The 57,671-nt window shown below is 59.8% G+C and carries 37 protein-coding genes (1 of these 37 running past the window's edge); 19 read left to right on the top strand and 18 right to left on the bottom strand.

Features of this window, described 5'->3' with window-relative positions:
* From ACWR1S_RS18705 to ACWR1S_RS18675, 7 genes are all read left to right on the top strand, one after another.
* A protein-coding gene (locus ACWR1S_RS18705) for a glutamate/aspartate ABC transporter substrate-binding protein (RefSeq protein ID WP_077574373.1) crosses the window boundary here: on the top strand, positions 1-270 show its 3' end. 657 nt of this gene lie to the left of the window's left edge; only the last 270 of its 927 coding nucleotides appear in the window; its start codon lies off the left edge, out of view; the stop codon is at positions 268-270.
* A 192-nt stretch (positions 271-462) separates the two neighbouring features.
* Positions 463-1,209, top strand: coding sequence for an amino acid ABC transporter permease (locus ACWR1S_RS18700; RefSeq protein WP_016986630.1), 747 nt, complete (start codon positions 463-465; stop codon positions 1,207-1,209).
* Positions 1,209-1,880 (top strand): amino acid ABC transporter permease, encoded by a 672-nt coding sequence (locus tag ACWR1S_RS18695; RefSeq protein WP_003227756.1) that lies wholly within the window; start codon positions 1,209-1,211, stop codon positions 1,878-1,880. Before ACWR1S_RS18700 ends, ACWR1S_RS18695 begins: the two co-directional genes overlap by 1 nt.
* A complete protein-coding gene (locus tag ACWR1S_RS18690; RefSeq protein WP_007963947.1) occupies positions 1,877-2,611 on the top strand; it encodes an amino acid ABC transporter ATP-binding protein in 735 nt (244 codons plus the stop codon). The genes ACWR1S_RS18695 and ACWR1S_RS18690 overlap by 4 nt, the downstream gene beginning before the upstream one ends.
* Positions 2,612-2,781: 170 nt before the next feature.
* Positions 2,782-4,683 (top strand): two-component sensor histidine kinase AauS, encoded by a 1,902-nt coding sequence (gene aauS / locus ACWR1S_RS18685; RefSeq protein WP_454564521.1) that lies wholly within the window; start codon positions 2,782-2,784, stop codon positions 4,681-4,683.
* Positions 4,680-6,008 carry a two-component response regulator AauR gene (gene aauR / locus ACWR1S_RS18680; protein WP_454564520.1) on the top strand — a complete coding sequence of 443 codons (1,329 nt, stop codon included), beginning with the start codon at positions 4,680-4,682 and terminating at the stop codon, positions 6,006-6,008. The genes aauS and aauR overlap by 4 nt, the downstream gene beginning before the upstream one ends.
* Positions 6,009-6,019: 11 nt before the next feature.
* Positions 6,020-6,358 carry a GlpM family protein gene (locus tag ACWR1S_RS18675; RefSeq protein ID WP_454564519.1) on the top strand — a complete coding sequence of 113 codons (339 nt, stop codon included), beginning with the start codon at positions 6,020-6,022 and terminating at the stop codon, positions 6,356-6,358.
* 188 nt (positions 6,359-6,546) lie between these two features.
* On the opposite strand, the gene ACWR1S_RS18670 is transcribed toward ACWR1S_RS18675, so the two are convergent.
* Together ACWR1S_RS18670 and ACWR1S_RS18665 are read right to left on the bottom strand one after the other, a co-directional pair.
* Complete coding sequence (locus ACWR1S_RS18670) at positions 6,547-7,212, bottom strand: DsbA family oxidoreductase (protein WP_454564518.1); 666 nt, start codon at positions 7,210-7,212, stop codon at positions 6,547-6,549.
* Positions 7,213-7,388: 176 nt separating this feature from the next.
* Complete coding sequence (locus tag ACWR1S_RS18665; RefSeq protein ID WP_454564517.1) at positions 7,389-8,423, bottom strand: alpha/beta fold hydrolase; 1,035 nt, start codon at positions 8,421-8,423, stop codon at positions 7,389-7,391.
* 216 nt (positions 8,424-8,639) lie between these two features.
* On the opposite strand from ACWR1S_RS18665, the gene ACWR1S_RS18660 reads away from it, so the two are divergent.
* The gene (locus ACWR1S_RS18660; RefSeq protein ID WP_454564516.1) at positions 8,640-14,195 is read left to right on the top strand and encodes a dermonecrotic toxin domain-containing protein; all 5,556 of its coding nucleotides are present in this window, start codon (positions 8,640-8,642) and stop codon (positions 14,193-14,195) included.
* A gap of 119 nt (positions 14,196-14,314) precedes the next feature.
* Entirely contained in the window at positions 14,315-15,232 is a 918-nt protein-coding gene (metR, locus tag ACWR1S_RS18655; RefSeq protein WP_007916739.1) for a transcriptional regulator MetR, read from the top strand.
* A 124-nt stretch (positions 15,233-15,356) separates the two neighbouring features.
* Here the strand turns inward: metR and ACWR1S_RS18650 are convergent, their stop codons facing one another.
* The 5 genes from ACWR1S_RS18650 to ACWR1S_RS18630 form a co-directional block, all read right to left on the bottom strand.
* Positions 15,357-15,854 (bottom strand): N-acetyltransferase family protein, encoded by a 498-nt coding sequence (locus ACWR1S_RS18650; RefSeq protein WP_454564539.1) that lies wholly within the window; start codon positions 15,852-15,854, stop codon positions 15,357-15,359.
* 2 nt (positions 15,855-15,856) lie between these two features.
* Positions 15,857-16,495 carry a LysE family translocator gene (locus tag ACWR1S_RS18645; RefSeq protein ID WP_454564515.1) on the bottom strand — a complete coding sequence of 213 codons (639 nt, stop codon included), beginning with the start codon at positions 16,493-16,495 and terminating at the stop codon, positions 15,857-15,859.
* A 23-nt stretch (positions 16,496-16,518) separates the two neighbouring features.
* The gene (locus tag ACWR1S_RS18640; RefSeq protein WP_454564514.1) at positions 16,519-16,938 is read right to left on the bottom strand and encodes an NUDIX hydrolase; all 420 of its coding nucleotides are present in this window, start codon (positions 16,936-16,938) and stop codon (positions 16,519-16,521) included.
* 68 nt (positions 16,939-17,006) lie between these two features.
* A complete protein-coding gene (locus ACWR1S_RS18635) occupies positions 17,007-18,332 on the bottom strand; it encodes an APC family permease (protein WP_454564513.1) in 1,326 nt (441 codons plus the stop codon).
* Positions 18,333-18,617: 285 nt separating this feature from the next.
* Positions 18,618-19,439 (bottom strand): carbon-nitrogen hydrolase family protein, encoded by an 822-nt coding sequence (locus tag ACWR1S_RS18630; protein WP_454564512.1) that lies wholly within the window; start codon positions 19,437-19,439, stop codon positions 18,618-18,620.
* A 125-nt stretch (positions 19,440-19,564) separates the two neighbouring features.
* Between ACWR1S_RS18630 and ACWR1S_RS18625 the strand changes: the two genes are divergently transcribed.
* Complete coding sequence (locus ACWR1S_RS18625) at positions 19,565-20,365, top strand: response regulator transcription factor (protein WP_454564511.1); 801 nt, start codon at positions 19,565-19,567, stop codon at positions 20,363-20,365.
* Positions 20,366-20,536: 171 nt separating this feature from the next.
* Entirely contained in the window at positions 20,537-22,156 is a 1,620-nt protein-coding gene (locus ACWR1S_RS18620; protein ID WP_077574386.1) for an FMN-binding glutamate synthase family protein, read from the top strand.
* Positions 22,157-22,192: 36 nt separating this feature from the next.
* Here the strand turns inward: ACWR1S_RS18620 and ACWR1S_RS18615 are convergent, their stop codons facing one another.
* From ACWR1S_RS18615 to ACWR1S_RS18605, 3 genes are all read right to left on the bottom strand, one after another.
* Complete coding sequence (locus ACWR1S_RS18615; RefSeq protein WP_141128480.1) at positions 22,193-22,555, bottom strand: polysaccharide synthesis protein GtrA; 363 nt, start codon at positions 22,553-22,555, stop codon at positions 22,193-22,195.
* Positions 22,556-22,766: 211 nt separating this feature from the next.
* On the bottom strand, positions 22,767-24,188 hold the full coding sequence (locus tag ACWR1S_RS18610; RefSeq protein WP_141128424.1) for an amino acid permease: 1,422 nt from the start codon (positions 24,186-24,188) through the stop codon (positions 22,767-22,769).
* Positions 24,189-24,525: 337 nt separating this feature from the next.
* Positions 24,526-27,906, bottom strand: a complete 3,381-nt coding sequence (locus tag ACWR1S_RS18605; RefSeq protein ID WP_454564510.1) for a dermonecrotic toxin domain-containing protein — start codon at positions 27,904-27,906, stop codon at positions 24,526-24,528.
* Between the two features lie 62 nt (positions 27,907-27,968).
* On the opposite strand from ACWR1S_RS18605, the gene ACWR1S_RS18600 reads away from it, so the two are divergent.
* Both ACWR1S_RS18600 and ACWR1S_RS18595 read left to right on the top strand, forming a co-directional pair.
* Positions 27,969-31,112, top strand: a complete 3,144-nt coding sequence (locus ACWR1S_RS18600) for a transglycosylase domain-containing protein (RefSeq protein WP_454564509.1) — start codon at positions 27,969-27,971, stop codon at positions 31,110-31,112.
* Between the two features lie 192 nt (positions 31,113-31,304).
* Entirely contained in the window at positions 31,305-36,425 is a 5,121-nt protein-coding gene (locus tag ACWR1S_RS18595) for a dermonecrotic toxin domain-containing protein (protein ID WP_454564508.1), read from the top strand.
* 55 nt (positions 36,426-36,480) lie between these two features.
* On the opposite strand, the gene ACWR1S_RS18590 is transcribed toward ACWR1S_RS18595, so the two are convergent.
* The 6 genes from ACWR1S_RS18590 to ACWR1S_RS18565 form a co-directional block, all read right to left on the bottom strand.
* Complete coding sequence (locus tag ACWR1S_RS18590) at positions 36,481-37,704, bottom strand: hypothetical protein (protein WP_454564507.1); 1,224 nt, start codon at positions 37,702-37,704, stop codon at positions 36,481-36,483.
* 39 nt (positions 37,705-37,743) lie between these two features.
* Entirely contained in the window at positions 37,744-38,247 is a 504-nt protein-coding gene (locus ACWR1S_RS18585) for a CS1 type fimbrial major subunit (protein WP_454564506.1), read from the bottom strand.
* Positions 38,248-38,280: 33 nt separating this feature from the next.
* Positions 38,281-39,024, bottom strand: a complete 744-nt coding sequence (locus ACWR1S_RS18580; protein WP_141128418.1) for a molecular chaperone — start codon at positions 39,022-39,024, stop codon at positions 38,281-38,283.
* 44 nt (positions 39,025-39,068) lie between these two features.
* Positions 39,069-40,283, bottom strand: a complete 1,215-nt coding sequence (locus tag ACWR1S_RS18575) for a hypothetical protein (protein ID WP_454564505.1) — start codon at positions 40,281-40,283, stop codon at positions 39,069-39,071.
* Between the two features lie 4 nt (positions 40,284-40,287).
* Positions 40,288-42,810: a TcfC E-set like domain-containing protein gene (locus ACWR1S_RS18570; RefSeq protein ID WP_454564504.1), complete on the bottom strand. Its 2,523-nt coding sequence runs from the start codon at positions 42,808-42,810 to the stop codon at positions 40,288-40,290.
* 110 nt (positions 42,811-42,920) lie between these two features.
* The gene (locus ACWR1S_RS18565; RefSeq protein ID WP_141128415.1) at positions 42,921-43,406 is read right to left on the bottom strand and encodes a CS1 type fimbrial major subunit; all 486 of its coding nucleotides are present in this window, start codon (positions 43,404-43,406) and stop codon (positions 42,921-42,923) included.
* A gap of 509 nt (positions 43,407-43,915) precedes the next feature.
* Here ACWR1S_RS18565 and ACWR1S_RS18560 point away from each other — a divergent pair.
* Entirely contained in the window at positions 43,916-44,482 is a 567-nt protein-coding gene (locus ACWR1S_RS18560; protein WP_454564503.1) for a PadR family transcriptional regulator, read from the top strand.
* A gap of 5 nt (positions 44,483-44,487) precedes the next feature.
* The gene (locus tag ACWR1S_RS18555; RefSeq protein ID WP_141128413.1) at positions 44,488-45,273 is read left to right on the top strand and encodes a siderophore-interacting protein; all 786 of its coding nucleotides are present in this window, start codon (positions 44,488-44,490) and stop codon (positions 45,271-45,273) included.
* A 95-nt stretch (positions 45,274-45,368) separates the two neighbouring features.
* Here the strand turns inward: ACWR1S_RS18555 and ACWR1S_RS18550 are convergent, their stop codons facing one another.
* Together ACWR1S_RS18550 and ACWR1S_RS18545 are read right to left on the bottom strand one after the other, a co-directional pair.
* Positions 45,369-46,010 (bottom strand): Pr6Pr family membrane protein, encoded by a 642-nt coding sequence (locus tag ACWR1S_RS18550; RefSeq protein WP_454564502.1) that lies wholly within the window; start codon positions 46,008-46,010, stop codon positions 45,369-45,371.
* Position 46,011: 1 nt separating this feature from the next.
* Positions 46,012-46,242: a VF530 family protein gene (locus ACWR1S_RS18545; RefSeq protein WP_007916799.1), complete on the bottom strand. Its 231-nt coding sequence runs from the start codon at positions 46,240-46,242 to the stop codon at positions 46,012-46,014.
* Positions 46,243-46,543: 301 nt separating this feature from the next.
* Between ACWR1S_RS18545 and ACWR1S_RS18540 the strand changes: the two genes are divergently transcribed.
* The 4 genes from ACWR1S_RS18540 to ACWR1S_RS18525 all read left to right on the top strand — a co-directional run bounded on the left by ACWR1S_RS18540 (position 46,544) and on the right by ACWR1S_RS18525 (position 57,391).
* Positions 46,544-47,905 (top strand): carbohydrate porin, encoded by a 1,362-nt coding sequence (locus tag ACWR1S_RS18540; protein WP_454564501.1) that lies wholly within the window; start codon positions 46,544-46,546, stop codon positions 47,903-47,905.
* 219 nt (positions 47,906-48,124) lie between these two features.
* Entirely contained in the window at positions 48,125-50,536 is a 2,412-nt protein-coding gene (locus ACWR1S_RS18535; protein WP_454564500.1) for a glucose/quinate/shikimate family membrane-bound PQQ-dependent dehydrogenase, read from the top strand.
* Positions 50,537-51,065: 529 nt separating this feature from the next.
* Positions 51,066-51,440, top strand: coding sequence for a DUF6124 family protein (locus ACWR1S_RS18530; RefSeq protein WP_454564499.1), 375 nt, complete (start codon positions 51,066-51,068; stop codon positions 51,438-51,440).
* A 206-nt stretch (positions 51,441-51,646) separates the two neighbouring features.
* Positions 51,647-57,391, top strand: a complete 5,745-nt coding sequence (locus ACWR1S_RS18525; protein WP_454564498.1) for a membrane-targeted effector domain-containing toxin — start codon at positions 51,647-51,649, stop codon at positions 57,389-57,391.
* Positions 57,392-57,671 lie beyond the last annotated feature (280 nt).

Genomic DNA, 57,671 nt, shown 5'->3' with positions numbered 1-57,671 from the left:
AAACCGGCTGACTGGATCATCACCGGTACGCCACAGTCCTTCGAAGCCTACGCGTGCATGGTTCGTAAAGACGACCCGGCCTTCAAGAAGGCTGTCGATGACGCCATCGTCGCTCTGTACAAGTCTGGCGAGATCAACAAGATCTACAGCAAGTGGTTCGAGAGCCCGGTTCCACCAAAAGGCCTGAACCTGAACTTCCCGATGAGCGACAAGGTAAAAGATCTGATCGCCAACCCGAGCGACAAGCCGGCGCCTGACGTAAAAATCTGATTCCTGACTAACCTTATTGCCTGAGGGGCCACTCTCCCTCAGGCGTCTGTTACTACCTGCGGGCTTTACTGTGGAACACTCGACCTGGCGGTTTTCGAGCCGATCGCGTGTGCCTGACGTTCAACGTCAGGCGGGAAAGGATCTTCCCCAAGCGGGTGCTTGTACATCGATCGATCTCGAGGGGAGACCCTAATGAATTACAACTGGGACTGGGGCGTGTTCTTCAAGTCCACCGGCGTCGGCAGCGAGACTTATCTCGACTGGTACGTCACCGGTTTGGGCTGGACCATTGCCATTGCCATCGTGGCATGGATCATCGCCTTGCTGCTGGGCTCCATTCTGGGGGTCATGCGCACGGTGCCGAACCGCATCGTATCGGGCATCGCGACCTGCTACGTGGAGCTGTTTCGCAACGTGCCGCTGCTGGTTCAGCTGTTCATCTGGTACTTCCTGGTACCCGACCTGCTGCCGCAAAACCTGCAGGACTGGTACAAACAAGACCTCAACCCGACCACCTCGGCTTACCTGAGCGTTGTCGTGTGCCTGGGCCTGTTCACCGCCGCCCGCGTTTGCGAACAAGTGCGCACCGGCATCCAGGCGCTGCCACGCGGCCAGGAATCCGCCGCTCGCGCCATGGGCTTCAAGCTGCCGCAGATCTACTGGAACGTGCTGCTGCCCCAGGCCTACCGCATCATCATTCCGCCGCTCACCTCGGAATTCCTCAACGTCTTCAAGAACTCCTCCGTGGCGTCCCTGATCGGCCTGATGGAACTGCTGGCGCAAACCAAACAGACCGCCGAGTTCTCGGCCAACCTGTTTGAAGCCTTCACCCTGGCCACGCTGATCTACTTCACCCTGAACATGAGCCTGATGTTGCTGATGCGCATGGTCGAGAAGAAAGTCGCGGTGCCCGGCCTGATCTCCGTGGGGGGTAAATAATGGACTTCGATTTCAGCGGCATCATCCCCGCTATTCCGGGCCTGTGGAACGGCATGGTCATGACCTTGCAGTTGATGGTCATGGGCGTGGTCGGCGGCATCGTGCTGGGGACAATCCTCGCACTGATGCGCCTGTCGTCGAGCAAACTGCTGTCGCGGGTGGCCGGCGCCTATGTGAACTACTTCCGTTCGATCCCGCTGCTGCTGGTAATCACCTGGTTTTACCTGGCGGTGCCGTTCGTGCTGCGCTGGATCACCGGTGAAGACACGCCGATCGGCGCGTTCACCTCCTGCGTCGTGGCGTTCATGATGTTCGAAGCCGCGTACTTCTGTGAGATCGTCCGTGCGGGTGTGCAGTCGATCCCCAAAGGCCAGATGGCCGCCGCGCAAGCGATGGGCATGACCTATGGCCAGACCATGCGTCTGATCATCCTGCCCCAGGCGTTCCGCAAGATGACGCCGTTGCTGCTGCAACAGTCGATCATCCTGTTCCAGGACACCTCGCTGGTCTACACCGTGGGCCTGGTGGACTTCCTCAACTCCGCCCGCTCCAGCGGCGACATCATCGGTCGTTCCAACGAATTCCTGATCTTCGCCGGTGTCGTCTACTTCATCATCAGCTTTTCCGCCTCGCTGCTGGTCAAGCGTCTGCAAAAAAGGTTCGCCGTATGATCTCTATCAAAAACATCAACAAGTGGTATGGCGACTTCCAGGTGCTGACTGATTGCAGCACCGAGGTCAAAAAAGGCGAAGTGATCGTGGTCTGCGGCCCGTCGGGTTCCGGCAAATCGACCCTGATCAAGTGCGTCAACGCGCTGGAGCCGTTCCAGAAAGGCGACATCGTCGTCGACGGCACCTCAATTGCCGACTCGAAGACCAACCTGCCGAAACTGCGTTCGCGCGTGGGCATGGTGTTCCAGCATTTCGAACTGTTCCCGCACCTGACCATCACCGAAAACCTGACCATCGCGCAGATCAAGGTGTTGGGCCGCAGCAAGGAAGAGGCGACCAAGAAAGGTCTGCAACTGCTCGAGCGCGTAGGCCTGTCGGCGCACGCTCACAAGCACCCGGGGCAACTCTCCGGCGGTCAGCAACAGCGTGTGGCGATTGCCCGGGCGCTGGCGATGGACCCGATCGTCATGCTGTTCGACGAACCGACCTCGGCGCTGGACCCGGAGATGGTCAACGAAGTGCTCGACGTGATGGTGCAACTGGCCCACGAAGGCATGACCATGATGTGCGTGACCCACGAAATGGGCTTCGCCCGTAAAGTGGCCGACCGGGTGATCTTCATGGACGCCGGCAAGATCATCGAAGACTGCCCGAAAGAGGAATTCTTCGGCGACATCAGTGCCCGCTCGGAACGCGCGCAGCACTTCCTCGAGAAAATCCTGCAGCACTAAAACCGAGTACTTGCGCCATCACACTGATCCCTGTGGGAGCGAGCTTGCTCGCGAAAGCGGACTGACATTCAACATCGATGTTGACTGCTCCGGCCTCTTCGCGAGCAAGCTCGCTCCCACCGGGATAGCGGTGAGCCTGCAAGTGTGGTGGTTGACCCAAGGCAACTGTGATGAAATGCGACCCCAATCTCTATCGCGCCGCGCCGCCATCACTTGCCGTGAAACCCCGTCTGATTCGTCATTTGTTTCTGCCGCCGCTGATCATCGCCCTGATGATCGGTCTGGGCTTCATCGGCTTCTGGACCAGTGAACATTTCGGTATCCGCAGCCTCGGCGAAAACGGCCAGCGTCAGCTGGAACTGCACGCCCGCGCGGTCGAAAGCGAGATCAGCAAATACACCTACCTGCCCAGCCTGCTGGAACTCGAAACCAGTGTGTCGCAGTTGCTGGCCGAGCCGACCCCGGAACACCGACAAAAGGTCAACGATTACCTCGAAGGCCTGAACCGGCGCAGCCGCAGTCGGGCCATTTACGTCATGGACACCACTGGCCGCGTCATGGCCACCAGCAACTGGCGCGATGTCGACAGTTACCTCGGTGAAGACCTGTCCTTTCGCGCCTACTTCCAGAGAGCCATCCGTGGCGAACCCGGGCGGTTCTACGGCATCGGCAGTACCAACGGTGAACCCGGTTACTACCTCGCCCACGGCCTCGAAGAGCACGGCAAGATCATCGGCGTCGCCGTGGTCAAAGTGCGCCTGGAAGCCATGGAAGAACGTTGGCAGCGGGCGCGTCTGGAAGCCTTCGTCAGCGATGAGAACGGCATCATCATTCTCTCCAGCGATCCGGCCCGGCGCCTCAAAGCGGTCATTCCCTTGAGTGAAGCCACCAAAGAAAAACTCGCCCGCAGCCTGCAGTACTACTGGTTCCCGCTCAACGAATTGCAACCTTTGGCTCGCGAAACCTTGTCCGAAGGCGTGGAGAAACTCACCTTCCCGGCCAACAGCGAAGTGCAGTCCGGCGAGGACGACATCAGCTATCTCGCGCAGACCCGGCCACTGAGCGACACGCCGTGGAATTTCACCCTGCTCACACCGTTGCAGGACCTGCGCCGTGAAGCGATCAATCAAGGCATTCTCGTCGCCGTCGCCTTCGCACTGGTGGCCTTCCTGTTGATCGCCTGGAACGAGCGGCGCAAGGTCATCGCCACCCGCCTCGCCGCCCGCGAAGCCTTGCAGGAAGCCAACAATCAGCTTGAGCGTCGGATTACCGAACGCACCACCGACCTGCGCGCCAGCAACGAGCGGCTGAAGAGCCAGATCCGCGAACGCCGTCAGGCCGAAGAGACGTTGCGCCGCGCTCAGGATGAACTGGTGCAGGCCGGCAAACTCGCCGCCATCGGCCAGATGTCGACCAGCATTGCCCACGAACTGAACCAGCCGCTGGCGGCGATGCGCACGCTGTCGGGCAACACCGTACGCTTTCTCGAACGCGGTCAGCTGGATGTGGCCAGCACTAACCTCAAGACCATCAATGACCTGATCGACCGCATGGGACGGATCACCGCCAGCCTGCGTTCGTTTGCCCGCCGTGGTGACAATCAAGGCCAGGCCAGCCTCGGCAAAGCGGTCGATGCCGCGTTGCAATTGCTCGGTGCGCGCGTGGAGAGTTCTACGCTGGACATTCACCGGCAGTTCATTGATGTGCAGGTGCAGATCGACCAGACCCGTCTCGAACAGATTCTGGTCAACCTGATCGGCAACGCCCTCGATGCGATGCAAGCGCAACCACAGCCCGAACTGTGGCTGGAGGGCGAAGAATTCAACGCCAAATATCGCCTGCGCGTGCGCGACAACGGTCATGGCGTCGATGCCGAAGCGCGCAAGCATCTGTTCGAACCGTTCTTCACCACCAAACCCGGCGAACAAGGCCTGGGTCTGGGCCTGACGCTTTCCGCCAGCCTCGCGGCTGCCACCGGCGGTCATCTGGGTGTCGAACACCCGGCCAGCGGTGGCACCACCTTCGTCCTCAGTTTACCGTTGGTAAGCCCTACTCCTGCCGAGCCAATATGAACCCAGAACTCAGTGTGCTGATCGTCGAAGACGACCCCCATGTGCTGCTCGGCTGCCAACAGGCGCTGACCCTCGAAGACATTCCCTGCGTCGGTGTCGGCAGTGCCGAGGAAGCGCTGGAGCGTGTCGGCGACAATTTTGCCGGCATCGTCATCAGCGACATTCGCCTGCCGGGCATCGATGGCCTGGAACTGCTGACCCGCCTGAAGCAACGCGATCGCAGTCTGCCGGTGGTCCTTATCACCGGTCACGGCGACATTTCCATGGCCGTTGGCGCGATGCAGAAAGGCGCTTACGACTTCATGGAGAAACCGTTCTCACCGGAGCGTCTGGTCGACGTCGCGCGGCGGGCGCTGGAGCAACGTAGTCTGGCTCGCGAAGTGTCGTCGTTGCGCCGGCAACTGGCCGAGCGCGATTCTCTTGAAGGACGAATCATCGGTCGTTCGCCAGCCATGCAGAACCTGCGTGAACTGATCGCCAACGTCGCCGACACCTCGGCCAACGTGCTGATCGAAGGCGAGACCGGCACCGGTAAAGAACTGGTCGCCCGTTGCCTGCACGACTTCAGCCGCCGGCACAGCAAGCAGTTCGTCGCGTTGAACTGCGGCGGCCTGCCGGAGAACCTTTTCGAAAGCGAAATTTTCGGCCACGAGGCCAACGCGTTTACGGGTGCCGGCAAGCGTCGCATCGGCAAGATCGAACACGCCGACGGCGGCACATTGTTCCTCGACGAAGTGGAAAGCATGCCGCTGCCGTTGCAGATCAAACTGCTGCGCGTGTTGCAGGAACGCACCCTCGAACGCCTGGGTTCAAACCAGAGCGTGGCGGTGGATTGCCGGGTAATCGCGGCGACCAAATCCGACCTCGACGAATCGAGCAGGGCCGGCGAATTTCGCAGCGACTTGTACTACCGCCTCAACGTGGTGACGCTGGAATTGCCGCCGCTGCGCGAGCGCCGTGAAGACATCCTGCAACTGTTCGAACACTTCACCCAGCAGTCGGCCCTGCGCTTTGATCGCGCGCTGCCGGAGCTGGACAACCAGACCCTGTCGAACCTGATGAGCCACGACTGGCCGGGCAACGTGCGCGAACTGCGCAATGTCGCCGAACGTTTTGCCCTCGGTTTGCCCGCTTTCAAAAAGACGGGCGCCAACAGTGGCGGACAAGGGCTGGCGTTTGCCGAAGCGGTGGAAGCGTTCGAGCGCAACCTGCTCAGCGATGCCCTGCAACGCAGCGGCGGCAACCTGACTCAGGCGAGTCTGGAACTGGGCATGGCCAAGACCACGCTGTTCGACAAAGTGAAAAAGTACGGCCTGAGCCATTAAGCGAGAACGAAGTGGATCTGTTTTTCAAAGCCTTGTTGGGCGCAGCGGTAGTGTTGATCATCGCCGCGCTGTCGAAGACCAGAAACTATTACATCGCGGGGCTGGTACCGCTGTTTCCGACGTTTGCGCTGATTGCGCATTACATCGTTGGCAAGGGGCGTTCGGTTGAGGATCTGAAGACCACGATCGTATTCGGGATGTGGTCGATCATTCCGTACTTTGTGTATCTGGCGACGTTGTATGTGATGGTGGATCGGTTGCGGCTGGAGGCTTCGTTGGCGGTGGCGGCGGTGGCCTGGTTGATGGCCGCCACCGTGTTGGTGACGGTTTGGGTACGGTTGCACAGCTGACCCTCACCCCAGCCCTCTCCCAGAGGGAGAGGGGGCCGACCGCTGAATATTGAAGATCTCCGTCGACGTGAAAGTGCTGTACCGAATCCATAATCGACTCAATGCATCAGGTCGGCGGATAGCCAAATACAACTCGATCAGTCCCCTCTCCCTCCGGGAGAGGGCTAGGGTGAGGGGCTTTTAGCTTTTCAGTTGACGGCACCACCCCGGGCGTCAGCCATAATCTGCCGAATCGCCCCGACAAACGTCTCCACCGGCTGCCCACCCGTCACCGCATACTGCCCGTTGAACACCACCGTCGGCACCGAACTCACCCCGCGCTGCAGCCACAACTGCTCCTCCTCACGCACCTCATCGGCGAATTCGTCCGACGCCAGTACAGCCTCGGCCCGCTGGCGATTCAGCCCGACACCTTCAGCAATCTGCACCAGTTGCCGATGATCCGACGGATTGCCGCCCTCACTGAAATACGCCTTGAACAGCGCCTCCTTCAACGGCAACTGCAAACCCTCAAGCCCCGCCCAATGCAGCAAACGATGCGCATCAAAGGTGTTGTAAATACGGCTATTGCCATCAGTGCGAAAAGTAAACCCCAGTTCAGCACCCCGAGCGCGGATCGCTTCACGATTCTTCTGCGATTGCTCCGGCGTCGAGCCGTACTTCTCTTGAATATGCTCGGCAATGTTCTGCCCATCAACGCCCATTTTCGGGTTCAGTTCGAAGGGCTGGAAACGGATCTCGGCCTGCACTTCGTTGCTCAGGATCTGCAGCGCTTCCAGCAGGCCATACAAACCGACGACGCACCACGGGCAGGAGACGTCGCTGACAAAATCGATTTTCAAGGCAGAACTCATCACACACCTCGCGGGGGGAAATCGTGCGGGAAAGTTTGCACGATACACCCGGGCTGGGTTTTGTAGTGACTGTAACGACCCCTTCGCGAGCAAGCTCGCTCCCACAGGGGTACGCATTCCAAATGTGGGAGCGAGCTTGCTCGCGAAGGGGCCATAACAACACCGCCCACTTTTGGTTACAGCAGATTCCCGCCCACCACCGGCTCAATCTGCGCCCAATGCGAAGTGTCCTCTCGGTGCTGCTGCAAATACGGCAGCACCGCCGCCAGCAACGGTTCCTTGAATGCCTCCTGAAAACGATGGGCCAGCCCCGGAATCAGCTTCAACTGACTGCCGCGAATATGCGCCGCCAGATGCACACCGTGCATCACCGGCAACAACGGGTCCGCCGTGCCATGCACCACCAGCGTCGGCACGCGCAATTGGTTGAGTAACGCCACCCGACTCGGCTCGGCGAGGATCGCCATGATCTGCCGTTTCACGCCTTCGGGGTTGAACGCCCGGTCATACGACAGCGCAGCCTGATGCAGCAGAGCCTGCCGATCATCGGCGACCGCCGGGCTGCCGAGTGCCGCGAGCAAATCCGCCTGTTGTTCCAGTGCCATCTGACGATTCGGCGCGCCGCGTCGCGATAGAAGTTGCACCAGCGCCGCACTCGGTGCCGGCAAGCCTTCGGCGCCAGACGTCGTCATGATCAACGTCAGGCTTTCGACCCGCTGCGGCGCCATCGCCGCCATGTGCTGGGCGATCATCCCGCCCATGCTGGCGCCCAGTACGTGAAACTGCTCGACGTGCAACGCGTCCATCAAACCCAGCGCGTCGTCAGCCATGTCGGTCAGGCTGTACGGCGCCGCCACCGGCAGGCCGAGCTTGTAGCGCAGCACTTCAAAGGTCAGGTTGGCCTCGACCGGCGCCTGACGCCAGGTCGACAGGCCGACATCGCGGTTGTCGTAGCGAATCACCCGAAAGCCCTGCTGACACAGCGCAACCACCACTTCGTCCGGCCAGTGGATCAACTGCCCGCCCAGGCCCATCACCAGCAACAACGCCGGATCCGATGCGCGACCGACGCTCTGATAAGCAATGCTCACCTGCTGCAGATCGACGTGCTCGGTCGGCACATTCACATCGCAGCGCGCCGCCGCAAACAATGACGGAGCGAAAAAAATCGCGACCAATACAGCCGCGACCGATAAAAAACCCTTAGCCATGAAAAACACCGAAACGCAGAACCCCAGTAGAGCGCGAGTCTGATGAAGTTTGTACAAGCGCGCCGCCACAGTTCGATGACAGTTTGATGAAGAGTGCCGAGCGGTCACGAAGGTGGGTTGCAAACAATATCTATGTACCACCATCGCCGTAGGCGATTTCTCTTGAATGACACGTTCCAGAGCGGATTACCCGCTCCCCAAGCGAGTCATGCCACCATGCCCGATCGCCTCAGTCTGGATGAATCCTCCGCCCCCTCACCTCTGCCCACGGACGCCAGGCACTTGCCGCCAGTGACCGACGACAGTCTGCTGCTGCAGGCCAGCGAACGTTGGCGCGCCGCCAGCGAAGGTCTGCGTGAATTGTTTGCCGCCAGCCCCGCCCTGCGCGACACGTTCAATGAGCTACTGCGACAACAACTGCAACTGGAGGGCGAACACACGCATTTGCACTTTGCTGCCACCCACGAGCAACCGGAACATATCGTCAGCCTCACCGATGCCTGTGCCTACGTTGTTCAACAGCCGACGCTGGAAACCGATCTGGATCAGCGTTGCCACGTCACCGGCATCAGCAAAAATCACGCGTTGTACACGTTGAAACCGCTGCAACTCCTTGAAAAATTCAAATCGCTCGATCCGAGGCAAAGTCACGCTGCGCGCTGGCAATCATTCTGGAAAGCGCGCGCGCCACGCACGCCGGTGTCACGGAGCCTGCGCGCCACGCAGCTTTACCGGGCGCATTTCGAAGCCACTGCGCACACGGCCCTCGCTAACCAGGCCATTACCGCTAAGCAATTCAAACTCCTGCAACAGATCATCGATTCAGTTGCTGGTGCACTGACCTTCGAGGGTCAACCCGTGCACACAGAAAAACCGGCACTGGTGCTGAGCAACGGCAGCAAAGTCAAACTACCGGGGGCGTGGGTCATCAGCATGGGCGATCTGGCCACGGCGGCGCCGTTGCTGTATCTGCCCGGCAGGCCGGTATCGATCCAGGCCTTCAAGAACCGCGCAGACCTGCAAACATGGCTGGCCGGTCAGGTACAGGTCCCCACCGGCCTGCCCAAGGAAATCCTGCGCGTTGACTACAGCGCTGCCGACGATCCGATGGTCACAGGGGCAAGCGATCTGTTCGCCGACAGAAATCACGCCCAGCTCAATACCTTGAGCATGTCCAACAAGAACAAACCCGGAATAAGAGCGCACGGAGCACAATCGCTGGTGCATGCCGACCTGATCGATCATCAGCGCAGCAGCGCGAATATTGTGGCGGCGCCGCCGAAACCGCTGCGGGTCGCCAACGATCTGGAAGTGGCTGAAAAACCGCTGTTCGGCAGCCTGTCGGCCACTATTCCAATGGTCGTACGCCAGGCAGCGCTCAAGCGCGAGCGCGAGGCACTCGCACGTTTGCTGGACAACGACAGCGACGGCTCCCGCTACCGACAGTGCAAAGACGCACTCACATCACTGGAGACCGCCGAACAAACCGCCGAGACCGCTGCCACATCGCTGCTTTACCGCGAAAGCACCACTGACGTGGCCGCCTTCAATTCGACATTCAAAACCCTGCAACGGGCGCACAAGGACGGCTTGCACGCCGAAGCTCGGCTACAAGCGGCACTGGGACAACTCGACAGCGCCGAGCACGATCTGCTCAAAACGGTGCTGGATAAACCCGTCGTCGCCGAACGCGACGCTGACTTCTGCGCCGCCACCCTGACCTTGTCGCTGACCGCCACGAAAGACGGGGTCACCACCACGCAGAGCGAAACGCTCAAGGGCGTGCTGGTGATCGCTCGTCAGGCCGCACTGTCGGACAGCACGTCAAGCGCCAGTCTGTTGCTCTATTGGCCTGGCGTCGGCGGTGGCCTGCAACGCTTCGCCGATCGCCGCACACTGGAGCGCGAGGTGTTCAGGATTCAGGATCAGGACAGCGAGTTGGCTTTGCAACTGAGCCCCCTGACCACGGACCCGCTGCACCACTGTCTCGATAAGTTGATGGCCGACTTCGAAACGAAGGCGACAGACCTGCGCGGAAAACCCGCACAGGCCGACGCATTGGAAATTCTGCGCCAAGGCTGCCTGGCCAATCTGCAGGTGCCGGTTAACGCCGCCAGAAGCCTGTCCTTCACTCACCTGCAAGAGCAGGAACGCAGCGCCACCCTTGCCGGTCATCTGCCGGAATGGCTGATCAAACTGAAGGAGAACGAGCGCAGCGAGCTCAAACAAAACATCGAGGCGTACATCGCGGCGATGCGCCAAAGCCACGCGCTCATGACCCTCGCCCTGGAACCGCGTGACGACTTCTCCCGGCGCCATCTGTACGCGCGACTGCGCAAGGATTTTGCACTGGAAGGACACTTTTCCGTGCAGGTCGACTTCCCCGACTCGACCAAAACCGAACAAGTCCCCGAGTCGGGACCGGGTGGCGTCCGGAAGAAGACGGTGATTGTGCCCAGTAAAGCCCGCAGCAAAATGTCCCTCGAAGACCTGGCCCAGCTCAATATCGATAATGTGCATTCAGTACTCAACGACTCGCTGTCGCAGCGTCTGATCTTCCTGCGACTGGACGTCACCGCGACACTGAAAAAGGATCGCACGCGTCTGCTCGAAGGCATCAACCTGACCTACCTGCGCAAAGTCCTGCCGGAACTCGACCTGCCCAAGGCCTATGAGCAGAAGATCCGCGACGCGTTCAGGGGCGCGGCCAGCGAGTCGGACTTCGTCAAACAACATCGCCGGGAAAGCCTGATTGAGCCTTGGCGCCTGATGCTCAAGATCCAAAGCGACAATGCGCGCCTGCAAAAACACCTCAGCCGTGACGAGTCAGCGTTACTGAACATCGCCATGGATGCCAATACCGAAGAAGCGTGGCGCGCCAACGGCAAGCGTATTGTGCTGTTGCCAGTGGCTCTGAAAGTCGGTGGCAAGGACACGCCCGGCGCAGGCCCGGTGACGCTGTCCGGCGTCAGCTTCATCGAAGAACAGATCAGCGGCGTCACCCTGTTGTACTTGCCGGATAGCCACGACGGGCAGTTTTTCCGCCGCTACGACACGCTCGAAGCGGCGCGCAAAGGGTTGTTCACCCTGTGCGGGAGTGACAAGTGGATCGAGTACCTGGCGAACAGAGCTTTGCAGGGCAACGTCAGAGCCCACGTCAGCCGTATCGGTCAGGCCGTGGAAAAAAACTTCGATGCCATTATCGAAGTCGGCGTGCGCTGGCCAGCGAGTACTTCGCTGGCCGCGCACCTGCTCGATGCGCACGAGGGGCGCCTGATCGAAGCTCATCGCGGTACGTCACGTTCCAACGATGCGCTGTTCTTCGAGCGCTACGCCCTGAAAGGCCCACGCGCCTTCAACTACATAAAAATGGCGCTGGGCATGGTGCCTTTTGTCGGCAGTGTGCTGGCGCTGTATCAGGCCTGGACCGCCGCCAATCAGGCCGTCACCGCATTCCTGCGGGGTGAAGTCGCTGACGGTCTGGCGGAAATCGAGTCCATGCTGCTGTCGTTGATCGACGCACTCATGGATCTGCTCCCGGGCGAAGCGGTGGCCTCGACCCTCTCTCGGACGACACGCGCGTTGACGCAGGCTCGCCAACTCCACGCTCTGGTCGGCAACGTCGCGGCCCTGCACGGCAAGACGCAGCGCCAGGCCAGACATGTGCTGGCGCGTTTCAAGGATTACGAATATGAAAAACCGATTTCACTGGCAGGCACAGTGCCGGCCAGTCATGGCGTCTACCGTGGTGTCTACCGGCATGCCGACGGCGACTTCATCGAACGTCAGGGCCGCCTCTACCAGGTTGAGTTGAGCAAAGACTCGCGCCAGTGGCGCCTGTCCGGCAACTCGCGAAAAACCTACAAGCAACCGATCGCACTGGATGAAACCGGGCGCTGGGACACCTGGTTCGGCGTTTACGGAACGACCTTTGACGGCGGCCTGACGGCGGGTGGCAATGTCGTCGGGCGCGTGGCCGATACGCTGGATCCTTACTGGCCGCCGGTGATTCGCCAACGCTTGCCGCGCTGGCTGGTGGATCGAAATTACCGCCGTCACCATCAACTGACTACCGCCGCTGATGACCTGGCAGACCAAATGCAGGCGAGGGGCACACAAAGTGATTTGATCCTCAACGCTTACCGCGTAGCGACTGAAGCGGAACGCCCGGCCATGTGGCCGGCGGTCGAAGCCGCTTGCACTGGCGATATCCAATTGGCCAGGCAGCGCTATCAGACATTGACCGACTTGACTGCGCTGACCCATGGCAGGAAACGTCGGGAGGTCGCCGATATGCAAGGCAAGGCTGCATGGCTATTGACTGATCGCCACAGGCGCCGCGCGATTCATGCATCGCACAGCGTTCGTGCCATGACCCTGCAAATCAAAGAACTGAAGAAGGTTCGCGATACTTTGCCGCTCGGCACACTGCCTCACCGTCTGAGCCTCATGGAAGAAATACGCGTATTGCGCGTCGAGATCGTGAAAAAGCTCGACCATATCGAAACGCTCAAGGAGCAGGTCAATCACTGGTATGAGCGCATGCTGGCCAAGGACCGGCCGAAGATCTCGGCGCTCGTCGATAACATCAATACCCAACACAGCGATCGCGTCTTGCTTTACCTGAAGACCTCCCAACGCTTGGAAATCGTCAAGCAAGCCAGTAACCCCGACGATGCATCGTGGCTCTACTTTCTAGGGATTGCCGATCCGCTTCGCCTGGACATCGATCGCGTCCTGTACCGCCAGTACGACCTGCCGAATATCGCGGCCACAACAGCCCAACGAAACCGGATGCTTCAGGAATGTGTCGAGCTGAGCGAGCGCTTTCGTCGCGAGATGGGCGTGTGGACCGCCAGCTACCCGCAATTCTTCCATCTGGACGTGGTCGAGCCCTTGCTGGACGGCATTGACCGGCTAGCGGATCGAGCGCGCGCCGCAATCAACACGCCGCCCGAGCCAAGGGTCGCGGGGCGGCCTCTGCAACGCGTGTTCACCACAGACGACAATCAATTGCGGCATGGCATTGAGCAATGGGACAACGTGACCCAGATCCGTCGATACAAATGCACGGGGCCGGCAGGCCATGAGGAAATCTGGGAACAAGGCACCGATGGTCGAATGCGCCTGACCAACCCGCAGAACACAATCGCTCGCTCACCCGCCGAGTTGAGTCTGCCCACGCTGGTCAGCGAAGCACAGCACCGACTGGATAATGTGGCCGCTTACCGGGCTACGGTGGTGAGAAATGCCGACACCGGCATGCTCCCCGTCGACCTGCAGCACATGATGGACAGCCAGGCAGGTGAACTCAGCACCCGCGCCGACCGTATCGCCGTAAAATCTGCGCAGCACCCGATCATTCAGACGTTGCGCGACCGCGCGGCGGAACTGAAGATTGCCGGGCGTACGCTGCGCACGGAGCGCTCGCTGACCAGCCAGAATCCTACCGATGGCATGCTCTACGACCTCATCGGCCAGCATGCCGTGGAGATACGCCGCACGCAGCCGATCAAGCACTTGGGCAGGCACCAGGGCCATCCGGACTACATGCAGGAATACGAGATCTGGAATCTCTTCGCGCAGCCTGCCGTTGCGGTGTGGTATGCGCATTTTCATTACCACAGTGCAACAGCGCCGTTTCGCCGCTTCGAAACCGCTCACCTGAAACTGCGCGAACACCGCTTCCTGACCCACGCCGACGATGCCACCCTGCCGTATTCGAAGATTGGCAAGCAATCGGCGGTTTTGAGTTTTTTCGAGGAGGTCTGAAAGCGTCAGGGGGCTTGAAGCTTTGCCAGGGCGACCGACACCCGTGTCGACAGCCGGGCGATCATGAGACAAACTCAACCTTTTTGTGTTGACCACAAGTTTTCCTCATGGAGCCTTCGGTGCTTGAAATCCGCCACCTGAAAACCCTGCACGCCCTGCGTGAAGCCGACAGCCTTGTCGACGCCGCCGACCGCCTGCACCTGACGCAGTCGGCGCTGTCTCATCAGTTCAAGGAGCTCGAGGAACGGCTGGGCATGGCCTTGTTCGTGCGCAAGACCAAACCGGTGCGTTTCACCAGCGCCGGTTTGCGCCTGCTGCAACTGGCCGACGCCACCCTGCCGTTGCTGCGCGCCGCCGAACGTGACATTGGCCGTCTGGCCGGTGGCACTGCCGGGCGTTTGCACATGGCCATCGAATGCCACAGTTGTTTCCAGTGGCTGATGCCGACCATCGACCAGTTCCGCGATGCCTGGCCGGAAGTCGAACTCGACCTTGCCTCGGGCTTCGCCTTCGCGCCGTTGCCGGCGCTGGCCCGTGGCGATCTCGATCTGGTGGTGACCTCCGATCCGCTGGAAATCGCCGGCATCACCTATGTGCCGCTGTTCACGTATGAAGCCATGCTCGCGGTGGCCAATCAGCATGCATTGGCGAGCAAACCGTACATCGTCCCCGAAGACTTGCTCACGGAAACCCTGATCACTTATCCGGTGGAACGCGACCGCCTCGACATCTTCACGCGCTTTCTGGAACCTGCCGACATTGAACCGGCGCAGGTGCGCACCTCGGAGCTGACGGTGATGATGATGCAACTGGTCGCCAGCGGCCGTGGCGTCTGCGGCATGCCGCACTGGGCGCTGCATGAATACAGCTCGCGCGGTTACGTGAAAGGCAAACGGCTGGGGGAAAAAGGCTTGTTCGCGACGTTGTACGCGGCGATCCGCACCGACATGCTCGATGCACCGTACATGCGCGATTTTCTGCTGACGGCCAAGGACACCTCGTTTTCGACCCTGGACGGTGTCAGCGCGGTGCGCTGACTCAAGTACAGCGCGAACTCTGTGGGAGCGAGCCTGCTCGCGAATGCGGTGGGTCAGACACATCATTACTGACTGACACATCGCTTTCGCGAGCAGGCTCGCTCTCACAGGGATCAGTGTGAAATCAGATCTCGCGCCACATGTGGACCTTGTCGAAATAGTCTTCTCCCACTCGCACCGCCAGCGGTTCGAGGCCGAACTGGATGAAGCCGCAGCGCTGATAGAGATTGAACGCGGCGTCATTGCCAGCCGTGACGGTCAATTGGATGAGTTTTAACGCTGGGTGGGTTTGCGCTTCGGCAATGGCCGCCTGCACCAGCTCATACCCCAGACCGTGCTGGCGAAAATCCGCCGACACGTACATGCCGAACAACGTGGCCTTGTGACGAGCCTTCTCGCGCGGTTCGAACGCCAGGCCGACGATGCCGGCCAGCGTGCCGGCTTCAAACGCGCCAAGCACCACATCGAGTTTGCTGGTCAGGCGCCCCTCCCACCAGCTCAATGGCATCACCGCCCGTTCGCGCACGCTGGAGGTGAACGCCTGCGGGTGACGGTCGTAGGCTTCGAGCATCAGCTCGCGATAGGCCAGGGCATGCGTGGCGTCCAGCCGTTCGATCCACATGCTCATGCCGTCCTGCGTTGCTCAAGCATCAGCCGTACAGCGAGACCACCGAGGACAAACCCCATGAAGTAACGCTGCAGTGTCAGCCATGTCGGGTTGCGCACAAACCACGAAGCAATGCCCGCCGCGAACAGCGCGATCAGCAAATTCACGCAGAAACTGACGCTGATCTGGGTCAGGCCGAGAATGATGCTTTGGCTGAACACCGAACCGTGTTCTGGCGTGATGAATTGCGGGAACACCGAGAGATAGAACACCGCAATTTTCGGGTTCAGTGCGCTGGTGAGAAAGCCCATGGTGATCAACTTCCGCGACGAGTCCGCCGGCAATTGCTGCGCTTCGAACGGCGAGCGGGCCCCGGGTTTCACCGCTTGCCAGGCCAGCCACAACAGGTACAGCGCACCGGCCCATTTCAGCACTTCGTAGGCCATAGGCACCGCAAGAAACACAGCGGTCAAACCGGCCGCCGCCGCAAACAGATGCACAAAGAACCCCGCCACCACGCCGAGCAACGACGTCACCCCGGCCTTGCGCCCCTGACAGATCGAACGCGAAATCAGATAGATCATGTTCGGCCCCGGCGTCAGCACCATCAGCAGTGCAGCAGCGGCGAAAATCAGCAAGTCTTGCAGCGGGATCATGGCAAAGTCCTTTGCGTGGATGATCAGGCGATAGCGCTCAGCGAATTGCGATAAAACGGCAGGATCAGGTCGCGTGTCAATGGCGCCAGATCGACAGCAGGATCAGTGGCCGGATCGACCCAGATCACCTCTTCGATTTCTGCCGCCGGCGTGACGGCGACATCGATCGTCAGCTGAAAGATTTGCGCCTGTACAACGCAACCCGGCTCGTTGGCCGCGGGGGCGGAAAACTGCCCGAGAAATGCCGCCTGCGCCGGGTCGATCTGCAAGCCCAATTCCTCTTCCAGCTCACGCGCCAGCGCGTGCACCGGCAACTCGTGCGCCTCGATCTTGCCGCCCGGTTGCATGAACGCCGTGGTCCCGCGTTTGCGCACCAGCAGGGTCTGCCCTTGAGTGTTGAGCAACAGCGCAGCGGCAATGCGAATAGTGGAAGCAGTCGACATACGAAAAACCCTTGGCGCAAAAGCGCCAAGGATCACACGCCGGTCCACCGTGTGCCAAGCCGCAAGGCTCAGCTCGCTTCCTGAAAATCCATCTCCGGCGGTTGCCGACGGAAGCCCCCGGTGAGCACCGCCAGGTACACCACGCCGATCGCCAGCCAGCTCAAACCCAGATACACCGCCAGATGATCAAGGCTGACCATCAGCCACAAATCCGCCACCAGCCCGATAAACGGGAAAACCAGAAACAGCACCAGCTCACGCGGGCCTTTTTTCTCGCCGCCGATCCAGTAATGGAAGATCACCGAGAGGTTGACCAGGCTGAACGCCAGGAAAGCGCCGAAGTTAATGAACGAGGTCGAGGTGGTCACGTCGAGTTTCAGCGCCAGCAACGCCACCACGGCGCACAGCAGGATGCTGTTGACCGGTGTGCCGAAGCGCGCGTGCAAGGTGCCAAAGAATGACTTCGGCAACACGCCGTCGCGGCCCATGGCGAACAGCAACCGCGAACCACTGGCCTGCGCCGACAGCCCCGAGGCGAACTGGCCGACAATCAGACCGATCAGAAAGATCGACACAAACAGATCACCGCCAATGTTGCGCGCGATTTCATAGGCGGCCGAGTCGACACTGTCGAACTGGAACGAGGGGTGCGCAATCTGCACGAAGTACGAAACGCCGACGAAGATCAGCCCGCCGATCAGCGTGATCAACATGATCGCTCGCGGAATGGTGCGGCGTGGGTCGCGGGTTTCTTCGGTCAACGTACTGACCGCGTCGAAGCCGAGAAACGAATAGCAGGCAATCGCCGCACCGCTCATGATCAGCGGCATTTGCATGTCGCCGTTGAAGAACGGCTTGATCGACCACAACGGTGTGCCCGCATCGCCACCGATGTAGTGCACGCACAACGCGACGAAGGCGATCAACACTAGAAACTGCACCAGCATCAGCAAGGCGTTGATGCCGTTGGCCAGTTTCAGACCGATGATGTTGATTGCGCTGGTGATGCCGATGAACGCCAGCACCCAGATCCATTGCGGGATCGACGGGAATGCCGAGGCCAGATATGCCGCGCCGATCAGCCAGATCGCCATCGGCAGAAACAGGTAATCGAGCAAGACTGCCCAACCGGCGATGAAGCCGAGTTTCGGGCTGATCGCCTTGCGCACGTAACTGTAAGCGGAACCGGCGACCGGGAACGCGGCGGCCATGCGGCCGTAGCTCATCGCCGTGAAGAACATCGCGATCAGCGCCGCCAGATACGCGGCAGGGACCATGCCGGCGGTGGACTGAGCGAGGATGCCAAAGGTGCCGAGGACAATGATCGGCGTCATGTAGGCGATGCCGAACAGCACCACCGACCCTAATGAAAGGGTGCGTTGCAAACGAGCCATGGGCGACTTACTCCGAATTTTATTGGATTTATGGCAGAGCCGAGTTCGGCGAATGTTTCGGGTGTGGCTGATCGTTCCCACGCTCTGCGTGGGAATGCCTCAATGGACGCTCTTGGGACGCGGAGCGTCCCGGGCTGCATTCCCACGCAGAGCGTGGGAACGATCGGGTAAAACCTGAGTTCGACCCGTTGCTTCTGGTCGGCGTACCTCGAACAATCAACTCGGTCGGTTCCCTCTCCCTATGGGCGGTCCGACGTTTCGGGAGGGCTAGGGTGAGGGCAGCGGTCAACGGCGTGGAATCAACAATTCACGAACACCATCGCCGCGCTCCACCACCTCCCCCGGCAACTTCAACCGCTGATCATCCAGATAGCGGTAATCCCTGCGCGCAATCTCCAATCGTGCGAAATCCAGCTCAACGCTGAATGTCCCTTCTTCGCGCCCGGCCTCGAACAACAGCGCCCCCAGCGGATCGACCAGCGCGCTGCCGCCGGCGAACATCAAGCCGTCGTCCCCCGCCTCCACGCGATTGACCATCAGCGCAAACGCCTGATTCTCCTGGGCGCGGGCCATGATCGCGGTGCGGTGAGTCGGCGCGTACGGGTCCATGTTGCCGTTGGTCACGATCAACAGTTCGGCACCGAGTTGCGCCAAGGCACGGGCCGACTCCGGAAACTCGATGTCGTAGCAAATCAGCAAGCCAACGCGCACACCGTTCCACTCGCACGTGGCGTAGCGGTCGCCGGCCTCGAACACACCGCGATCCGACGCCCACAAGTGCGTCTTGCGGTATTTCAGGGCGATGCCTGCAGGGGTGATCAGCAGCGTGGTGTTGTAGAAGCGACCGTGGTCGTTCTCGGCCATGCCGATCACCACGGCGATCTTGCGTTCGCGCGCGGCGGCCAGCACCGCGCTGACGGTCGGGCCATCGAGGGGCTCGGCGGTTTGCGCGACGGTCTCGGCCGTCGGGAAGCCCATCAAGTGGGTTTCGGGGAACACGATCAGTTGCGTGTCGGGCGCACACGCGGCAATCGCGGCGAGGGCGCGTTCGAGGTTGTAGGCCGTGGCATTGTCACGGCCCGCCAGTTGCGCGAGTTCGACTTTCATGGGAATTCCTTGTTATGTGCAGCGGGCGCGGAAAGATTGCCCGGTGGCTGTCTGTGGGCCAGTATGCGCAGCAAGCGAGCGGCCAGGGAATTACGCGGCCGGGGTAACCCGATAGGGGTAGATCGATGACACTTTCGTTTGATGACATCACCTGGCACCGTGCCGTCGGGCAACTGATCGATGCGCTGGACAAGCCGAATTTCTGGGCACAACTGGTGCGTTTGCTCGACCAATACGTGCCGTTCGATAGCTGGGTGGTGCTGCTGTTCAGCGCCGATCAACACCCGCAAGTCTTCGCCGAATGCCCGGGCGCAGACGGCAACCCTGACCCGTTGTTCCAGGATTACCTGCGCGGTCTGTACCTGCTCGATCCCTTCTACATCGCCTGCCGCGAGCAAACGCGCACCGGTCTGTATCGCCTGTCCGAGGTCGCACCGGAGCATTTCGAACTGACCGAGTATTACCAGCGATACTTTCGTCTGAATGTCGTGGCCGACGAAATCCAGTTCAATTGTCAGCTCGAAGGCGATCGCACGTTGTGTCTGTCACTGGGCAGTGAAAAACGTTTCACTGGCGAACAGATCGCCTTGCTGTCATTGATCCAGCCTTGGGTGCTGGGCCTGCTGCGCCAACGACTACCCTATGAGATCAACGAAACCGTGGCCCTCGCTGCCGCCCCTGTCCGGGCAGACTGGCGGGTACAACTGGAGGCCTCGGTGCAGCAACTCAAAGGTGCGCAACTGACCGCTCGCGAGCTGGATGTAGGGCGCTTGATGCTCAGCGGTTGCTCCAGTAAAGAAATCGCCCGTAAGCTGGAAATCTCCGTAGAAACCGTGAAAGTCCATAAGAAACACATGTACAGCAAGCTGGGGATCAAATCCCAGTCCGAGCTGTTTTCGATTTTTCTTCAGGCGCAAAACGCCTGATCGTTTGGTGAAGTTTCTTTATGTAGGAGTGAGCCTGCTCGCGATAGCGTCGGGTCAGTCAAATCATTTGTAGCTGATATACCGCTATCGCGAGCAGGCTCACTCCTACAGGGGAATGTGTTTATCCCTCAATCTTCGCTGATTATTCCGAGTCCGAACCAAGGAAACCGTATGAGCCTGTCACTCCTGAGCCGCTACGCCTTCTTTGCCGTCTGCGTGATTTTTACCCTCGCCAGCCTGCCTTTCCTCGAACATGACTGGCTTTGGCCGATCACCGCCGTCACTGGCGTACTGAGCCTGATCGGTCTGTTCGACCTGCTGCAAAGCCCCCACGCGGTGCGCCGCAATTACCCGATCCTCGGCAATATCCGTTATCTGGTCGAAGGCATCCGCCCGGAGATCCGCCAGTACCTGCTGGAATCCGACAGCGATGCCCTGCCCTTCTCCCGCGCGCAGCGTTCGCTGGTGTATTCGCGAGCGAAAAACGAAACCGCCGACAAACCGTTCGGCACGCTGATCGATGTCTATCAATCCGGTTTCGAATTCATCGGCCACTCGATGCGCCCGGCGCCGCTGAGCGACCCGAGCAGCTTCCGCGTCACTGTCGGCGGCCCACAGTGCAGCCAGCCGTACTCGGCGTCGGTGTTCAACATCTCGGCGATGAGCTTCGGCTCGCTCAGCGCCAACGCCATTCGAGCACTCAATCAAGGCGCAAAACTCGGCAACTTCGCCCACGATACCGGCGAAGGCAGCATCAGCCCGTATCACCGCGAACACGGCGGCGACCTGACCTGGGAACTGGGCAGCGGCTACTTCGGTTGCCGCACCAGCGATGGCCGTTTCGACCCGGAACGCTTCGCCACCCAAGCACAGAATCCGCAAGTGCGGATGATCGAAATCAAGATGAGCCAGGGCGCCAAACCTGGCCACGGCGGGATCCTGCCCAAACACAAGGTCACCAAGGAAATCGCTGAGACTCGCGGCATCATGATGGGCGAGGACTGCGTGTCGCCATCACGCCACAGCGCGTTTTCCACGCCCATCGAAATGATGCAGTTCATCCAGCAACTGCGTGAACTGTCCGGCGGCAAACCGGTGGGCTTCAAGTTCTGTCTCGGCCATCCGTGGGAGTTCATGGGCATCGCCAAAGCCATGCTGGAAACCGGCATCCTCCCGGACTTCATCGTCGTCGATGGCAAGGAAGGCGGCACCGGCGCCGCACCGGTCGAGTTCACCGACCACATCGGCGTGCCGATGCGCGAAGGCCTGCTGTTTGTGCACAACACGCTGGTCGGCCTGAACCTGCGCGACAAGATCAAACTCGGCGCCAGCGGCAAGATCGTCAGCGCCTTCGACATCGCCAGCGTACTGGCCATCGGCGCCGACTGGGCCAACTCCGCACGTGGCTTCATGTTCGCCATCGGTTGCATCCAGTCGCAAAGCTGCCACACCAACAAATGCCCGACCGGCGTCGCCACTCAGGATGCTCTGCGTCAGCGCGCACTGGTGGTGCCGGACAAGGCACAACGCGTCTTCAACTTCCACCGCAATACCTTGAAGGCTTTGGCGGAAATGCTCGCAGCGGCCGGGCTGGAACAGCCATCACAACTATCGGCCAAGCATCTGGTGCGGCGCATGTCAGCGACCGAGATCAAACTGTTCTCGCAGTTGCACGTGTTCCTGAAACCGGGGGAATTGCTCACCGGCGAAGTGAACGGCGAGTTCTATTCGCGGATGTGGCAGATGGCGCGGGCGGACAGTTTTGAGCCGCAGGAAGTCGCGGCCGCGTAACGGCCAATGCGCCAGTCTGCGCAACGGACTGGCGCGTTACTGCTGATTTTGGCGCAACAAGACAACCCGGAAATACAGGTAGCCCGCCAATAGATTGAGCAGCGTGAAAGACGCCACGGTGACCAATCCATGCCAGTGCTGCGCATCGGCAAGCAAACCGATGGCAAAACTCACCCCGCCCATCCCGCCGATAAACAATAGATAACCAAGCACCGACGTATTGCGCTCGAAGGTATACAGCACATTCACGTAAAACGAGAACGCCGCGGCCACGCAAAACGCGGCGAAATTACTGGCAGCCTGCGTCAGCCCCGCGGCGGTGCACAGGACAAAAAATATTTGCCAGTGAATCAGTCCATCGGCGAGGCCGATCACAGTCAATGCAGAGAATCCTTTCATCTCGGTTCCTTGCCAAAGCCGTTTTTGGCGAACAGCCAACCTAGGTCATCACGCGCTGGCGGTCTACTGTCAGAAATTACAGGTCAAGGGTCAATTACGACGAATGGTCAGCACTTCACCCCATGGCGGTTATGTATCGCCGGGCTACGACAGTGCCAACAAAAAAGCCCCGATCTCGCGACCGGGGCTTTGCTTTTTCAGCTTATGTAACTTACGAAGCCGAACGCGCCGCCACTTGCGATACGTTGCGCGGTTGCAACTTGAACACATAGAACAACACGGTCAGCAGCACCAGGAACGCCGGGCCCACATACAGCGCTACGCGGGTGTCGGGGAAGTACGCCATCAGGCCGACCACCAGCACCAGGAATGCCAGCGCAAAGTACGAGCTGACCGGGTACAGCCACATCTTGTACTTGAGGCCGGCACGTTCGCTGGCGCTCAGGCCTTGGCGGAATTTCAGTTGCGCCAGCAGGATCATCACCCAAGTCCAGATCGCGCCGAAGGTGGCAATCGAGGTCACCCAGACGAAGACTTTTTCCGGCACCAGATAGTTGAGCATTACGCCCAAGAGCAACACCGCAATCGACAGCAACAGCGCACGACGCGGCACGCCGTTATTCGAGGTCTTGGCAAAACCGGCCGGCGCCTGGCCATTCTGCGCCAGGCTGTAGAGCATGCGCCCGGTGCTGAAGATGCCACCGTTGCACGACGACAACGCTGCGGTGATTACCACGAAGTTGATGATGCCGGCGGCGGTCTTGATACCCAGACGTTCGAAGGTCATCACGAACGGGCTGCCTTGAGTGCCGATTTCGTTCCACGGGTAGATCGACAGAATCACGAACAGCGCGCCGACGTAGAACAGCAGAATCCGCCAGAACACCGAGCCGATCGCATCGGGAATGGTCTTCTGCGGGTTCTTCGCTTCACCGGCGGTCAGGCCGATCATCTCGACACCGAGGTAGGCGAACATGACCATTTGCAGGGACATCAGCACGCCGGTCACGCCGTTGGGCATGAAGCCGCCGTGGGCCCACAGGTTGGAAATGCCCAGTGCCACGCCGTCATTGCCGAAACCGAAAGCGATGATACCGACGCCGCCGATGACCATGGCGATGATCGTGACGATCTTGATCAGGGCAAACCAGAACTCGAATTCACCGAAGGCCTTTACCGCGATCAGGTTGATCGAACCCATGCTGATCAACGCCGCGAGGGCCCAGATCCAGCGCGGCACATCGGGAAACCAGATGCCCATGTACACGGCCACCGCGGTGATTTCCGCGACGCAGGTCACCAGCCACAGGAACCAGTAGTTCCAGCCAGTGAGGAAGCCTGCCAAAGGACCGAGATAGTCTTGTGCGTAGCGGCTGAACGATCCGGCGACCGGGTTGTGCACGGCCATCTCGCCGAGGGCGCGCATGATCACCAGGATCGCCAGACCACCGAGAATGTAGGACAGCATGATCGCCGGGCCGGCCATTTCGATGGCCTTGGCCGAACCTAAAAACAGACCGACGCCGATACAGGCACCGAGCGCCATCAGGCGAATATGCCTTTCGCCGAGTTCGCGTTTGAGCGGACCGCCCTGAGCGGTGTCGCCGTGAGGCAGGTGATTGCCAACGGGCATAGGGGTGCAACCTCGTCTTGTTATTGGATATGACCACCGAGTGTCGAAGCGTCGGCCGATAAGCCTTGGCGTGCATGAAACCGCGCCTGCTTCGTGGGCAGACGCGTCTTGCAGGGCAACCTGAAAGATCAGCGGGGCGTCAGTATAAAAACCTTGATGCAGGTCTTTTCACTCTATAAACCACAAGATTCAGCGGGAGTTGTCGCGAAACACCCAGCAGACCCAGCGGATCAACTGGCCAGCGTAGGAAAACTCGCCACCGAAAATGGCGGCGAGTATTGCACAAGGAGGGTGCAGCGTCTTTTCTTCGTGTGCTTTTTACCGAAGGCGTCGGGCGTTACGCCGCGTTGCCTTGTCGCGTTCGGGAGGCCACCGCAGTCACGCTTTTGGACCCCGTTGCGATGACTTTCTCACCGGAATACACCTTGACCTGTCGGGTGCTTCCCTCGAACCAACCCGCCTCCTTTCGGGAATAGGAAGCCATCTCCGGTGCACCGCGCTGCGACTGATAATGAAGCACCCACTCCTGCGCAACCCGGTCGTATTTCATGTAGGCAAATGCCGTCAGGACCATGTAGGCATTGCCTTGGTCATCGTTCAGCAAACCGTATTCCGGAAATTCCATAGCGGTGCTCAGCCCCCACCCATGCTCATGGGCAGGCAAATCATTGTATTGAGCCGCTTCGCGGCCAGCCTCGACATGACGCACACGTAAAACAGTCTCACTCATTTGATCCACGACCCATGAGCATCCACCGAAGGTGGGTGTGAAAACATGATCGGGTTCGCCCCATCCCGGATGCACAGGAATATCCACATAACCTCCCTGAGGCGCCCAGTACCCGTGCACGGCATCGTTCTGGCCGGGCAACTCGCCTGCCGCCAGATCGATAAACTTGATGGCATTGAACTCCCCTTGCGACGTCGAGGCGTGGGTCAAACGCTCCATCGCAAACATCATTTTCCCGCCGCCTGGCTTGTAATTGATCTGCGAAGCAATATCGAACGGGTGTGTAGCCGTGGAATATTGCGCGGTTTGCGGATTGAACAGCCCGCCATTTATCGAAACATTGGCAAACTCCGGTGCCGACAGCGCCGCGTGGATATTGGCGGGTCTGACGGAAAACGGGACGAGCTTGAATTCCCCCCAATCGTAGGACAGATGCCGTACGTCCTTGAGCGTCACGACCTCAAGGCGCGGCTCCCACAGGCCATTGGGCAAAGGCTCGCGGTGGAAAGGCGGGCGCACCCAGACCGGCCTGCCCGAGGCGTCTGGCGGCGCTTCGCTGATGAGGTCCGGCGCAGTAAACTCATCGGTGACATTGCCGCCGAACAACGACTGCGGTTGCCACTGATCCGGCGCGACTTGCCGGTATCGGCGAGGCGCAAGTTCGTTGAAACCGGAATCGACGAGGATGACGTCGACGACCTGCGCATTGAGGGTGAAATCATTCTTGACGCGATACACCGCGACCTTGCCTCGCTCGTCAATGTTACGAATATAACGGCGTTGCCCGTCGGCGCTTTGCAAGATGCCTTTGCCTGCCGGGCTGAGGCGGGCCACTTCGACAGGCCTCACGGCAGAGCGCCGAAATACCCTGTTACTGAAACCGGCCGGCGTCGGTGCGACCGATGTCGAAGGGCGCGCCAGTGCAGGCTGCCACTCGCCTGCGCCGTCCTGCTCAACGATCGGCTGATAAGCCTGCGGCTTGCTCGGGTGAGCAATTCTTGATTGACCGGTGGCCGGTTCGATGACTTTCTCGAAGACGCCATCCTCGACCCTGACAAAGTGTTTGCCAGCTATCTCGAATTGATTTTGTGGATCCGGCTTCAAGTCCGCCAAGGACACTTCGCTTCGATAAGGTGCGAGGTCAGGCTTCCACAAACGCTTCTGCCCACCGGGCGTTTCAATCGGCGTGAACTCCGAATGTATGCCGGCCAACAACGGCAGCGTCGCGACACCCATGCCGATATTTTCCAGCACGTCGGTAATGTGCTCCCAGCCGGCTTCCTTATCCCCCTTGCTGAGTTCTTCAAGCCCTTCCAGCACTTCGTCCATCAACTGCACCGCCGAAACACCGAGCATGACCATTCCCAACGGCGGCACGGCAAAAGACAGCACATTCAGTGCGGCCAGGCCGACCTCAAGGGATATCGCGAGCAACGATTGTTCATCGCGTGCATCGGCATCGGCGTTGGAGACAGCGGCATCGCGAGCGTCGCGGAAAATCCGCTGGTTGAATTCCCGGTGCAATGTTGTCCAGATGTCATAGTGCTGGACCCAGGGATCGCCCGATGGGTCCAACACCCGCAGTTGCAGAAGAAAATCGGGGTCATGCTTTTGCCGACGGGCCTCATGATCCCAGAGCCGTGGTTTGCCTGACGCGGTCGGCACCTCTTCGGTAAAGCTGTAGAAGAACGTCGAACGATCCTTGTAGCGCATGAAACGGCTGAAAAATTGTTGATAGGTCGTTGGGGCCTTGGGCGACTCATCGTCAGCGCGACGCACGAATTGTTCGATCAATCGGGCCTTGAGCTCCGTCAGTGTCGCGTAGTGCTTTACGGGATGATCAGGATCGTCGGGAATGTACGCGATGAAATCGTTTTTGGCGTAACCGTCAACGGTCGGCAGCAAGTCGTCGAGAATGCTTTCATCGTCCGGATCGGCGATCTCGAAAATGATACAGCTGTGCACTGGCAACTCATTGAAGCTCAAACTGCGATACCACAGTGGCTTACCGTCAACATGGACAAGTTTCTCGCCACGAATAGTCGACATCAACGCGTCGAAATGCGTTTGGCGAATATCACGCTTGCATAACGCGATGTAACTTGCGGCTTTCAATGCCGCTTTCTGATAATCCACGAACAGTCCATTCAGTGTTTCCCGTGCGTTGCCATCATCCCAGTCAAGTGCCCTATTCAAATGTGCCTGATATTGTTTCCCGAGGTCGAGCGCCCGGCATAACTCAAGGAACTCGTGAACATCAAGCCCGACATTGTCGACCCTGCCTGGTGCTGTTATGTAGCAATCCGGTTTGAAAAAAAACATCGTCTTTTTTTCCGCCGAATGGTTATGCAGCGCAGCATCAAGCAGCGTAGCGGGTTGAACTTGCGACGTATGAAAGTCGCTTTTCCCAGACAGATCCACCCGTACCCGGGTAACGTCCAGATCCAGGCCAAACCTCGCCTTGATGGCTTTCGTCAGCACGGGGGCGGCAAACTCATGGGGTGTTTCTACTGCGGCCATGGCGTTATTCAGCACGGTGTGCGCGGTGACACTTTGTTCCATCAAGGACCGTGCTTTGTCACGTTGCTCCAGCGAGGCCTTTTTCAGCCACTGAGGAACATCGGCATCAAAACCCTTGAACATCTCCAGGTTTTCTTTTGACATATTCAACAGCGGCAAAGGCGTTGCAGCCTTAACAACATCTCTATGCTCGGCCATGCTGAAAAGCTGATTTCGAGACTCAATCATGACTTCATCCTTGATAATTAAAGTTGAGGCGTGAGTTAACCTCAAAGTATTCAACAGACAAAGCCCCTGAGTACTACCGAATTTTAGCAATTTCCACTTATACAAATAACCGACCGAATAAAACTGCACACTTAACGTTTTGAAATACGGGCTCTCAAAGAACACTGTTACTCGAACGGCTCTTGACGGACCTCGTTCTGGCTTGGCGCCCCACGCGCGGCCGCACATTTTTTTCACCATCGCCAACCACCGTCTAAGCTTCAGACAAGTCCGATCAATCTGCGTGAATGGATCAATCGACTATGGGCGCTTTGTGGCAAACCGATTCGAGTAAAGCCGTGGTTCCGACTGAACGTGTGGATGAAGCGCCTGACCCTGGAAAACCACGCCGTCATCGGCATGGCTGGAAGGCTTTCTGGTTGTTGCTGGTGATTATCGCGATTGTGCTGGGGCTGGCCGCGTCCAAGGAAATGCGCACCTCGCGTTTTCAGTCGCGGGAGCTCAGCCAGTACGCTGCTTCGCTGACCTACACCCTCGAACCCGGCCCCAGTGAAGCGATACGGTATCCGGGCAATGGGCCGTTCGATCTGCGCCTGGGTTACAGCTCCCTCGATGAATTCCTGCCGCGCCTGCTCAAACGCAACTATGTCGTTACCGAGCAGACGCGTTTTTCGCCGGCGCTGCTCAGCTACACCGACAAAGGCCTGTTCGTGCCATATTCGGAGAAGATTCAAGCCGGCTTATCGATCACCGATTGCCGCGCCGCGCCGCTGTACAAGTACAACTATCCGCAACAACTGTACGCCGATTTCGCAGCCATTCCGCCGGTGGTGGTCAGCAGCCTGTTGTTCATCGAAAACCGTTTCCTGCTCGACCCGAAACAACCCTTGGCCAACCCGGCGGTTGACTGGCCGCGCTTCGGCATGGCGGCATGGTCGCAAGTGGCGAAATTGCTGCACCTGCCCGGCCAGTCGGCGGGCGGCAGTACGCTGGCCACGCAATTGGAAAAGTACCGGCATTCACCGGATGGCCTGACGGTGTCCGGCGCCGAGAAGCTGCGGCAGATGATGTCCGCCAGCGTGCGCGCCTATCAGCCCGGACCGCAAACCCTGGGAGCACGGCAGAATATCGTGCGCGATTACCTCAACAGCGTGCCGCTCTCGGCAGTGCCGGGGCATGGTGAAGTGCATGGCATGGCGGAAGGGTTGCGCGTCTGGTACGGCAGCGACTTCAACAAGGCCAACGAACAACTGAACAGTCCGGCCACCGATCCGAAAACCATGGCCGACAAAGGCCTGGCCCTGCGCGAGATGCTCTCGCTGATGATCGCCCAACGCCGCCCCTCGTATTATCTGACCAAGGGCCGCGAGGAACTCACTGATCTCACCGACAGCCATTTGCGCCTGCTCAAACAGAACGCTGTGATCGATAGCGCATTGGCCGATGCCGCCCTCGCGAGCAAAGTCAGCTACCGCGACTGGCAGACCCAGCCGACCCTCCAGCCCATCGAAACCAACAAGGGCATCAGCGCCGCCCGCAGTCGTCTGGCGAGCATGCTCAACCGGCCGCTGTACGACCTCGACCGCCTCGACCTCTCGGCCACCAGCACCCTGCAGGGCGACCTGCAAACCCAGGCCACCGCGTACCTGAAAAAACTCGCTGACCCGGCTTACGCCGCGCAAATCGGCCTGCTCGGTGAGCGTTTGCTGACGCCCACCAGCACTACGCAAGTGCGTTACAGCTTCACCCTCTTCGAACTGACCCCGGACGGTTCCCGCGTGCGGGTGCAGACCGACAGCACCGACCAGCCCTTCGACATCAACGAGGGCAGCAAGCTCGAACTCGGCTCAACGGCCAAGATGCGCGTGCTCACCACTTACCTGCAAATCATCGCCGAACTGCACGACAAGTACGGCGCCATGAGCGTGCCGGAACTGAAAAAAGTCGACGTCCCCGATCAGGATCGCTTGAGCCAATGGGTGATCGATTACCTGATCCAGAACAAGGATCACGACCTGTCGAAGATGCTCGGCGCAGCACTGGATCGCAAGTATTCGGCCAGCCCCGGCGAGGCATTTTTCACCGGTGGCGGTTTGCACGTGTTCCACAACTTCCGCAACGAAGACAACGGCCGCATGCCGACCCTGCGCGATGCCCTGCGCGAGTCGATCAACCTGCCGTTCATTCGGCTGATGCGCGATCTGGTGCGTTACACCACCTACTCCGGCCCCAACAACAGTGCCGAATTACTCAAGGATGATCGTGACCCACGCCGCCAGGAATACCTGGCCAACTTCGCCGACCGCGAAGGCACCTCGTTTCAGCTCAAGTTCTGGAAAAAGTACAAGAACAAAGACACTCAGGCGCGTCTCGACACCTTCCTCGACAGCATGCGCCCGACGCCGATCCGCATGGCCGCCGTGCATCGCTACCTGCTGCCCGATGCCAGTCAGGCAGACTTCAACACGTTCGTGCGCTCACACCTCAAAGGCGCCAAGCTCACGGAAAAACTCACCGATGATCGCCTGATCCGGCTTTACGATTCCTACGGTCCCGGCAGTTACGATTTGCCCGATCAAGGCTTCATCGCCAAGGTACACCCGCTGGACTTGTGGATGATGGGCTATCTGTTGAACCACCCGGACGCGACCTTCAGCGAGATCGTCAAGGCCAGCCATTTCGAACGTCAGGAAGTCTACAGCTGGCTGTTCAAGAGCAAGCACAAGGGCGCCCGCGACAGTCGTATTCGCACCATGCTCGAGATCGAGGCGTTTCTCGATATTCACCAGCGCTGGCAGAAAGTCGGTTATCCGTTCGACCATCTGGTGCCGTCGCTGGCCACCGCGATTGGCAGCTCCGGCGATCGCCCCGCCGCACTCGCCGAATTGATCGGGACCATCCTCAATGACGGCGTGCGCATGCCGACACTGCGCATCGACAGCCTGCATTTCGCCGCCGGCACCCCGTACGAAACGCAACTGGTCAACGACCCGCATGTCGGCAAACGGGTGATGCCATCCGAAGTCGCCACGGCCATGCGCGAGGCATTGTCGCAAGTGGTCGACGCCGGTACGGCAAAACGTGTTTCCGGCAGTTTCAAACTGGCGGATGGCAGCCCACTGGCCATGGGTGGCAAAACCGGGACCGGCGACAACCGCATCGAGGCCATCGGTTCGGGGGGACGCATCCTCAGTTCGAAGTCGATCAACCGTACGGCGACCTTCGTGTTCTACATCGGCGATCACCATTTCGGCACCCTCACCGCGTTCGTGCCGGGGCGCTCGGCAGAGAACTTCAAGTTCACCTCGGCCCTGCCCGTGCAGGTGCTCAAGGGCATGGCGCCGATTCTCACGCCGTATCTGCAACCGGGCAGCGACTCGCAATGCAAGCCGATGCAGACTGCCAGCGTGGCGATGCTTGAAGCGCCCCTCCCTACAGCGAGGTAACAATTCGTGTCAGGCTTTTCTGCATCAGGGTGACGTTTTTTCGCTGTAGCGGGTGGTACTTATGTATTTTTCAGATTCGAATTTTCGTCGGGTTCGCCCGCCGCAGTGCCGTTTGCCTCCCGATCTTTGAACTTTTGTTTTGCCCCGCCGTGAGTAGGCTGATCATTCCTCAACAATCAAGGATGATTGGCCATGACACTCCCTTCCCTGCCTGTCGCAATCACGGAAAAAGGGCAGCATTACGACTTCATCAAGGCAAACGTCAACGACGCGTTCAAGGGCGCCACCGTCAACCGGGCCCAGGCGCTGGCAGCCACGCCACTGGAGATCCAGCCCTGGTTTACCACGGCTCCCGCCGCGTATCTGGACAAGCTCGCCGCCGCCAACCTCACGGCCTGGAACTCGCAGAATCAGGTTGATCATCTGCTGGCCAGAATCGATCTCTACGCTTTCGCCGAACCCTTGCTCAAGGCGAAAATCAGAGAACGTCATGGCATCGAGCCTGACCTCAAAACCACTTACCTGCGTCTGTACATTCCCGCCGAACAACCCTGGTACAACATCAACGTTTACAAGGGCGCCGTTACGCGCACAGTGTCGTTGCTCGACGCCGCACTGCATAACTTCGCCAGCAGTGAAACGGTCGGGTACGGTTCGGACTACATCAGCAAGCCCGACGAGCGCGGCCTGTTCGATGTGCTGGCGATCAAACAGCAAATGCCCATCAGCGAGTTCCAGGCGTTGTGCCGTGATCTGGACATCGGCGGGCAATACAAAAGGCATCTGGAACGCTATCTGCTGCCCGGCGAACCCGTCGCCGAAAGCGTTCTGCAGCACAAGGTCAACACCAGCCAGAAAGACGCCCTCGCCGTCGCCGCGCACCTGGCCCTGATCAAGGACGAGATCCCTTACGACGCCTACAAAATGGTGCTCAACCTGACCGAGGGCAAATCGCCGTTGCTGCTCAACGGCCACTCGATCCGTTGCAGCGATCTGAAACTGCTCGGCACCCGGCTGACCGGTGTGTTGCTGTTATTGCACGGCACCCGGGACAGTCGGGGCGTGCGCCGCCTGATCGTCTACATCCCGCATGATCCGGATCACCCGCTCAAGGAATACGACTCGCTCAAGGCGTTCAGGGATGAACTGACACGACAGCTGCGTGAGGACAAACTCTGCGCCTCGACCGGCCAGACCTACCGTCAGTTCTTCAGCCAGTTTGTCGACCAGCAGCAACGCGGGCACTTTTTTGCTGAACTCAGACAACGCCTGTTCATCGTCAGGTATACCCCCCGCGAGGACGGCACCGATCAGCGCCCACCCTGGGACGAGGTGGCCGTGGAGAACCCCAATCTGGAGTTCAAGAACCAGCCCTTGCAAGGCGATTACTGGCGCCATGCCTACCAGCAGAAACTCAACAAGATTCTCAACGATGCCCGGGAAATCGCCGTCTCCACCGCCGACACCGACAGCAAGGCGCGCTGGGCGTGGTGGGACAATTTCAAGAAGATCTTTTCGGATATTTTCAATGCGGCGCTGTTGATCGCCACACCGTTCGTGCCGGGCTTGGGCGAAGTGATGATGGCGTACACCGCCTATCAATTGACCACTGATGTCATCGAAGGCGTGGTCGATCTCGCCGAGGGCTTGTGGCAGGAAGCCGTCGGGCACGTGATCAGCGTGGTCAGCGACGTCATTCAACTGGCGACGTTCGCAGCGGGCGCGCAGATTGGCGAGGTCTTCAAGGTCAAGCTGTCGACGCTGGTCGACAACATGAAAGCGGTCAAGCTGCCCGATGGCCAAGCCAGTCTGTGGCATCCGGATCTGGCCCCTTATGCACGCCAGGAACTGACCCTCTCCGCCGATTCGAAACCCGACTCGCAGGGTTTGCATGACTACGGCAAGGAAAAGATCCTGTCGCTGGAGGGGCAGTTGTACAGCGTCGAAAAAGCCTCATCCGCCGCGCACTCCAAAACCCACCGCATCAAACACCCGAACCGCACCAACGCTTACCGCCCGAAGATCGAACACAACGGCCACGGCGCCTGGCTGCATGAAGCGGAAACCCCAAAAGACTGGACGGATGCCACATTGATGCGCCGACTGGGCCACCGTGCCGAACGGTTCTCCCCCACGGAGCTGGAGCAGATCCGCATCAGCAGCGGCACCGATCACGACATGCTGCGCCAGATGCATGTGCAAAACAGCCCGCCGCCACCGCTGCTGGCCGACACGCTCAAACGCGCCAGCGCTTACGACGATGTGCGTGTGGCCACCACCGACATCCGTGAAGGCCGGCCGATCGACCCGCAAGCGGTGTGGCTGGAACCGCTGCTGACCGGCTTGCCGGGCTGGCCTTCCAGCAAAGCGCTGGAGGTTTACGCCGATGCCAGCCTGACCGGCTATTCGCACAAGTATGGCAACCCGCAGGCCGCGCCCGCGGCGACCTTGAGCATCAGCCTCGCTGACCTCAACGCCGGCAGACTGCCGGAGCGCGTGCTGGATTTTCTCGCCGAGGACGATCTCAAGCAGTTGCTCGGCAGCGATGTCGCCCGTAACGAACGCGTCAGCGCACTGCGCAGTCGCCTCGCGGACGCTGTCGATGAGCGCCGCAGTGCCGTGGCCGACCGCATGTACCAGGCCACCGAACAATCCGGCAAGGTCGATTTGCGCGTGGTCAGGCGGACCTTCCCGGAACTGCCACTGCCGCTGGCGGAAAAACTTGTGGCGCAGGCCTCACCCGCTGAGCTGCAGCGTATCGCTGATGAAAACCGCCTGCCATTGCGCCTCAAGACCCAGGCCCGCGAGCTGAATTTCGAAGCCACTGCCGTGCGCGCCTACGACGGTTTTTACCGCGACGAATCGATGACCGCCGACACCGAACGGCTCGCGCTCAACACCTTGCGCGTGCAGACCGGCACCTTCGGCGATCTGCGTATCGAAGTCCGCGACGGCAGCTATGACGGGCCATTGCGTTGCAGCGCTGGCCCCGAGGACCCGACCAGCGTCAGGCGGCTGATCCGTGACGAGCATGGCCGCTACGAAGTGCTCGACGCCAACAACCGTTCGCTGCACGCCGCCAGCGACTTCTACGAAGCGATTCTGCAGGCCGTCCCGGCCGAAACGCTGTCGAGCGTTGGCTATCAGCGAGGTCAGGGGCGCGCGCTCAAACTGTGGATCATGGAGCAATCGGCCGAACCTGCCGAGCGTCGAGCCGTACTGGCCGAACCGCCGATTCGAGCGGTGGCGAGTATCGAAACCGAAACGCTGGTGCGTGGCTGGCCACGCTGGCTGCGCGGCTCGACTCCAGCAGAGCGCATCAGTGAACTCTACCCGCGAATGCGCGCAAATGACGTGCAGCGATTCATCGAAAAGCTGCGCATTGATGGCGATCCCGTCGAAGGCATCGAGCGTCTGGAGAAAGAACGCCAGCATTTGCGGGAAACGCTACAGGATTGGCGCCACACTTACCCTGATGAGTTGCAACCTTCCGGAGAATTTGCGCCGGGCGTCAATATGGATTTCACGCTAAACGGCGGACAGCGCGTCAGAGACCAATTGATCGCGTGCTTCGAACGCCGAAGCGAAATACCTGGCGAACGCGGCCCGTTCCCCGAACAGGGCTACACCCTGGATCTGTCTTCGGAGTTTGTGAACGGCGATCTACTGCGCTGGTGGCGCGATTTGCGCAAGCAACCCGGCATGCGGCAACACCTTGATCAAATCACCGCGCTTCGACTGGACAACCGGTATCTGTCTAGCCACGCGGATGAGCTGCTCGGCAGCTTCCCCAAGTTACGCCAGTTGAGCGCCCGCCAATGCGGATTAACAGATGTTCCTGCCAGCCTCGGGCAAATGCGTCATCTGGAGGAACTGGACCTGACGGACAACCGCATCCGCATGACGGCACAAGCGAGCGAACGTCTGGGTGGCTTGATCCGCCTCCAGGCGCTCAACCTCAATGGCAATCCATTGCACGAACCGCCCAATGTCGCTGGCATGTACCGCTTGCGCTCACTGAGCCTCGCCAAGACCGGCATAGAGACATGGCCCGAAGGCTTGTTCAAAGTCGGCAATGTCGATAAACACAGGCCGCGCGGTTTTATGCTCGATATGCGTTCGACGCCAATCAAAACGTTGCCCGAGGTCAAACCGGGTTCCGATCAGGCGTTCGTGCTCAGCCGCACGCGTTTCGATACAGCGAGGCTTTCGAATGAAGACCGGGTGCGGTTTGGCAACTACCGAGAGTCCACCGGTTTTGCCTTTCTGCAAGACTATTCGCGGGACGTCGCCGACGAGCTTCGTCATTGGCAAGAATTCGATAACGACGCGCAGATTTACAGCCCGTCGCAGGCACTCAGGCAGTATCGCGAAGAGTCCTGGCACGACCTGATGGATGAGCCTGATTCCGAGGGCTTTTTCAGCGTGATTCGCAAACAGCGCGAGAGCCGGGACTACCTCACCGGCGATGGACGCCGACAACTGACCCAGCGCGTCTGGGACATGATCGAAGCCGCGTCACTGGATGCGCAACTGCGTGAAAAACTGTTCAGGCAGGTCGTCTCGCCGGAAGATTGCGGGGACCTCGGCGCGCAACTGTTCAACTCGCTGGGCATCAAGGTTCTGGTGTCAAAAGCCTACGCTGCGCCAACCTCCAGCAAGGTACTGGACGAGACACTCGTGGGCTTGGCACGCAGCGCAGCCCGGTTGAAAAATGTCGGTGAAGAAGCCAAGGCCGAATTCAGCAGGCAAGAGCAACAACACCTGATCGACCCCGGCAATCCGGCCCCCGATGAAGTGGAAATCTATCTTGCGTTCGAGACCGGGCTGGCAGAAAAGCTGGAACTGCCCTGGCAATCTCAGGGCATGCTCTATGAACAGCGCTCTGGCGTGACGGCCAAACAAATCGACCGCGCCCACGACATGATCATGAACCGGGAGAAAGGCGACGGCCTGGTCAGTGCCATGATCGATCTGTCCCCCGACAACTTCTGGGAGGAGCATCTGCGCAAGACTCATCCGACGCAATACGAAACCAATGACCGTCTGTTCGAGGAAAAGCCCGGGCTGCTTGATGAGTTGCGCGAGGCCCAGGCGCAATGGGCCAATGCCACCCCCCAGACGCCGCTCAATCAGCTCGCACGGAAAATGGAAAGTCTGGCGAAACAACTGGGCATTCCCCAGGCCGATGTCTTCAGCGGAGAAGTCATGAGCCAGGGGCGCTACGACAAACTGCTCGATGACATCGGCTACGAGCGCAAAGAACTGTCACGACGTTTGACTCGAGAGGCGATGATCAACGCGGGACTCTGATGGCCAAAGACCGTCAATCGGTCAACCCGCATGGGCTGACCGAGTGGCACCGCGCCTAACCCGCTTCAGAATCCCAGATCACCGTGATATTGCCGCGATAGGGTTTGTCCGTGGCATTTTTGATCAGCCAGTCGGTGTCCTGCTCGCCGATCTCGAAGTGCAAGGTGCCCGGCTTGCGGTCGATGTAATGTCCGGGCTGGAAGGCGCCGGAAGATTCACGCCCCAACAGTTTGCGCCGTACCGGTTGGCCAGCGCTGTCGGTCAGGCCATTGGGCAGACTGACACTGACGGCCACCGGCCCGGCGACCCCCGACTCACGATCCATGATGGCGCAGCCCGAGCCCAAGCCTGGAGAGTGCTCGCATTCGAGCTTCATGGTGAATTTCGACGACGCCGAGATATGGAAGATCTGATCGCGAAAAAGCCGCGCAGGCTTGCGTCCACTGTCGAGCCAGCGCTGCCAGCCACCTTGAGGTTGCAGCGCAATGTGATTGCCCCCGGGCGGAATATCCACTTTCAGGGTGTGCTGCACATCCAGCACGAAATCCAGGGTCAGGCTGCTGTCATCCGGTTCGAACAGTTTGCCCATATCGAAATCGGCGCCGGGTCCCAGGCTATATGCCATTGAGCCGGTATAGCGCCCCGATGACATGTTCAACGGGTCGGGGGTTCGCAGCTCGTAGGCAAAATCCAGTTTGTCGAAATACATCGACGGAATATGGAAGGCCGGCACCTTGAAACAGTGAGTTTCTTCAGGGGTTTTCCAGAAAAACCGGAAATACTCCTCGCCATACTCACCGACGCCGCTGTAGCGACACGGGGCAGGAATTCCATGAACCCAGGTGTCTGTGGTCCATAGCCGCCGATGGCCTTCAAGGGCGTTGCTGCCGCCTGCCAACTGCTTGGCTGGAACGCTGAGGACATACCGGGAACCCATGCCGCTGATGCGCACTTCCAGCGTGTGCGTTTCCTGGGTCTGTTCGTTGGTCACCGTCAGGCGTCGCCAATTGGCCGGTGCCTTGACAGCCGCCCAGTCAAAGATCCCCACATAACGGGTGGAGTTGAAACGAATGGGCAACTCGATGCTGAACATCTGATAGCCGTTGCATTCCGCCGGATACGACGCGCAATAACCACTGTTCGGCGTTTTGTTGATGAAGGCATTCTTGTTTGGCTTGGAAGGGTCCGGTTGAAACAGCGCGCGGATTTCCTGATTGATCCCATGCGCCTCAGAAATGCTGAACGCTGCCAGCCATGCCAGCCAAATGTACCTTTTCATTATTCGTCCTGCCTCTGATGAGCCTGATCTGTGTTGTTTTCATTGCGCCCCCGGTGCCCGCGCGTTGAACAGCAACACCACGTTGCCGTTGTAATCCCCTGAGCGATAACCGCCGGCGGGTTCGATCGGTTCGATCTTCAACGCCACGCGTTTGCCGGTGGCGGCTTCCTCCTGCGAGAGCACTTGGCGCGGGATGATGTGCGAGCTCAATTCGACGCCATTGAAGGTGACCTGCAGCTCGATGATTTCGCCGGGGCGGCCATTTTCCAGGAACGGCTCGGACCCCAGGCGAGCCTCGATTGCGCTGCTGTCATGACGCACATCGAAATTTTTCTCCAGGCCGCCGAGGGTGGCGCGCGGGTAATCCCAGGCCAGCCGTTGCGGGCGGTGGATCCAGTCCGGCTCGGCCGGGATGATGTAGAACGGGCGACTGGGAATGGTCAGGGACACTTCGAAGGTGTGTTCTTCGCGCGCGGCCCACGCCCCGGCGCCGACCAGCGCGGTAGCGGCCAGCAATGCGCCGGCGATGGATTGCTTGATCATGTGGGTTACCCGATGCGTCATTGGAAAACCGGCCTAGCGACTGGCGATCTTCATGGTTTTCTTCTCGCTGCCTTCGATCAGGAAGAAGCGGTATTCGCGACCTTTCTCTTTATCGAAAGCAAAGCTCTTGCCCGCCAGCACATGGTGCTTGGTGGTGGCGCCGCAATCGGTTTCCTTGGCCAGCGAACAGCTTTTGAATTCGTCGACGATGATCACCGTGTTGCCGTCGTTGCGTAGCTCGTAACGGCTGTCAGTGTCATTGACGACCGTGGCGAAGCGGGCATCCCTGGGCCGCACGAAAAAGATCGTGCCGAAGCCGGTCATCACGTTGACGCCGGCCGTCAGGGACTTCTTGTAGTCGTCGCGCTCTTCACTGCTGACGACAAAATCGTCTTCCTGTTCCGGCACCACGGGTACGAAACGCACACGGAAATAGCGTTCACGATCACGCACGCCCATGTACAACAACCGCGTGCCCTGCATGCCCTGAGCCGGCACGATCAGCCGTGCGGGGCTGGCCATCAGGCCATTGCGCGAGGCGCCGTCGGCGGCATTTTCGACGGGAATTTCCTGCGGAGCGCCATCAGCGCCGTAGACAATTTCCAGCACATTGATCTTGACGAACGCGGTGGCGTCGCCGCTGTTGAATACCCGTTTGAGGTAGGTACTTTTGTCGGCATCGAGATAGTCGTACACGGTGCCGACATTGATCTGCGGGCCGGCCTGCGCCGTCAGGCAAAACACGCTGAGCAGGCTCAGCAGAAAACCACGGTTCATTGTCTTCAACTCCCTGAAATGTGCAGAAGGCCAGACACGGACGGTCATGCTTCCGAGTCCCAGATAATGGTGATGTTGCCGCGCAGCCGGTCGTTCAAGCCGGGGCGCAGGAGAAAGTCGATGGCAAACGGAGTCATGTTGAAGTGCAGCGTGCCGGGTTTGCGATCCACGTACAGGCTGGGCTGAAACGGCCCTTCCCATTCGTCGTGGCGCAAGGGCAGACGGGCGACATTGCCACCGCCGGTGCCGGTAATGCCCGGCGGCAGCGACAGGCCGACCTCAACCTCGGTGGTATTGCCCTGCGCACTGCCAAGCTTGCAGGCCGTGCCGCCGGTGGAGTTGCACAGCATCTTGACCTTGAAGCGCGACGACGCTGACAAGTAGAACAACTGATCGCGGAAAATCCGCGTCGGCTTGCGCCCGCTGTCGATCCAGCGCGACCACCCACCTTCCGGCTCCAGTGACACCTGGCTGCCACCCGGTGGCAGATCGACCTTGAGGGTGTGCTGCACGTCGAGTACGAAGTCCAGGGTCAGGTTGGCGTCGTCCGGTTGCATCAACGGCCCCAGATCGAAATCGCCGCCATTGCCAAGGCTGTAAGCCATGGAACCGGTGTAGAGACCAGAGGACATGCCCAGTGGATTAGGCGTACGCAATTCGTAGGCGAAGTCGAGCGTGTCGAAATAAATGGACGGAATGGGGTATGCGTTTCTCTTGGTACAGAATGCCTCCACGGGGGTTTTCCAGAAAAACCGGTAACTGGCAGGGCCGAATGCCCCCACGCCGCTGTACTGACAGGGAGCAGGCGCATAGACCCAACTGCTGGTGGTCCAGAGTTTCTGATGGCCTTCAAGAAGGTCACTTACACCAACCAACTCATTGGCGGGGTGGCTCAGAACGAAATTCGAACCGATACCGGTGATGCGCACTTCTACACTCTCCGTTTCCTGCGTATCCGCATTGGTCACTGTCAATCGTCGCCAATTGGCGGGCACCTTTATCGGCACGACCTCACCTTGATAGAGCGCGCGCGTGGAACTGAAACGAACCGGCAACTGAATGCTGAACATCGCGTTGTCCGCACATTGGTCTGGATAATTAGCGCAATACCCACTGTTCGGGGTCTTGTTGACGAACACGTTCTTGCTCGGCTGCGAAGGGTCCGGCTGGAACATCGCGCGAATTTCATGACTGGCCGCCTGCGCCGTGGCAACACCCAGCGTCAGCGCCAATCCCAAGCTTCCTGCTAGCAATTTCATCCCTTCAACCCGCCTTCTGTTCTGTGGTCGTCACATCGGCCAGCGTGTCCGGCGTGCACCGCAGGTCGCCGATCATCAACACGTTGTTTTCACTGCGATGGCTGCCGGCATCGAGACGGAACTGACACAGCAACTGATTGCCCTGTCGTACTTCCAGGGTCGGTGAGCCGGCATTCATTTCCATGGAGAAGAAGCCATCGACTTCGGTGACACCGCGACTGGCGTGGTTGATCACGTGATGGCCCTTGAGCGGGCGTCCTTGCTCATCGATCAGCCGGCCGAGCACGGTCAGGGTTCTCATCACCCGCACCTTGCGGTATTCCACGCCGCCCTTGTTCAGGTGATACCGGCTGCGCGCTGGTTCGATGGTCGCCGCCGGTACGTTGTTGCCTTCGAAGTCGAAACTCACCGAGCTGTTCTGGTAGGCGGTGATCGGGATGAAATTGCGCCCCGGTTTCAAGGCCGCCCCGCCGCCGCTGTAATCGTCGGCGCGCAGGACGATGTCCTCGATGTCCGACTCAACGTCGACAATCAGCCCCGCGCCGCGCACCTCGCTCTGGCTGGTCATGAGCATTTGCTGGCCGCCGACCACCAGCGTGCTGTCGACGTTGAGGCCGCCGGTGAAATTGCCGTTGTAGGACGAACGCTGGACAAACGCATCGCCATTGACCGCATCGGTGCGGAAATTGGTCAGGCTCGACATGCCCAGGCCATAGGTGTCGGTGAGTGCGGTGACCGATACGCTTTGCAGCACGTGATCCTTGAAATCCTTGCGCCAGCCGAGCGAGGCATTGTTGTCACGCGCGCCGTCGCGGGCCGTACGTGAACCGATGCTGCCGGTGATTTGCTGGCCGGGCGCGCCAAGTGCCAGGTTGACACTCAAGTCGACCCCGCGATTGCGCGCATCGCCACTGCTGTAACTGCCCGGCCGGTCGAACAGCGACAGGCGCCAACTGGCATCGCTGCCAAACAGTTCGGTGCGCTGGGTCCAGCCCAGATCCACGCCCATGCCTTCGACGTTGCCTTCGCTGTGGGCGATCCGCGCATTGACCGAACTTTTGCTGGTGAGCCGATGGTTGAGCGCCAGCGACGAGTTGCTGGTCTGGCCGACAAATACATTGCGCGGGCGAACGCGGGTGCCGTCCGGCAAGGTGTCGTAGGTGTAAGTGGTGTCGAGCCAGCTGCGGGTGTGGCTGACGACCACGCTGCCCGAGCCATAGTTATAGAGGCTTTGCAGATCGAGACCGGTGCCGTAATCCTCGGTTTTATAGACGTTGGCGTACAGACTGATGTGATTGGCCAGGGTCCAGTCGATCGAGGTGCCGTACTGCAGTTTTTCGCGAATCTGCCGCGCCGACAGGCCGAGAATCACCCGTGGGTGCAACAAGTAGTTCACTGAAGCGCCGGCCGTGGGGCTGCCGCTGGACTGGGTGTCCCAGTTGCTCAGCAGTTTCTTTTCTTCACCGGCGAAGACGTTATAGCGCCAGCGTTCGTCGAGGTTGCGCCAGTTGTTGGGCTTGTACACCAACTCCTGAGTGGTGGAAGTGATCTGGCCGTCTTCGATCAGGCGCACTTCCACTTCATAGATGCCGCCGGGCAATGGCCGGGTGTCGAGGGTCTGCAAACCGGCGGGCACTGATTGCGTGTTGATCAGCAACCCATCGCGCCAGATTTCCACCGAGCCCTGGCGGTTGGCGGTGACATAGATCGGATAAACGCTGGGCATCGGACTGTTGATGGCCAGGCTGTCGGAGCTGCCATACATGACGCCGACGGCGGTGTCGGGGCTGGTGCCGAACGTGCGCGGCTGGCGGGTCAGCCCTTCGGAATTGGGGGTGAAATAGCCCAGACGGAAAAAACTGCCTTGCAGTTCGCGCTGGGTGTGTAACTCGTGGATTGCGTGATAAAGCTTGTCGTCCGGGCCGCCGAGGCGGGCCATTTGCAGGTTGAGCGTCTGGCTCCAGTTGCCCAGGCTTGAGCTGGCCTCAAGGCCGAAGCGTCCGCCGAGGTCCTGATCCTGACCGCCATTGAGATTGAGCTGGTTACGCACCATCAAGCCACTGCTGCCGCCGTCAGGTTGTTCGTAATAGCGCTTGGCGGCCACGTCGCGTTCAGCGTTTTCGGTAACGATCGATACCAGCGAGCTTTCCAGGTTGTAGTGCACCGCCAGAAACTGATCCGGGCACGAACCACTGCACGCTCCCAGCGGCACGCCGGGCTTGAGAAAACTCGCCCACTTTTCCCGTTCGGCGGCGCCGAAGCGGTTTTCGCTGGTGTCGGTGAATTCGAGCAGGGTGATGCGATCATCGCGGGACAACACCACCATGGCCTCGCCCAGCGGTTGTTGGTCGACTTCGACCCGCACCGCCAGAGGCACATCAAAGAAATGCTCCTCGAAATCCGCCGGCAAACCTTTGGCCTGCGCCAACAGACTGCGAGGTGTCGTACCGGCGTTGCTGGAAGCCACGGCTGCGCTGGCACAAAACAACAGCGCAAGCGCAGCCGCGATGGGTGTCATCGGGAACATGAACTCGTACTCTGATTACAAACAATGGAAGTCCGACGGGGCAAACACTTGTGCCTGCCCCGTCGGTTAACGCCGCTGTAGGGTCGGGCGCTTAATGCGTGTTCACGCGATCAGTTGACCGGTGGCACTGCATCAAAAATCATCGCCACGGAACCGGTGTAATCACCCGGCTGGAAGTTGCTGCCTCGGGCGGTGATTTTCAGCGGGGCGCGATAGTTGACGTCCGACTCGGACTCACCTACGACCATTTGCGGGGTCAGGGTCAGTTCCTTGTTGTTGAGCAAAACTTGCAAGTCGATGGTGGTGTTGCCGGCCACCAGTTTCGGCTGACTCTCAAGGCTGGCGTGTACCGAGCCGTTGTTGTTGCGCACATCGAAGAAGCCGTTGACGTCGCGCATCTTGCCGGTGGTCGGCTGATAGCTCATGTCCTGGTCCTTGTTGACCAGATCCGGATCGGTCGGCACGACATAGAAACCGTTGGTCGGCACATGCGCGACAAGGCTGATCGAGTGCGACGCTTCACCGGCAGCGAATGCGCCAGTGGAACCGAGTGCCAGAAGAGCCAGTGGAGCGGCGATTGCGAGTTTCTTGAACATCGTTATGTACCTGTTTTCTTGATAGGGGGATGAGCATTAAAAGCTCAAGAAGTTGAGTGCCCGAATCTCTGCCCGAGTTGCGTCAGATCAACTTGAACTTTCAATGCAGGGGCATCATCGGCTGTTGTCTCTGGAATGTAAGCAGGCAACTTCCGACAGCCTCGTAGTTAATCGACCCCATGACCCGCAAGAAAAAAGAACAAAATAACGACATTTGAAACAGTGACTGTAAGTTCCACCCTACAGACAGTTTTAGTTAAAAAAACATACAGCAACTTCGCCCTTCCAGCACGGCAACTTATTGCCATTTAGAATATATACTCTACGCGAAATAGAGTGATGACTTTAACTTTCAAGTTATCGTTTCCGACAACCGGCGAAAAAATCATCGTTTGCGTTTGAGTCGATCTGCCGCTCGTCAGCCAGCACCGCGCTCCGGGAAAAAACGTCTTGCGCGGGACTTAAGATATATCTTAAGTTGTATCTAAACACGACGAGAGAAGACTGAAATGAGAGACCATCATTCCCCCCACCGCGAACATGGCGACGGCCGTGACGGCTTCGAAAAGCGCCCCGGACGCGAGCGCGGCGGCCGTGGTCCCCGGGTGTTCGCCCCCGGTGACCTGAAATTGCTGCTGCTGGCGCTGGTCGCCGAACAGCCGTGCCACGGCTACGACCTGATCCGCCAGATCGAAGGCATGTTCGACGGCGCCTACAGCCCGAGTCCCGGGGTGATCTACCCGACCCTGACCTTTCTCGAAGAGAGCGAGCTGATCACCGGCGACGCCGAGGGCGGCAAAAAACGTTACAGCGTCACCGAGGCCGGGCGTTTGTCTTTAAGCGAACAAGCCGTTGCCCTCGACGGCGTGCGCATGCGCATCGATGTGAGCAAACGTTCACTGCGCGGCCATGATCGTCCGCCGGAAATCCACGAGGCGGTACACAACCTGCGTCATGCCCTGCAAATGCACCACGGCCGCTGGAGCCCGGCAGAAATCCTGCGCGTGCGTGACCTGCTCAACGACACCGCCAAAGCCATCGTCGACGGCCCTGCCGTTCAACCTGTTTCGGAGTAAAGCCAATGACTGCAGTCGATAGCCAAACCATTCACCGCGTGATGCACGAAATCAAACGCCGCAAGCTTGAGGTGTTGCGCGTGGTCGACCTGACCCCGCGCATGCGCCGCATCACCCTCGGCGGGCCGGAATTGGCCGGGTTCATCAGCCTTGGCACTGACGATCACGTCAAGCTGTTGTTCCCGCAGAACGCCGAACAGGCTGCCGCACTCGAAACGATGGTGCTCGGCGCCGGCAAGGACGACGGGCCGAAGCCGGAAATGCGCGACTACACCCCGCGTCGCTATGACCTCGACGCACTCGAACTCGATATCGATTTCGTCCTGCACGGCGACGGCCCTGCTTCGACTTGGGCTGAGCAAGCCAAACCAGGACAATTCCTGCACATCGGCGGCCCCCGTGGCTCAATGATCGTCCCGGACATTTTCGACAGCTACCTGCTGATCGGCGACGAAACCGCCCTGCCCGCCATCGCCCGCCGCCTAGAAGGCCTGGCGGCCAATCGCAAGGCGCTGGTGGTGATCGAAGTGGAAAACGGTGCAGAACAACAGGTGTTGGAAAGCCCGGCGCAGGTCAACGTGATCTGGGTGCTGCGCGAAGGCAGCAAGGACAATTTGCTGGCGACGGTGAAACAATTGCAGGTGCCCAAGGGCAATGTGTATGCGTGGGTCGCGACCGAGACCAAGGTTTCACGGCAGATCCGCCGGGTGCTGATCGATGAGCATGGGCTGGATGAGCAACTGATCAAGGCTGTCGGCTACTGGCGCGCTGAAGGATCCGAAGAAGAGTGATATCCCTTGTAGGAGCTGCCGCAGGCTGCGATCTTTTGATCTTGTTTTTGAAAAAGCAAAGTCAAAAGATCGCAGCCTGCGGCAGCTCAGGTGCTTTAACTTCGTGCAAATCTCCAGCGGTCCAGGCCGATGACCAACAACCCAATCCCCACAAACCCCACCAAAATCCCCCCGGCATTGACCAGCACCTGTGGATAACCCAACAGCGCCACATCAATGAACGGGTACGCATAGGCGCCGAGCCAATGCCCGCGCAGCAACGCGTAAATGAAATACACCAGCGGATAAATCAGCCACACCGGCAGATGCCACAACCGCAAGGTGCCCTTCGGAACGCACACCCACCAATAGCCAAGAAACAGCAGCGGCATCACGTCGTGCAGCAACTCGTCAGCAATAAATTGCCAACCTTGCGGGTGCCACAAATGCCGCAGCAAAATACTGTAGGCGAGACCGACCACGACGATACTCACCGCAATCGCGCTACTCACCCACGGCTGCAAAAACCAGCGGCGCGCGGCGGATTCGCGATCGGTCACGGCACAGGTCAGCACCGTCGCCACCAGCGTATTGGTCAGGATCGTGAAGTAGCTGAAAAAACTCACCAACCCACCCAGCAGGCTGGCGCCGATGCTCAAGCGCGCGAAAAAAATCAGGTACAGCTGAATGCCCAACCCCGCCCAGCCCAGTATGGCTGCGCAGGTGATCAGGCGACGACGCCAACAACCGGCGTCCATCTCAGAGCGGTCGCTTGGTGCGCATCAACTTCACGTACAAACGCTCGACCTTCTCACGCGCCCACGGCGTTTTACGCAGAAACGTCAGGCTCGACTTGATGCTCGGGTCGCTCTTGAAGCAGCGAATATCGATGCGCTCGGCCAGGCCCGACCATTCGTAATGGCTCACCAAGGCGTTGAGGATCTGTTCAAGGGTCACGCCGTGCAGCGGATCGGGGGTTTGTTCGTTCATGCCAGGCCTTTGGGCGAAGTGAAAATGCAGAAGCCGCGCACCTTAGCCGAGGGGGTGTTCGGGTGGAAGGCCTACCTTCAAATGTAGGCCAACCTGAAAAGATCGCAGGCCACGGCCCGACCGACAATGCGCCCGTTTGCCGCACTGTTACCGAATCCGAAACGCTGCATGTTCACAAAAGGCCTTTGTCTTTTTGTAACAGATCATTATCCTGCCGCCCTTCCGCTGAATCGCTTCACTGCCTGCGACTTATTGAAGCACTCAGCTCGCACCCCCGAAAACACCAAAAAAAGACTTAGCCATGCCCGATTTCTCCTTCTCCCGAGACAGCGCTATCTCAGCCCTGCGCACCCTTGGCGGCTGCACCGCCCTCGGCCTCGCCACCAGCGTCCAAGCGGCCCCTGCGTTCGACAGTGAATCACCGTACATGCTCGGTGACTGGAACGGCACGCGCACCGAACTCTCGGAAAAAGGCTACGACTTCAAGCTCGATTACACCGGCGAAATGGGCAGCAACCTGCACGGCGGCTACGACCATGACCGCACTGCGCGCTATAGCGATCAGTTTGGCCTCGGCACCCACCTCGACCTGCAAAAGATCCTTGGCTGGGACGACGCCGAGTTTCAACTGACCATCACCAAGCGCAGCGGCAACAACATCAGCAACGACCGCATCAACGATCCGCGCGTTGGCGGCTTCACCTCGGCCCAGGAAGTCTGGGGCCGTGGCCAGACCACGCGCCTGACGCAGATGTGGTATCAGCAGAAATTCTTCGATCAGAAACTCGACATCAAAGTCGGCCGTTTCGGCGAAGGCGAAGACTTCAACAGCTTCCCGTGCGACTTCCAGAACCTCGCGTTCTGCGGCTCGCAGGTCGGCAACTGGGTCGGCGGCATCTGGTACAACTGGCCGGTCAGCCAGTGGGCGATGCGCGTCAAATATCACCTGACCCCGGAACTGTATGCACAGGTCGGCGCTTACGAGCAGAACCCGTCGAACCTCGATCGCGGCAACGGCTTCAAACTCAGCGGCAGCGGCACCCAGGGCGCGATCCTGCCGATCGAACTGGTGTGGACGCCGAAACTCAACGGTCTGCCGGGCGAATACCGCGCCGGTTACTACTACAGCAACGCCAAGGCCAGCGACGTCTATAAAGACAGCCACGGCCAACCGGCGGCTCTCAGCGGCGAAGCCTACCGCAGCGCGTCGAGCAAACACGGCGTATGGCTCGGTGTGCAACAGCAAATCACCAGCATGGCCAGCGACAACTCCCGTGGCCTGAGCGTGTTCGCCAACGGCACGATGCACGACAAGAAAACCAACGCGATCGACAACTACGTGCAGGCCGGCATCACCTACAAAGGCCCGTTCGATGCGCGCGCCAAGGATGACATCGGTTTCGCCCTCGCCCGCGTGCACGTCAACCCGGCCTTGCGCAAAAACGCCGAAGCCAGTAACCGCGCCAACGCGGTGTACGACTACGACGATCCGTCGTTCCTGCCGCCGCAAGACACCGAATACAGCGCCGAACTGTATTACGGCGTGCATGTAACGAACTGGCTGACCGTGCGCCCGAACCTGCAATACATCCGCCACCCCGGTGGCGTGAACGACGTCGACGACGCCCTGATCGGCGGGATCAAGATCCAGTCCTCGTTCTAAAGCACACCACGGATCAATGTAGGAGTGAGCCTGCTCGCGATAGCGGTAAGTCAGCCACCACAGATATTGCCTGACACACCGCCATCGCGAGCAGGCTCACTCCTACACAAATGAAATTCGTTAGCTAGACAAGTTTTTATCTGAACCATGCCCACGCCAAATCGTCATCTACAGTGACTACAGCGCGGGACTACATAAAACGTCACGGAGAATCACACTATGAGCACCGAAAGTGCTTCGAGTCGGGGCCGTTTGCTACCGAGCCTGCTCGGCATTCTGCTTCTACTGATGGGCCTGGCCATGTTGGCCGGTGGGGTCAAGCTGAGCATGCTCGGCGGCTCGCTGTACTACCTGCTGGCCGGTATCGGCATTGCGCTGAGCGGCATCCTGTTGCTGATGCGCCGTCGCGCGGCACTGGGCCTGTATGCCATCGTTCTGTTTGCCAGCACCGTTTGGGCGCTGTGGGAAGTGGGTCTGGACTGGTGGCAACTGGTGCCACGTCTGGCCCTGTGGTTTGTCCTCGGCTTCGTGATGTTGCTGCCGTGGTTCCGTCGTCCGCTGTTGCTTAACGGCCCGGCACCGATGGGCACTGGCGGTTTGACCGTCGCTGTGGTGCTGGCCGGCGTCACCGCTCTGGCCAGCCTGTTCACCCACCCGGGCGAAACCTTCGGTGAACTGGGCCGCGACACCGCGGACACCACCAGCACCGCGCCAGCCATGCCCGATGGCGACTGGCAGGCCTATGGCCGCACCGAGTTCGGTGACCGTTACTCGCCGCTGAAGCAGATCACCCCAGCCAACGTCGGCAAGCTGCAAGAAGCCTGGCGCATCCAGACCGGCGACCTGCCGACCGCGGATGACCCGGTCGAGCTGACCAACGAAAACACCCCGCTGAAAGCCAACGGCATGATCTATGCCTGCACCGCGCACAGCAAAGTGTTGGCCCTGGACCCGGACACGGGTAAAGAACTGTGGCGCTTCGACCCGCAGATCAAGAGCCCGGTCGGCTTCAAAGGCTTCGCCCACATGACCTGCCGTGGCGTGTCGTACTACGACGAAGCCGCTTACGCCAAGTCTGAAAACGCCGCCTCCGCGGTGATTTCCGAAGCCGGCAAAGCCGTTGCTCAGGCCTGCCCGCGTCGTCTGTACCTGCCAACCGCTGATGCCCGCCTGATCGCCCTGAACGCCGACACCGGCAAGATCTGCGAAGGCTTCGGCAAAAACGGCGTGGTTGACCTGACCCAAGGCATCGGCCCGTTCACCGCTGGCGGCTACTACTCCACCTCGCCAGCGGCGATTACCCGTGATCTGGTGATCATGGGCGGTCACGTGACCGACAACGAATCGACCAACGAGCCATCGGGCGTGATCCGCGCCTTCGACGTGCGCGATGGCCACCTCGTGTGGAACTGGGACAGCGACAAGCCAGACGCCACCGAGCCATTGGCACCGGGCGAAACCTACAGCCGCAACTCGGCGAACATGTGGTCGCTGGCCAGTGTCGACGAAAAACTCGGCATGGTTTACCTGCCACTGGGCAACCAGACCCCAGACCAGTGGGGCGCTGATCGCACCCCGGGCGCCGAGAAATTCAGCGCCGGTGTTGTAGCCCTGGACCTGGCCACCGGTAAAGTGCGCTGGAACTACCAGTTCACTCACCACGACCTGTGGGACATGGACGTTGGCAGCCAGCCAACCCTGCTCGACATGAAAACCGCCGACGGCGTGAAACCGGCGCTGATCGCCCCGACCAAACAGGGCAGCCTGTACGTCCTCGACCGTCGTGACGGCACGCCGATCATTCCGATCAAGGAAATCCCGGTCCCGCAGGGCGCCGTGAAAGGCGACCACACCGCACCGACCCAGGCCCGTTCGGACCTCAACCTGCTGGCCCCGGAACTGACCGAAAAAGCCATGTGGGGCGCGAGCCCGTTCGACCAGATGCTGTGCCGCATCCAGTTCAAGGAACTGCGTTATGAAGGCCAGTACACCCCGCCGTCGGAACAGGGCAGCCTGATCTATCCGGGTAACGTCGGCGTGTTCAACTGGGGCGGCGTCTCGGTCGACCCGGTTCGCCAAATGCTGTTCACCAGCCCGAACTACATGGCCTTCGTTTCGAAAATGGTGCCACGCGAGCAAGTCGCCGCCGGCAGCAAACGCGAAAGCGAAACCGCTGGCGTGCAACCGAACACTGGCGCGCCATACGCCGTGATCATGCACCCGTTCATGTCGCCACTCGGCGTACCGTGCCAGGCCCCGGCCTGGGGTTACGTTGCCGGTATCGACCTGACCACCAGCAAAGTCGTGTGGAAACGCAAGAACGGCACCAGCCGCGACAGCTCGCCCATCCCGATCGGCTTCACCCTTGGCGTCCCAAGCATGGGCGGCTCGATGGTCACGGCTGGCGGCGTCGGCTTCCTCAGCGGCACCCTCGACCAGTACCTGCGTGCGTACGACGTCAACAGCGGTAAAGAGCTGTGGAAATCGCGTCTGCCAGCAGGTGGTCAAGCGACTCCGATGACTTACACCGGCAAGGACGGCAAGCAATACGTGCTGCTGGTTGTCGGCGGTCACGGTTCGCTGGGCACCAAGATGGGTGACTACGTGATTGCGTACAAACTGCCGGAATAAGTTTTAGCGGCGGTAAAACAAAGGCGATGTCTCGTGAGGGACATCGCCTTTTTTTGTGCACGCCAATTTTGAACCCACCGCAGAACCCTGTGGGAGCGAGCTTGCTCGCGAAGGCGTCAGCACATTCAACATCTACGGTGCCTGACACACCGCTTTCGCGAGCAAGCTCGCTCCCACAGGTTGAAAAGTGTTTATCTGTGGGAAATGTGCTCGTCCTACAGACGTTGAAAATTGCGCGGAGTTTTCCGACAAGTCGCGTCGGTTGTGCCTCGGAAATTGGCTGGATAGGCTCTGGGGGTCGCTGCAAATTCAGCGAACGGGCGTCGCGGCCCGATAACTGATGCATAATCGCCAACCTGAAGGCACCTCGGTGCCCGTTGTTTGTGTCATGGCGGCTGTGCGCGGGATACCTTCGTTGGGGGTATGCCGATTTCTCAGTTATCGGTCCGCGAACCCGCGTACAGCTGCCACCTCAGATTGCGTCGCGGCAATCGAAGGCAGCTCCACTTTCACCAACTGAGTATTCATCATGAAAAAGCCAACACCCAATCCCCCCGAAACCAACGACACCTCGCCCTACGAATCCCCCGATTCCAAGAAATTCCACGAAGCCGCCGAACGCGCCCTCGACCACTATCTCAAGCCCAACGCGTTAACCCTGCGCTTCCACAAACCCAGCACCATGTTCCAGGTCGCGCCCGAGCAAGACAGCGAAAGCCTGCTGGTCCACGCCTGCGAATCCCTGGCCCAGGCCAGCCTGATGACCAGCGACATCGCCGCCTACATCGACCTGCCGCAGCGACGGACGATTCTGGCGATCCAGCAGATCATCATGCTCGCCGAACTGGCGGTGAACCGCGTGCTGGATAACCACGAAATCGCGCAATCCCCAACACACAGCTAACTCCCTGTGGGAGCGAGCCTGCTCGCGAAGGCGTCAGCCCATTCAGCCGTTTGGGTGACTGAAACAGCGCTTTCGCGAGCAGGTCTGAGGGCCGTTCGACGCACTCGAACACATCGAGAGATCACTCCCCTCCTATACATAGATACCACCCGCCCTCCACTGCCCCTCGCCATGCTGCCCCCTCACCCTCAGCATGGAAAGCGCCCATGAACCCCGCCACAACGCCCTCCCCCGAAGAGATCAAAAGCGATCTCAACGCGATCGCCCATCACCTGTTCGATACACAAACTCCACTGCTTCCCGAACAAAAACCGACCCGCGAACAGGCCTTCCTGAAACGCCTCGAAGCACAATTGAAAACCTACCGAACAAGCTACCTGCAACGCAGCCGCGCGCTGTATCAGGCGTTGGAAAACAGCGATCTGCAAAGCGATGCAGGCCAACAGCTGATTGCCACGCTGAAAGTCAGACTGACCACTCAACTGATCAACATGGATCAACGCGACCGGATCGACGACAAACCGGCGAAAACCTTCCTCAAATATGACGCAGGCTTCACCGCCATCGGCCACGAAGCCAGACAGGCCGTCACCGACCGCCTGCTGCATCCGCAAGCCGGCGAACTGCTGCAAAAACTCAATGCGGTGCCGATGCTGCGTCCGGCCATGTACGCGCTGCAGTTCAGCTATCAAGACACCACCGTTGAGCTGGCCGGCGCCTTTGTGGTCACGGAAAAAGACACTCGCCGCGTCAAGGACTTGCAGACCGACCAGAGCATGGGTTTCGCCCTGCTGTTCACCCCCGCAAGAGGTATCGAGTTTTTCAACTCCCTTGCTGATCTCGACAGCCAACTGCGAACATCGCTGAACCACGCCAGCGGTAGCGAGGAGTTCATGTCCATGTTGCCGACGCGCTATCACGCGGTGGGCGCAGCAGGCATCTGGCCGCTGCTGCTCGCGCCGATCGACAGCAAACCCTTGTTCGAACACACCTACGATGCGCTGATCGAAAAACGCACGCAGGATATCGAGCGCGCCTTGAGCTTCGCCGATAACCCGCAGCAAGACCCCAAGCAATTGCTCGCCGCGCTGCAACGCGCAATTGCCGCCGCCCTGCCGGATATCACGCCGCGCTTGGCATTACGCGCGCAAACCTTGTTCGAACGCCACCTGCGCGACAGCGCACCGGACTGGTTTCGAAGCGCCAGCACCGCGCAAAAAGACGCGCTGGCGCAGCATCTAGGCAATTACCAGCAGGCGCGGCAACACCTGCTCGACCTGATGGAGCCGGTAGGCAGTCTGACGGCACTGGCCCGCCAGCAATGGCTGGAGCGCCTGAGCGAAGACCTGGAAATCGACGATCTCGAGCCGGAAAAGTTAAGCATTTCGACCGATCGCCGAGTGCCGGGCTACGGCGTTTATGTGCATCAATCCAGTCTGCTCGAGCTGTCCTTGCGCGGCCCGCACACCGGCGATGAATTACCGGGCTCGGCGTTTTTGAAGTACACCACCCTCACCTACGATGACGCGCCTTTGCCGCCAACCTACGCAGACGTGACGCCGGCCTGGCTGATCAAGCAAGCCGTGGAGCTGCAGCCTCGTATCGACTTCAATCACTTGCAAAAAGCACTACAGGCCAAGCCCGCGATCAAACCCGCCATCGAGCAGATGCTCGATCGCCGCATCGTCGCCCTCGCTCACACGGCGGTGCTGCAAGGGCACCTGCTCGACAGTGATCTGCAACTGATTCAGCGTCTGCGTAACGGCAGCGATCGCCATCTGCACGCCGCCACCCTGTCGCTGCACGGCGCGCAGTTGCAGGGCTTGTGGGTACTGCGCCAGAACGATGACGGCGGCACGCTCAAACGGCTGTTGCTGTGCACGCCACAGGCGCCGCGAGCGCAACAATTCCAGGCCTTCGACAGCGAGCGCGAATGCCAGACCCACTTGCTTGGCTGGGCCAGGCACAGTGATGTCGCCGAGAGCATGGCCGGCTACCTGATCAGCCGGGCGCCCATGCGCTTTCGCCCGAAGCTGCGCCACGTGTTGGCCGGGCTGAGCTTCAAGCCTGAGGCGCTGGAGCATCAAAAGGTCACGTTCGATCACATCGGCAGTCATCCCGCTTGCCTGCGCGCGATGGCTGAACATGTGCTCGCCACACGGATCGACGACTACGATTTCAGCACTCCGCTGTGGTACCGCTCGACCAGCACTGCCAACCGCCGCAAGCTGACGACCCTGAGCGAAGACGCTGAAGGCGCCCTGCGCGCGTTCAACCGCCACGCCTTATCGGGCAGTCGCTTTCCGGCGTTTGATGACTACGTACACGAGCAAGCAAAAATCAGCTTGAACCGCCTGCTCAAGCGTCCGGCCAACGATGTCGACCCGGATACGGTGTGGGCGTTCGCGCCGACCGCCCTCGTGCGCTCGTGGACGCCAAAACCTTTGACCTACACCACGCTTTATCGCGACGGCTACGCCGACGGCGTCGGTTTTCTCGATGAGAAATTTGCCCGCGCGGCGCGCTTCAAAGGCCCGCCGGGTATCGATATCAGCAACCTGACCGCACAGAATGTCGCGCGCTCGGTCACCGGTGTGTGGATCGGCCAGCGCTACATCGACAAGGTCAAGGCTGACCTGCAACGTTCGACGAGCGAAGGCTACGAATTTCGGCGCAACGCGACCCTGGCCATTACCCAGCGCCAGATGAAAAGCGCCGCGCTGGAATGCCAGCTGCAGGGCCATATCGCCAGCCATGATCTGCAATGGCTGGAGCAGAGTATCGACAGCATGGCTGAGACGTCCGGCCCCGTGCGCACGAAATATCCGCTCCACCGGTTGATGATCGACGGCGAATGGGTGCTCGATGCATGGCTGTTCAGCCATGGCGACAACCCGGTTCTGCTCTACACACCCGATGCGCCCGACGGTGTCGGTTTTCGCGAGGCACGGCTGTTCAATTACCTGCTCCAGCAACAGTCCGGCATGCTCGAATACCTGACCTTGCGCGTCGGCGTCAGCGCCCGGAACCGGGTTCGCACGCACCTTGAAAACATCAAGAAAGGGCTGCCCAAAGACCTCAACAAAACCACACCCAGCCCAGCACGTTACGACTCGACCCGCGCGGTCGCGGCGGTCAGTGATCTGTGCACAGCCCTTTACGACATGAAGCTGCAACGGCGCATCGACGACGTCAACGCGACCACCACCAGCCGAGCAGAGATGATCGCCAGTCTGGTCTGGACCAGTGTCGAATGGATCGGCGCCATTGCCACGGCGCCGTTCCCGCTGCTGAGCTTGAGCACCGGTCTGCTCCTGGCGTTCAAGGACGCCATGCTCGCCCTGCACGCTTACCGCCAGGGTGACCACGGCGAAGCTTTCCAGCATTTGCTCGGTTATCTGTTCAACAGTGCCGGCGCGGTGCTGACCGACCTGCGCCCGGCGCTGCGTTCGCTCAAGCCCGTGCGCCGGCCGTTGCGTCAGAGCAGCGCCAGTGCCAGTGCCAGTGCCAGTGCCAGCAGCGAACAACAGAATGTCATGTCCGTGATCGATCAAGTGACACCCCAACCTGACTGGGATGACATGCGCGTGGTGGTTTTCCGAAACCAGCTGTTCTTTACCGGAAACAGTCCAGATGCACTCGGTCGTTATCTGCTCTATCGGAGCAAGCCGAATTCCCCCGACCTGGTTTCTACCGGCATCCTGACTGTGCGCAATTCCGACGGGATGATGGTGCGCAGCGGCGTGGTCGGCGGCGCGCCCAAGTACCAGGCCGTGCCGCAGACACCCGGTCCGCACAAGGTCTATGGCGTGGAGCGCAAATACCGGCAGCGCATCGAAACGGTGATGAACCCGCAAACCCGGGAGGACATCCTCCTGCGCAGTCAGGACGATGTAACCACCGGTCCCTACCTGGTGATTATCGGCGTAGTCAATGAACTCGCCTCGACACGCACCGCCTACCTGAAGCAGGTTGAAAAGCTCACCACAGACGCCAGCGCTCATTTCGCCGGACGTGCCCCGCTGCCAGCCCGCGCCGAAGTCCCGCCAGTCGCCGACGACCTGTCATTTGCGCGGTTGATCAGCAGCGACGCGGTCAAAGGGAAGAATCTGGTCATTGGCGCCCAGCCTGGTTCGATCGCCAGCAAACAACTGCTGATCGATCATCTGGACGCACTCGTCAGCAACGGCTTCAAGCGACTTTACGTGGAATACCTGGCGGGCGATGTCTTCAATATCAAGCTGGAAAAAATGAACAAGGGGGGAACCTGGAGACACATCAAAAACCATCTTGAAGCCGTCGACCGTGCGCTGGGACATGAGAAGAACGCACCATTCTCTTATCTGGCACTGGTGCGTACAGCGCGCGAAAAAGGTCTGAAGATCCATGCGCTGGATGCTTCGACCAGCTACCAACTGGAGGGGGCCCTGGTACTGGCCGACGTGTCGCCATTGACGCCTCGCAGCAACAGCATCAGGAATTTCTATTCGCACAAGACGCTGGCCGCCGATATCGCCGATGCACCCGAGGAGCGCTGGGTAGTCCTCACCGAACAATCACGCATGAGCACCTTCGACAAGACCCCCGGTCTGGCCGACCTGCACGCGGCTGTCGCCGTGCGCGTGGAAGATGTCGCACTGGATCAGCCGGCACGCATCGCCCTCGATTCACCCGGTGCCATCGCCGGGGATACGGCCGCCAGGGGCGATTATCGGGTGCAATGTCCGACCGCGTACAAGGCGCCTCAGCCCGTCTCCCGGCCAGCAGCGATTGCCCCTGCTGTCGAGCATTTCAGCGAATACGATATTGCGCCCCCCATGCGCGACGATATCGCGCAAATGCTGCATCAACCCTACGCCATGGATTCACGCTATAGCCCGACCGTACCGAGTGAAAAACAGGCGTTCGATGCGTTCATCGCCAACCGCGGGCGTCTGGAGAAAAAGGCCAGGGACACTTTTGCTCACTACACCCCCGCCGAAGCGGCCACGCTCCCGACGCTCACCTCAGACACCACGTTCGAAGCGTTTTTGCGGTTGCTGGCCGACGACCGCTTGAACCTGTTGATCGGCGAGGTTCATGCACACGTTTCGAGCAAAGCGTTGCTGAAAAAGTACATGAAGACTCTTAAGCAAGCCGGGTATGACACGCTCTACGTGGAACATCTGCTCACCGACTTGCACCAGGCCGACCTGGATATTTTTTATCGCACACAGCGCATGCCGGACAGACTGAAGGCTTATTTGAGCGTTCAGGACCGTGGCCACATGCCCACCCATGACGGTAACGATACGTACACAGCGGTCTGTCAGGCGGCGGCCAAATACAACATCCGTATCAGGGCACTCGATTGCACGGCGTCCTACCACCTCAAGGGTGTGTCTGACGAAGATATCTCGCGAAACGAGATGTTCAGCTATTTCGCCACCCAAGTGATCGAAGCCGACCAACTGGCACACGGACCGCATAAATGGGTGGCGCTCATTGGCAACGCCCACACCAACTACAACCTGGGTGTGCCGGGTCTGGCGGATACCCTCTCGGCGGTCAGCCTCCATGTGCGCGACACCGCTCCGGATCTGGCCAGAGATATCCATCGCGGGGCGTGGGAAGTGGTGGACAGCAAACGCGGCACCAATAGCCGTGCCTTGCGCAGCGATTTCCTGCTGGAAGTGGCCGTCGCCGGAAAGAATAAACCCGACCCGACGCCGGCTGTCAGCCGCAGCAAACTGACCGATTCCGGGATGTTCATGATCGAAAATACAGGCACGGGCGGGCCCCGTCTGGTGCATAAATCCAAGACCGGCGACATCGTTGTGACACCGATCCAGGTCAATGACCACGGCTTGTTTTTCATTGATCGCTGGGGGAAGAAACAAGAAGGATTCAAATACCTGCGGAACTTGACCGAGATGCTGGTCGATGATGTGAAACTGACCGAGGTGAAATAAACATCAGAGGTGATCTGCGCCTTGCCAACAACCACCGGGCTTCACGGCCCGGTGGTTGTTTATGGACGGATGCCACAGTTTTGCGCTGTACCGAATAGTGCGGCCCATTGGGCGCGAACGTGTAGCGGGAAAAAGGTAGTCGAAGGTGCGGACCTACACCTGTGAATCACTGGCACAAGCCGGCCTAATGACTAGCCACATCGCAGCGCAATCCTCGCCTCACAACTGAAAAGCCCCTCACCCTAACCCTCTCCCAGAGGGAGAGGGGACTGACCGAGGT

The organism is Pseudomonas sp. AIG (genome assembly GCF_977020205.1).
This window is presented reverse-complemented; position numbering and strand designations above follow the sequence as displayed.

Bases quoted from the DNA above. Each gene is read 5' to 3' on its own strand.
- ACWR1S_RS18695 (WP_003227756.1), top strand. From the start codon at position 1,209: ATGGACTTCGATTTCAGCGGCATCATCCCCGCTATTCCGGGCCTGTGG.
- ACWR1S_RS18565 (WP_141128415.1), bottom strand. From the start codon at position 43,406: ATGTTCAAGAAACTCGCAATCGCCGCTCCACTGGCTCTTCTGGCACTC.
- ACWR1S_RS18570 (WP_454564504.1), bottom strand. From the start codon at position 42,810: ATGTTCCCGATGACACCCATCGCGGCTGCGCTTGCGCTGTTGTTTTGT.
- ACWR1S_RS18670 (WP_454564518.1), bottom strand. From the start codon at position 7,212: ATGAGTTCTGCCTTGAAAATCGATTTTGTCAGCGACGTCTCCTGCCCG.
- ACWR1S_RS18700 (WP_016986630.1), top strand. From the start codon at position 463: ATGAATTACAACTGGGACTGGGGCGTGTTCTTCAAGTCCACCGGCGTC.
- ACWR1S_RS18545 (WP_007916799.1), bottom strand. From the start codon at position 46,242: ATGAACGAACAAACCCCCGATCCGCTGCACGGCGTGACCCTTGAACAG.
- ACWR1S_RS18590 (WP_454564507.1), bottom strand. From the start codon at position 37,704: ATGAAAAGGTACATTTGGCTGGCATGGCTGGCAGCGTTCAGCATTTCT.
- ACWR1S_RS18555 (WP_141128413.1), top strand. From the start codon at position 44,488: ATGACTGCAGTCGATAGCCAAACCATTCACCGCGTGATGCACGAAATC.
- aauS (WP_454564521.1), top strand. From the start codon at position 2,782: ATGAAATGCGACCCCAATCTCTATCGCGCCGCGCCGCCATCACTTGCC.
- ACWR1S_RS18575 (WP_454564505.1), bottom strand. From the start codon at position 40,283: ATGAAATTGCTAGCAGGAAGCTTGGGATTGGCGCTGACGCTGGGTGTT.
- ACWR1S_RS18550 (WP_454564502.1), bottom strand. From the start codon at position 46,010: ATGGACGCCGGTTGTTGGCGTCGTCGCCTGATCACCTGCGCAGCCATA.
- ACWR1S_RS18535 (WP_454564500.1), top strand. From the start codon at position 48,125: ATGAGCACCGAAAGTGCTTCGAGTCGGGGCCGTTTGCTACCGAGCCTG.
- ACWR1S_RS18690 (WP_007963947.1), top strand. From the start codon at position 1,877: ATGATCTCTATCAAAAACATCAACAAGTGGTATGGCGACTTCCAGGTG.
- ACWR1S_RS18620 (WP_077574386.1), top strand. From the start codon at position 20,537: ATGAGCCTGTCACTCCTGAGCCGCTACGCCTTCTTTGCCGTCTGCGTG.
- aauR (WP_454564520.1), top strand. From the start codon at position 4,680: ATGAACCCAGAACTCAGTGTGCTGATCGTCGAAGACGACCCCCATGTG.
- ACWR1S_RS18640 (WP_454564514.1), bottom strand. From the start codon at position 16,938: ATGTCGACTGCTTCCACTATTCGCATTGCCGCTGCGCTGTTGCTCAAC.
- ACWR1S_RS18600 (WP_454564509.1), top strand. From the start codon at position 27,969: ATGGGCGCTTTGTGGCAAACCGATTCGAGTAAAGCCGTGGTTCCGACT.
- ACWR1S_RS18540 (WP_454564501.1), top strand. From the start codon at position 46,544: ATGCCCGATTTCTCCTTCTCCCGAGACAGCGCTATCTCAGCCCTGCGC.
- ACWR1S_RS18560 (WP_454564503.1), top strand. From the start codon at position 43,916: ATGAGAGACCATCATTCCCCCCACCGCGAACATGGCGACGGCCGTGAC.
- ACWR1S_RS18615 (WP_141128480.1), bottom strand. From the start codon at position 22,555: ATGAAAGGATTCTCTGCATTGACTGTGATCGGCCTCGCCGATGGACTG.
- ACWR1S_RS18610 (WP_141128424.1), bottom strand. From the start codon at position 24,188: ATGCCCGTTGGCAATCACCTGCCTCACGGCGACACCGCTCAGGGCGGT.
- ACWR1S_RS18530 (WP_454564499.1), top strand. From the start codon at position 51,066: ATGAAAAAGCCAACACCCAATCCCCCCGAAACCAACGACACCTCGCCC.
- ACWR1S_RS18585 (WP_454564506.1), bottom strand. From the start codon at position 38,247: ATGATCAAGCAATCCATCGCCGGCGCATTGCTGGCCGCTACCGCGCTG.
- ACWR1S_RS18665 (WP_454564517.1), bottom strand. From the start codon at position 8,423: ATGGCTAAGGGTTTTTTATCGGTCGCGGCTGTATTGGTCGCGATTTTT.
- ACWR1S_RS18650 (WP_454564539.1), bottom strand. From the start codon at position 15,854: ATGTGGATCGAACGGCTGGACGCCACGCATGCCCTGGCCTATCGCGAG.
- ACWR1S_RS18525 (WP_454564498.1), top strand. From the start codon at position 51,647: ATGAACCCCGCCACAACGCCCTCCCCCGAAGAGATCAAAAGCGATCTC.
- ACWR1S_RS18605 (WP_454564510.1), bottom strand. From the start codon at position 27,906: ATGGTGAAAAAAATGTGCGGCCGCGCGTGGGGCGCCAAGCCAGAACGA.
- ACWR1S_RS18645 (WP_454564515.1), bottom strand. From the start codon at position 16,495: ATGATCCCGCTGCAAGACTTGCTGATTTTCGCCGCTGCTGCACTGCTG.
- ACWR1S_RS18660 (WP_454564516.1), top strand. From the start codon at position 8,640: ATGCCCGATCGCCTCAGTCTGGATGAATCCTCCGCCCCCTCACCTCTG.
- ACWR1S_RS18635 (WP_454564513.1), bottom strand. From the start codon at position 18,332: ATGGCTCGTTTGCAACGCACCCTTTCATTAGGGTCGGTGGTGCTGTTC.
- ACWR1S_RS18580 (WP_141128418.1), bottom strand. From the start codon at position 39,024: ATGAACCGTGGTTTTCTGCTGAGCCTGCTCAGCGTGTTTTGCCTGACG.
- ACWR1S_RS18630 (WP_454564512.1), bottom strand. From the start codon at position 19,439: ATGAAAGTCGAACTCGCGCAACTGGCGGGCCGTGACAATGCCACGGCC.
- ACWR1S_RS18625 (WP_454564511.1), top strand. From the start codon at position 19,565: ATGACACTTTCGTTTGATGACATCACCTGGCACCGTGCCGTCGGGCAA.
- ACWR1S_RS18595 (WP_454564508.1), top strand. From the start codon at position 31,305: ATGACACTCCCTTCCCTGCCTGTCGCAATCACGGAAAAAGGGCAGCAT.